This is a genomic window from Burkholderia sp. A2 (genome assembly GCF_001729305.1).
Taxonomy (GTDB): Bacteria; Pseudomonadota; Gammaproteobacteria; order Burkholderiales; family Burkholderiaceae; genus Burkholderia; species Burkholderia sola.
Genome location: NZ_LZXX01000024.1, coordinates 55118 through 112788 on the forward strand (window position 1 = coordinate 55118; position 57671 = coordinate 112788).

The window sequence follows — 57671 nt, forward strand, 5'->3', positions numbered from 1 at the left end:
CCGACTACCTGACGTCCGTCGTCGGCGTGCTGCTGACGATCCTGCTGATCCTCGCGATCCTGCAGATCTTCGGCGTACAGACGACCTCGTTCGCCGCACTGCTCGCCGGCCTCGGCCTCGCGATCGGCACCGCCTGGGGTGGTCTGCTCGCGCATTTCGCCGCCGGCGTGTTCATGCAGGTGCTGCGCCCGTTCAAGATCGGCGACGTGATCAGCGCGGGCGGCGTCACGGGCACCGTGAAGGAGCTCGGCCTGTTCGGCACGACGATCATCACCGCCGACAACATCGTGACGATCGTCGGCAACAACAAGATCTTCTCGGACAACATCGCGAACTACAGCGCGACGCCGCATCGCCGCGTCGACCTGACCGCGAAGATCGCGCACAGCGTGGACGCGGCCGATGCGATCAACCGTCTGAAGACGCAGATCCAGCTGGTGCCGAACGTGCTGAAAGTGCCGGCGCCGGACGTCGGCGTGCTGCAGTTCACGCCGGAAGGCCCGCTGCTGTTCGTGCGGCCGTCGACTCAGCCGGAGCACTACTGGCAGGTGTACTGCGACACCAATCGCGTGATCCTCGATACGTTCCGCGAAGCCGGCTATCCGACGCCCGAAACCCCGGTCTCTCAACGCAACGCGTGACGAAAGCAGCGGCCGAACCGCACGGACAAAAAAAGCGTGGCACGCTCGCCACGCTTTTTTATTGCGTCGAAACCCGTCGCGCCGCGTCAGCGCCCGCCCGCCTTCGGCGCCCCGTCCGAGCGCCGCCCGCGCACGAGCTTCCACACCGCGCCGAGCGCGACCGGCACGATCGCCGCGCCGATCCCGACCAGCACGATCACGTTCAGGTACTGGCGGATGAACGGGATGTTGCCGAAGAAATAGCCGAGCAGCACGAGCAGCAGCACCCACACCAGCGCGCCGATCACATTGAACAACTGGAAGCGCGCGACGCTCATCGACGACGCCCCCGCGACGAACGGCGCGAACGTGCGCACGACCGGAATGAAGCGCGCGAGCACGATCGTCTTGCCGCCGTGCTTGTCGTAGAACGTGTGGGTCTTCTGCAGCGCGGCGCGATCGAGGAACCGCTCGAGCACCGGGATATGCGTATTGAACACCTTCGGGCCGACCCAGCGGCCGATCAGATAGTTCACGGTGTTGCCGGCAATCGCCGCGACGAGCAGCAGCACGATCAGCAGGCCGACGTTCATTTCGCCCGTCGCCGCGAATGCGCCGCCGATGAACAGCAGCGAATCGCCGGGCAGGAACGGGAATACGACGAGGCCCGTCTCGCAGAACACGATCAGGAACAGCACGAGATAGACCCATGCACCGTACTGCCGGATGAAATCGCCGAGGAAAGCGTCGATATGCAGGACAAGGTTGACGAAATGAAGCAGCGTATCCAAATGCGATTCCTCGAAGGCGATGGGGCCGGAACGGCCGGAACAGGCCAGACATGGCCGAGGCGGCCGCCAGCCAAGGCGGCGCGTGCAACGGGGTGATGATACCGAAACTACCTTAAGGCTCCGTGAAAAAACGTAACGGCCGGCCGCCCCGGCACGCGTTCGCGGCCTCGCTATAATTCGGCCATGTCCGATATCACCGAAACGGCCGCGGGCGCCGCACCCGCCCCCGCCGCGCGCCCGCTGCGCGCGATCCAGCCCCTGCCCGACCAGCTGATCAGCCAGATCGCCGCCGGCGAGGTCGTCGAACGCCCGGCGTCGGTCGTCAAGGAGCTGCTCGAGAACGCGATGGACGCCGGCGCGACGACGCTGCGCATCGTGCTGGAAGAAGGCGGCGTCAAGCGCATCTCGATCACCGACGACGGTTGCGGGATTCCGCCGGACGAACTGGCGCTCGCGCTGATGCGCCACGCGACCAGCAAGATCCGCTCGCTCGAGGAACTCGAGGCGGTCGCGACGCTGGGTTTTCGCGGCGAAGCGCTCGCGTCGATCGCGTCGGTCGCCGAGATGTCGATCACGAGCCGGACGGCCGATGCCGCGCATGCGATGAAGATCGATGCGCAGACGGGCGTGCTGTCGCCCGCCGCCGGCTCGATCGGCACGACGATCGAGGTGCGCGAGCTGTACTTCAACACGCCCGCGCGGCGCAAGTTCCTGAAGAGCGAGCAGACCGAATTCGGCCACTGCCTGGAAATGATCCGCCGCGCGGCGCTCGCGCGGCCGGACGTCGCGATCTCGGTGCTGCACAACGGCAAGGCCGTCGAGCACTGGAATGCGACCGAGCCCGCGCAGCGCGTCGCGAAGATTCTCGGCGACGGCTTCGCGACCGCGCACCTGCCGCTCGACGAGCAGGCCGGCCCGCTCGCCGTGTACGGCTGCGCCGGCTTGCCGACCGCGAGCCGCGGGCGCGCCGACCAGCAGTACTTCTTCGTGAACGGCCGCTTCGTGCGCGACAAGCTGCTGACGCACGCGGTGCGTGCGGCCTACGAGGACGTGCTGCACGGCGACCGCTACCCGTCGTACGTGCTGTTCCTCGACCTGCCGCCCGAAGCCGTCGACGTGAACGTGCATCCGTCGAAGATCGAAGTGCGGTTCCGCGATTCGCGCTCGATCCACCAGTACGTGTTCCACGCGGTGCAGCGGGCGCTCGCGCGCCATGCGGGCGCGTCGCCGGAAACCACGGCGGGCGGCCATGCCGCGCATCTCGAACCCGCGCCGCGCGGGCCGGCGTCGTTCCTCGATACGCCGCTCGGCCAAAGCCCGGGCCACGCGACAGGCGGCAGCGGCGGAGTCGCCGGTAGCGGCTTCTCGTCGCCGTCTTCGTCTTCGTCATCGTCGTCCGGCAACACGTGGATGCGCCAGGCGCGGATGACGCAAGGCACGCTGCCCGTCGCGCAGCCGCTCGCGCTCTATGACGCGCTGTTCGGCCGCAAGGACAGCGGTGCGGGCACGCCCGCCGGCACGACGCTCATCGCCCGCGATGCGGCCGACGCGCCGGTCGCGCCGCTGTCGGGTGTCGCCGCGTCGCCGCTCGCCGCCGGCGCGCACGACGAGCAGCCGCTCGGCTTCGCGCTCGGCCAGATCCACGGGATCTACGTGTTGGCACAGAACGCATACGGCCTCGTGATCGTCGACATGCACGCGGCGCACGAGCGGATCCTGTACGAGCAGTTCAAGAACGCGCTCGCCGACCGCACGGTCGCCGTGCAGTCGCTGCTGCTGCCGATCTCGATGACGGCCACGCCGGTCGAGATCGGCACGGTCGAGGAAGAGCGCGACACGCTCGAATCGCTCGGCTTCGACCTCGCGGTGCTGTCGCCGACGACGCTCGCCATCCGCGCGGTGCCGGCGCTGCTGAAGGATGCCGACCTGCAGTCGCTCGCGCGCGCCGTGCTCGCCGACCTGCATGCATTCGGCGGCTCGCGCGTGCTCACCGAGCGCCAGCACGAACTGCTCGGCACGCTCGCGTGCCATCACGCGGTGCGCGCGAACCGGCGCCTGACGCTCGACGAGATGAACGCGCTGCTGCGCCAGATGGAGGCGACCGAGCGCGCGGACCAGTGCAATCACGGCCGGCCGACCTGGTATCAGCTCACGCTGAACGATCTCGACCGTCTCTTCATGCGCGGGCAATGAGCGCTTCTTCGCAGCCCGCTCAGACGACGATCGCCTGCCTGCTCGGCCCCACCGCTTCGGGGAAGACCGCCGCGGCGCTGGCGCTCGCCGCGCGCCGCCCGATCGAGATCGTCAGCGTCGATTCGGCGCTCGTCTACCGCGACATGGATATCGGTACCGCGAAACCGTCGCGCGACGAGCGCGCGAGCGTGCCGCATCACCTGATCGACATCATCGACCCGGCCGACGCGTATTCGGCCGCGGAATTCCGTGCGGACACGCTGCGGCTGATCGGCGAGATCGTCGCGCGCGGCCGCACGCCGCTGCTCGCGGGCGGCACGATGCTGTACTACAAGGCGCTGACGCAAGGGCTCAACGACCTGCCGGGCGCCGACCCGGAGGTCCGCGCGGCACTCGACGCCGACGCCGCGCGCGACGGCTGGCCCGCGCTGCACGCGCGGCTCGCGCAGGTCGATCCCGACACGGCCGCGCGGCTTGCGCCGAACGATTCGCAGCGGATCCAGCGTGCGCTCGAAATCTTCATGCTGAGCGGGCAACCGATGTCGGCGCTGCTCGCCGCGCCGCGCCGTACGGACGATGCGGCCGCCGCGTACCGCTTCGTGCCGGTCGCACTCGAGCCGTCGGACCGCGCGGTGCTGCACGCGCGGATCGCGCAGCGCTTCGACGCGATGCTCGACGCGGGCTTCATCGACGAAGTCGAACGGCTGCGCCGCCGCGACGATCTCCATCCCGACCTGCCGTCGATGCGTTGCGTCGGCTACCGGCAGGCGTGGGAATTCCTCGACGGCGCCACCGACTACCGGACGATGCGCGACAAGGGCATCTTCGCGACACGCCAGCTGTGCAAGCGCCAGATCACGTGGCTGCGCGCGATGCCGGAGCGGATCGTCGTCGATTGCATCGCGCCGGATTCGACGGCCCGCGCGCTCGACGCCCTCGAACGCGTGCTCGACGGCCGCATGCCCGGCTGACGCGTCAGCCGGCCCGACGCACCGCCAGGCGCGCGCGGGCGCCGTCGACGATCCACGCGATACCGCGCTCGAACGCTTCGTCGTCGCTGCGTTCGCGCAGCGCGGCCCAGCCTTTCGCGAGCAACGGGTACTCTGCCGCGTCCGGCAGCGGCGCATCGGCACCTGCACCCGGCCCCGCCTGCTCTTCCAGCACCCATCCGACCACGAAGCGGCTGATCGCGACCATCACGTCGACCGCCTCGTCCGGCGTGAACCCCGCGTCGCCGAGCAGCGCGACCTTGCGTTCGATCGAGCTGAAATGCAGCGCGCGCGGCCGCGTGCCGGCATGCAGGCGCGCGCCGTCGCGATAGGCCAGCAGCGCGCGGCGAAAACTGCGTGCATTCTCCGCGAGCCACGCATCCCACACGTCGTCCGGCTGCGGCAGCGACGCGCCGTGACGCTCCAACATGATCGTTTCGGCCATCGCGTCGAGCAGCTCGGCCTTGTTCCTGAAATGCCAGTACAACGTTGGCGACTGCACGCCGAGCCGTTCGGCGAGCCGCCGCGTCGACAGCCCGTCGATCCCCACCTCGTCCAGCAATTCGAGCGCCGCGCGCAATACGGTGTCGCGCGTCAATCGCGCGCCTGTGTCCTTCATCTCTATCACCGATAGGGAAACTGTGGAATACTTCGCACTCTATCATCGATAGAGTGACACCCTTGAATCCGTCCCTGATTGCCATCCTGGCCACGGTCCTGCTCGACGCGATCGGCGTCGGGATCGTGATGCCGATCCTGCCCGGGCTGCTGCGCTCGCTCGCCGCGTCGGGCAGCACCGACACCCACTACGGAATCCTGCTCGCGCTGTACGCGTGCGCGCAGTTCCTGTGCGCGCCGCTGCTCGGCGCGCTGAGCGACCGTTTCGGCCGCCGCCCGGTACTGCTCGCATCGCTCGCGGGCGCGGCGCTCGACTATCTGCTGATGGCGCTCGCGCCGACGCTCGCATGGCTTTACGTCGGCCGGCTGATCGCGGGCATCACCGGTGCGAACGTCGCGGTCGCGACCGCGTACGTGACCGACGTGACGGCCGAACCCGACCGCGCACGACGCTTCGGCCAGCTCGGCGCGATGATGGGCATCGGCTTCATCGCCGGCCCGCTGATCGGCGGGCTGCTCGGCGCACTGCACCTGCGTGCGCCGTTCGTCGCGGCCGCGTTGCTCAACGCGCTGAATCTCGTGCTCGTGTGGCGCGTGCTGCCGGAATCGCGGCCGCGCCCGGCCCGGGAAAGCCGGACGGTCGGCGCGCTCAACCCGTTCGCAAGCCTGCGCCGGCTGAGCGGCGCGCCCGCGCTCGCGCCGCTGGTCGGCATCTACGTGATCGTGGCACTCGTGTCGCAGGCGCCCGCGACGCTGTGGATCCTGTACGGGCAGGAACATTTCGGCTGGTCGACGCCGGTCGCGGGGCTGTCGCTCGCCGGTTACGGCGCGTGCCACGCGCTCGCGCAGGCATTCGCGATCGGGCCGCTGATCGCGCGGCTCGGCGAGCGGCGCGCGCTCGCGCTCGGCCTCGCGGGCGACGCGCTCGGGCTTGCGGTCATCGCGTTCGCGACCGCCCCATGGGTGCCGTTCGCGCTGCTGCCGTTGTTCGCGGCCGGCGGCATGACGCTGCCGGCGTTGCAGGCGATGCTCGCGCGGCAGGTCGACGATACGCGCCAGGGCGAACTGCAAGGCGCGCTGGCGAGCGTGGCGAGCCTGATCGGCATCGCAGGGCCGCTGGTCGTCACCGCGACCTACGCGGCGACGCGCGCGACCTGGCCGGGCCTCGTGTGGGCCGCGGCCGCGCTGCTGTACCTGTTCGTGCCGCCGTTGCTGGCCGGCGCGCGCCCGGCGAACGCACCGCGCGCATCCGCGTAAGCGTCGCCGCGCGCCGGCCCGCCACGCAGCGCCCGAAAAAAAAAGCCGCCCGGATCGACTCCGGGCGGCTTTTCCTGCTGCATCTGCTTTGTGGTGCGTCAGACCACGACCGTCTGCGCCTCGCCTTCGCGGGTCGCCCGCACGGTGCCGATCTTCCACACCTGTTCGCCGGCGGCGGTCAGGTCGGCGATCGCCGCGTCGGCATCGGCCGCCGAGACGATCACGGCCATCCCGATCCCGCAGTTGAACACGCGGTGCATTTCCGCGTCGGCGACGCCGCCGTGCTCCTGCAGCCACTTGAACAGCAGCGGCAGCGGCCATGCGTTCTGGTCGAGTTCGGCGGTGAGGCCTTCGCGCAGCACGCGCGGGATGTTCTCGACGAGACCGCCGCCCGTGATGTGCGCCATGCCCTTCACCGACAGCTTCTGCATCAGCGCGAGCAGCGGCTTCACGTAGATGCGCGTCGGCGCCATCAGCGCGTCGGCCAGCGAGCGGCCGTGGAAATCGGCCGACAGATCCGGATTCGCGCGCTCGATGATCTTGCGCACGAGCGAGAAGCCGTTCGAGTGGATCCCGCTCGATGCGAGGCCCAGCACCACGTCGCCTTCGGCGATCGTGCTGCCGTCGATGATCTTGCTCTTCTCGACCGCGCCGACCGCGAAGCCGGCCAGGTCGTATTCGCCGTCCGGGTACATGCCCGGCATTTCGGCCGTTTCGCCGCCGATCAGCGCGCAGCCCGACAGTTCGCAGCCGTGCGCGATGCCCTTGACCACCGTTGCGGCCGTATCGACGTCGAGCTTGCCGCATGCGAAGTAGTCGAGGAAGAACAGCGGCTCGGCGCCCTGCACGAGGATGTCGTTCACGCTCATCGCGACGAGATCCTGGCCGACGGTGTCGTGTTTGTTCAGATGAAAGGCCAGCTTGAGCTTGGTGCCGACGCCGTCGGTGCCCGACACGAGCACGGGCTCCTGGTACTTCTTCGGCACTTCGAACAGCGCGCCGAACCCGCCGATGCCGCCGAGCACGCCGTCGCGCAGGGTTTTCTTCGCAAAAGGCTTGATCTTGTCGATGAGCGCGTCGCCTGCGTCGATGTCGACGCCTGCGTCGCGATAGGACAGACCCTGAGCGTCGGGAGCGGATTTCGGAGGATTCATGGGGGAATGCGAGAAGGTCGGTAAAATGCGATTTTACCCGAAGCCGGCCCGTTGGCCGGAATTCCCAGCACCGAATCGTCAGGGATTGCATCTTGGTCAACACGTCCCCGTTTTCATCGCCGGGCGAAGCGCGCCGAAACCCGCGCCGCGCCGCCGTGCGTACGGTCGCGCGTGAAGCCAGCCCAGGCGCCTTCCCCCGCGCGTGCCCGGCGTACGGCACGCGTTTTTTCAACCGATCCGCATTGTGACTGCTGTGTCCCGTCAACTGACGCTCGATCTCGGCACGCCGCCGCCCGCCACGTTCGACAACTTCATCATGAGCGACGAGAACGACGAGCTCGTCACGCGCCTGCAGAAGCTCGATCTCGCGCTCGCGGCCGGCCCCGTGCCGGACCGGTCGTTCTACATCTGGGGCGAACCCGGCAGCGGCCGTACCCACTTGCTGCAGGCGCTCGTGAGCGACGCGTCGTACGGCTATGCACGCTACCTGACGCCGCAGAGCCCGCTCGGCGCGTTCACGTTCGACCCGCGCATCGGCATCTACGCGATCGACGATTGCGACCGGATGAGCGACACGCAGCAGGTCGCGCTGTTCAACCTGTTCAACGAAGTGCGCGCACACCCGTCGAGCGCGTTCGTCGCGGCGGGCCCGGCGGCGCCGCTCGCGCTCGACGTACGCGAGGATCTGCGCACGCGCCTCGGCTGGGGGCTCGTGTTCCACCTGACGCCGCCGTCCGACGCCGGCAAGATCGCGGTGCTCAAGCTCGCGGCGAAGGAGCGCGGGATCGCGCTCACCGACGACATCGCCGCCTACCTGCTGACCCATTTCCGCCGCGACATGCCGAGCCTGATGGCGTTGCTCGACGCGCTCGACCGTTTTTCGCTCGAGCAGAAACGCGCGGTCACGCTGCCGCTGCTGCGCCGGATGCTCGCGCGCCCGGGCGACGACATCACACCACCGGGCACGGGCCCGAACCGCTTCGAGTAAAATGCGCTTCCATGACTAATCTGGCACTCTTTGACCTCGATCACACGCTGATCCCGACCGATAGCGACCACGAATGGGGCCGCTTCATGGTGAAGCTCGGCATCGTCGACGCGGAAAGCTTCTCGCGTCAGAACGACCAGTTCTTCGCCGACTACAAGGCCGGCCGGCTCGACATCCACGCGTACCTCACGGCGATGCTCACGCCGCTCGCGAAGTATTCGCGCGCGCAGCTCGCCGAATGGCACGAGCAGTACATGCACGAGGTGATCCGGCCCGCGATGACGCCCGCCGCGCTCGAACTGGTACGCCAGCACCTCGACGCAGGCGACCTGTGCTGCGTCGTGACGGCGACCAACGAATTCATCACGCGCCCGATCGCGACCGCGTTCGGCGTCGACACGCTGATCGCGTGCGAGGTCGAAACGACCGACGGGCATCCCGATTCGCCGTACACGGGCCGGCCGACCGGCACGCCGAGCTATCGCGAAGGCAAGATCGTGCGCACCGAAGCATGGCTCGCGTCGCTCGGCAAGCACTGGGACGACTTCGAACACAGCTACTTCTACAGCGACTCGCACAACGACATCCCGCTGCTCGAGAAAGTCACCGACCCGATCGCGACCAACCCTGACGACACGCTGCGTGCGCATGCAAGCACCCGCGGCTGGCGTATCCTCGATCTCTTCTGAACGTCGTGATCAAAAAATTCATTCGAAAGCTGCTCGGCCAGGACGAAACCGAGCAAACGCCTTCCGCACCGGCCCGGGCCGACGAAGCGGCCCCTGCTGCCCCGCGCGCCCCGAAGGGCGCCCGCGGCGGCGGCACGAAAAAACCGCGCAGCAACCATGAGCCGACCGTCGTGCCGGCCAGCGTGCACGGCATCAATCCGGCGCTGATCTCGAAGAACGCGGTGCGCGTGACCGACACGCTGCAACAGGCAGGTTTTCGCGCGTTCATCGTCGGCGGCGCGGTGCGCGACCTGCTGCTCGGCATCGCGCCGAAGGACTTCGACGTCGCGACCGACGCGACGCCGACCGAGGTGCAGCGCCTGTTCCGCCGCGCGCGCCTGATCGGCCGCCGCTTCCAGATCGTCCACGTGCAGTTCGGCCAGGAACTGATCGAGGTGTCGACGTTCCGCGCGCTGGTCGACGCGCCGCCCGAGGCAGCCGCGGCAACAGCAGAGCCGCCGAGGCGCCTGAAGCGCGACGAACTCGATCGCCGCACGCACGCGGTCGACGCGAGCGGCCGCGTGCTGCGCGACAACGTGTGGGGCGAGCAGCACGAGGACGCCGCGCGCCGCGACTTCACGATCAACGCGATGTACTACGACCCGTCGACGCAGACGGTGCTCGACTATCACGACGGGATGGCCGACGTACGCGCCCGCCTGTTGCGGATGATCGGCGATCCGGCCACCCGCTTCCGCGAGGATCCGGTGCGGATGCTGCGCGTCGTGCGCTTCGCGGCGAAGCTCGATTTCGAGATCGAGCCGCATACGCGCGAGCCGATCCACGCGCTCGCCGACCTGATCAACAACGTGCCGGCCGCGCGCCTGTTCGACGAAATGCTGAAGCTGCTGCTGTCGGGCCACGCGCTCGCGTGCCTGCAGCGGCTGCGCAAGGAAGGGCTGCACCACGGGCTGCTGCCGCTGCTCGACGTCGTGCTCGAACAGCCGCAGGGCGAGAAGTTCATCACGCTCGCGCTGAACAACACCGACGCGCGCGTGCGCGCCGGCAAGCCGGCGTCGCCGGGCTTCCTGTTCGCGACGCTGCTGTGGCACGACATGCGCCAACGCTTCGAGCAATACACGGCGGCGGGCGAAATTCCGGTGCCGGCGCTCCATCGCGCGATGGACGACGTGCTCGACATGCAGACCGAGAAACTCGCGATCCACAAGCGCTACTCGGCCGACATGCGCGAGATCTGGGGCCTGCAGCTGCGCCTGGAGAAACGCTCGGGCCGCAGCGCGATGCGGCTGCTGGAACACCAAAGGTTTAGAGCGGGGTATGATTTCCTCCTGTTACGCTGCGAATCCGGCGAGCTCGATACGGAAGTCGGACAGTGGTGGACGGATTTCATCGAAGGCGACGCGGCCGCTCGCGAAGCATTGCTCACGCAGGGCGGCTCGAAGGAAAAATCGCCCCGCAAGCGCCGCCGCCGCGGCGGTGCGCGAAACCGCAAGCCGGGTGAAGGCGCCGCCGAGCAGGCGCCGGATACCGCCGGCGATACCGCGAGCGGTTCCGACGACTGACGCGCGCGCCGGCGAACGACGTAGGAAGTGATGCCATGACGGTTGCATATATCGGACTGGGGGCGAATCTCGGCGATGCGCGCCAGACCCTGAAGGACGCGGTGGTGTGCCTCGCGCAGCAGCGCACCATCTCGATCCTCGGGAAATCGAGCCTGTATCGCACGGCGCCGTTCGAAGCGGGCGGCGACGACTACTACAACTGCGTCGTCAAGCTCGACACGACGCTGTCGGCCCGCGAGCTGCTCGCGCTCTGCCAGAAGATCGAACATCACTTCGGCCGCGAGCGCCCGTATCGCAATGCGCCGCGTACGCTCGACCTCGACATCCTGCTGTTCGGCGCCGATTCGATCGACGAACCCGACCTGATCGTCCCGCACCCGCGCCTCACCGACCGCGCCTTCGCGCTCGTACCGCTCGTCGAGATCGAGCCGGCGCTCGACATCCCCGCGCGCGGCCGTGCCGACGCCTTTCTCGCCGCCGTCGCGGATCAGCGCGTCGAAAAGGTGCAAACCTGCCAGTGCCCGATGCAAAAGGCGCTTGCTGCCGGCGAAGACGCCGACAAGACCCGCTGCCGATGAACGCCACTCCGCTGACCGTCACCGCGCCCGACCTGCGCGCCCCGCACCGCTATCTCGTGATCGAAGGCCCGATCGGCGTCGGCAAGACGACGCTCGCGCGCCTGCTCGGCGAGCGCTGGTCGATGCAGGCGCTGCTCGAGCGCCCGCAGGACAACCCGTTCCTCGAACGCTTCTATCGCGACACCGCGCGCTACGCGTTGCCGGTCCAGCTGTCGTTCGCGCTGCAGCGCGCCCAGCAGGCGCGCGAGCTGATCGGCGCGCTCGACACGGGCCGCCCCGTCATCGCCGATTTCATGCCGCAGAAGAACGACATCTTCGCGCGGCTGAACCTGCCGGAAGACGAGTGGCAGCTGTATCGCTCGGTCGCCACGCACGTCGACGTGCCGCAGGCGCCGTCGCCCGATCTCGTCGTCTACCTGCAGGCCAGCCCCGAGGTGCTGTTCTCGCGCATCCAGAAGCGCGGGACGCCGATGGAGCTGCAGATCAGCGACGCGTACCTGCGCTCGCTCGTCGACGCGTACAACGAATTCTTCTACCACTACGACCGCACGCCGGTGCTGACGGTCGCGGCCGAACACCTGAACCCGCTGGATTCCCCCGAAGATCTCGCCCTGCTGGTCGAGCGCATCGAGACGATGCGCGGCCGCAAGGAATTCTTCGTCAAGGGCGAGACGACGCGCTGACGCGTCCCGCCTGTCGTTTCTCACCCACCGACCCGGATTTCCCATGACCTATCTCCAGGAATCGAGCCGGCCTGCCGTGACGGTCCCCAAGCTGCAGGCAATGCGCGACGCCGGCGAGAAGATCGCGATGCTCACGTGCTACGACGCGAGCTTTTCCGCGCTGCTCGATCGCGCCGGCACCGACGTGCTGCTGATCGGCGATTCGCTCGGCAACGTGTTGCAGGGCCACACGACCACGCTGCCCGTGTCGATCGACGACATCGCGTACCACACCGCCTGTGTCGCCCGGGCGCAGCCGCGCGCGCTCGTCGTCGCCGATCTGCCGTTCGGCACGTACGGGACGCCGGCCGACGCGTTCGCGAACGCGGTCAAGCTGATGCGCGCGGGCGCGCAGATGGTCAAGCTCGAAGGCGGCGAATGGCTCGCCGATACGATCCGCTTCCTCGTCGAACGCTCGGTGCCCGTGTGCGCGCACCTCGGCCTCACGCCGCAGTCGGTGCATGCGTTCGGCGGCTTCAAGGTGCAGGGCAAGACCGAAGCCGGCGCCGCGCAATTGCTGCGCGACGCGCGCGCGATCGAGGATGCCGGTGCGCAGCTCGTCGTGCTCGAAGCCGTGCCGACGCTCGTCGCGGCCGAGGTCACGCACATGCTGAAGATTCCGACAATCGGCATCGGCGCGGGCGTCGACTGCTCGGGGCAGGTGCTCGTGCTGCACGACATGCTCGGCGTGTTCCCCGGCAAGCGGCCGCGCTTCGTGAAGGATTTCATGCACGGGCAGCCGAACATTCAGGCGGCCGTCGAAGCGTACGTGAGCGCGGTGAAGGATCGGTCGTTTCCGGGCCCGGAACATTCGTTCTGAGTGGGCCGGCAGCGCCGTGGCACACTGCCGGCGTTCGCTGCAGCACACTCGCTGAGCTGACCGGCAATGCGGTACGCCGTTTCTCGTACTGCATGACCGGACAACGCGTACTTTCTAACTCGTCCTATTTCTACACGCCTTCGTCGCGGCGACCATCGAACCTTCGTCAATCGAAGGAGCGGCAAAAGATGGCTCATGTGTATGAAAAGGCGGCTGAACTCGTCGGGCAAAAGCTGGCAGGCGATGGCGAGTGCGTCGCGCTGGTCAAGATCTATACTTCCGTCGGCCCTACCGCCATCTGGCGACCGGAAAAAAAAGCAGGCGGCGACCGGAGTATCCGCGTCGGAACCGTCATTGCAACTTTCGAGAACGACCGCTACCCGAGCCGATCGCATGGCAATCATGCGGCGTTCTATCTGGGCCAGGATGTGCGTGGCATCCACGTCGTTGAACAGTGGCGCTCACTCAAGGCCATTCAGAGAAGATGCATACCGTTCAAAGGCAAGGACAAGAATGGCCGCTACATCGATCCGAGCAATAACGCCGATGCATTCTCGGTCGTGAAATGAGGATGCGCATGCGCCAAACATCGCATCGACTGCTCGCCATCGCCGCGCTCGCGTACAGTTCGCTCGTCGCATTACCCGCGTCAGCTGCAGCAGCAGAGTGCCCCGCACGCGTTGCCGTTACCCAGCAGCTCGATGGCCAACCGCCCAATGGCTGGAAAAACTTCGACACGCAAGATACTTATCCGCTTGCCGCCGTCAGGTTCTGGTCAGGACCGCCGGACCGGATGACGTCGTTGGTGCCGAACCGCTCGCGTTCCGAGTCCAACAGCGATATTTATATCTGGTCGCTCGGCGAAAACAGTGAAGACTATTGGGTTTCGTGCGACTACGGCAATACGAGCGTCGTGATTGCACGGCCACTGGGCAAACAGGCACAGACCTGCGTCGCGCGCTACCGACGTGGGCACGCTATCGTACAAAGCTGGCAATGTACGCCGCAGAAGTAATCCGCGTTCAGGCCGGTGCGCAGCCGTGAAGCAAGCGCGCTGCCATCGGTCCGCGCAACGCATTGCAGATCATCAGCTCATCCGCGTTCAGCACATCGTCGAGCGTCAGCACGCGCTCTTTGGCGCCTACTGCCGGATCGTCGAGCAGCACACCGCGCTGCACGCCGGGCAGCACGCCGCACGACAGCGGTGGCGTCACCCACACACCATCCAGCTTCACGAACACGTTCGAGCGCCCGCCTTCCGTCACCTCGCCGCGCTCGTTGACGAACAGCATGTCGAACCCGCCTAGCGCCTCCGCCGCTTGCCACGCGCGGTCGTATTCGGTGCGGCGCGTGGTCTTGTGCAGCAGCAGTGGGTCGTCGGCCCGAGTCGGCGCGAAGCCGTGCGCGGAGGCCAACAGCACGCCGACCGGCCCTGCCGGCAGCGCCTTGAGCGGCGCCGCGGCGATCTCGATCGTGCCGTCCTTCGCGAGCGCGAGCTTCATCCGATACGCGCCGTCGCCGTCGAGCGCCGCGCAGCGCGCATCGATCTCGCGACGCAACGCGTCGGCGTCGAAGCGGAAGCCGAATGCATCGGCGCTGCGCTGCAGCCGCGCGAGATGGCGATCGAGATGCCGGATGCCGTCCGTCCGCGTGGCGGCCGTCGTTTCGAACAACTGGAAGCCGGGATCGGCGTCCGTCAGGAATCGCGCTTTCAATTCGCACTCCGCATATTCGTCGGCCGCGATGCTGTCGAGCACGATGCCCGCGCCGACGCCCATCGTGCCGCGTCGCCGGCCGGCTACCGCGATGGCGGTGCCCGTATCGTCCGTGTCGTTGCCGACGCCGTCCGCATCGACCGTCAGCGTCCGGATCGCCACCGACAGGCAGAAATCGCCGCAACCGTCCGCCGCACCGTGCAACGCCTCGCACGCGTCTTCCTTCGGTGCGTCGAGCCAGCCAATCGCACCGGTATACAACCCGCGCGGCGTCGACTCGATCGCGTCGATCAACTGCATCGTCTTGTACTTCGGCGCGCCCGTAATCGACCCGCAAGGAAACAGCGCGCGCAGCATCTGCGCGAACGTCGTGCCGTCGCGCCAGCCGGCCTCGACCGTCGACGTCATCTGCCACACAGATGCATACGGCTCGACCGAGAACAGCGCCGGCACCTTGACGGTGCCCGTGCGCGCGATCCGCGACACGTCGTTGCGCAGCAGGTCGACGATCATCACGTTTTCCGCGCGGTTCTTCGGGTCATTCGCGAGGAACGCGGCCGCTGCCGTGTCTTCACGTGGATCGGCCGAACGCGGCGCGGTGCCCTTCATCGGCCGCGCGCGCAGCACGTCGCCGTGCTTCTCGACGAACAGCTCCGGCGAGCACGATACGACCCATGCGCCGTCCGGCAGCGCGATCAGCGCGCCGTACCGCACGGGTTGGCGCGCGCGCAGCCGCCGGTACAGCGCGAGCGGCGTGCCGAACACGTCGAAATTCAGCCGGTACGTGTAGTTGACCTGATACGAATCGCCCGCGCGCAACGCGTCGTGCACCGCGGCGATCGCCGCGTCGAACGCATCGCGCGACACGCTCTTCGCGACGTGCGCGACACCCGCGATCGACGGCGTGCCGCCGCCGTCCTGCTGCACGAGCCATGCATCGACGTCGTCGCGCGACAGCCGTTCGCAGCGTGCATACAGCAAAAAGCGCAGCGGGGCATGGCCCGGCTGCGCCCGTTGCAGGTTGCGTCCGAATTCGTAATCGCCGACGACGACCGCATGCAGCCCGTCGCGCAGATCCTGCGCAACCGCCGCATCGATGGCGTCGAGCTGCGCCGGGTCCGTGCACACGCGTTCGCGCACGAAGTCCGAATACAAACGACTCGACCGCGCGGACGCGGTCGAGTCGCAATCGTCCAAGAGCGCGAACGACGCGCTCTCGTTGCCTTCAGTCATGCCATTACTCGAAGAAGCTCTTCACACGGTCGAACCAGCTCTTGCTCTGCGGGCTGTGACGCGCGCCGCCCTCGGCCAGCGACTTCTCGAACTGCTTGAGCAGGTCGCGCTGGTGGTCGGTCAGCTTCACGGGCGTCTCGACCTGCACGTGTACGTACAGATCGCCCGCAATGCTCGAACGCAGCCCCTTGATCCCCTTGCCGCGCAGGCGGAACGTCTTGCCCGACTGCGTGCCTTCCGGCACCGGGAACGACGCACGGCCTGCCAGCGTCGGCACCTCGATCTCGCCGCCAAGTGCGGCGGTCGTGAACGGAATCGGCATCTGGCAGTGGAGATCGTCGCCGTCGCGCTCGAACACCGCATGCGGCTTGATGTGGATCTCGACGTACAGGTCGCCTGGCGGCCCGCCGTTGATGCCCGGCTCGCCGTTGCCGGCCGAGCGGATCCGCATCCCGTCGTCGATCCCGGCCGGAATCTTCACTTCGAGCGTCTTGGTTTCCTTCACCTTGCCCGACCCGTGGCAATGCGCGCACGGCTCGGGGATGTAGGTACCCGTGCCATGGCACTTCGGGCAGGTCTGCTGGATGCTGAAAAAGCCCTGCGACATGCGCACCGTGCCCTGGCCATGACAGGTCGGGCAGGTTTCCGGCTTCGTGCCGGGCTTCGCGCCCGAGCCGTGGCAGACTTCGCACGACACCCAGCTCGGCACGCGGATCTGCGTGTCGTAGCCGTGCGCGGCCTGCTCGAGCGTGATTTCCATGCTGTAGCGCAGGTCGGCGCCGCGGTACACCTGCGGGCCGCCGCGGCCGCCGCGCGCGGCGCCGCCCGCGGCCTGGCCGAAGATGTCGCCGAAGATGTCGCCGAATGCATCCGCGAAGCCGCCGAAGCCTTGTGCACCCGCACCGCCCATGTTCGGATCGACGCCCGCGTGGCCGTACTGGTCGTACGCGGCCCGCTTCTGTCCATCCGACAGCATTTCATAGGCTTCCTTCGCCTCCTTGAAATGCTCTTCCGCATCCTTGCTGTCCGGATTGCGGTCAGGGTGATACTTCATCGCAAGCTTGCGATATGCCTTCTTGATTTCGTCGTCGCTCGCATTCTTCGCGACGCCCAGAACCTCGTAGTAATCCCGTTTCGCCATATCGATTCACTGTGCCGCCACGCATCGCGCACGCGGCGGCTCCTTTCGCCCGCAGTAAAGTCTCTCGACTCGTCTGGCGCTGCACCGTCCGCGGACGGCTCGCGCAGCACCCGCCAAAAAACAAATGTGCCCGGAGGGCCGCGAAGCCCGCCAGGCGTGGAGTCGATCCGGCCATCCGGAAGGAAAGACAGACCGCTGTTCAGCCGCGCCGCGCGCGTATCGCGCGCGGCGTGCGGTGCCATCGCAACCCGGCTTAGTCCTTCTTCACTTCCTTGAACTCGGCGTCGACGACGTCGTCGGCAGCCTGTTGCGCACCACCCGCATGGGCCGCGCCTTCCGTCGCACCGGCCGCGCCGGCCGCACCCGCCTGCTGGGCCTGCATGTCGGCGTACATCTTCTCGCCGAGCTTCTGCGAGACCTTGCCGAGTTCCTCGACCTTCGCGTCGATCGCCGCCTTGTCGGCCGACGTGTCCTTCAGCGCGTCCTCGAGCGACTTCAGCGCCGCTTCGATCGCTTCCTTCTCGCCCGCGTCCAGCTTGTCGCCGTACTCGGTCAGCGCCTTCTTCGTGCTGTGGACCAGCGCGTCGCCCTGGTTGCGCGAATCGGCCAGCTCGCGCAGCTTGTGGTCTTCCGCTGCGTTCGCTTCCGCATCCTTGATCATCTGGTCGATTTCAGCCTCGGACAGGCCCGAGTTCGCCTTGATCGTGATCTTGTTTTCCTTGCCGGTCGCCTTGTCCTTCGCGCCGACGTGCAGGATACCGTTCGCGTCGATGTCGAAGGTCACTTCGATCTGCGGCACGCCGCGCGGTGCCGGCGGGATGCCTTCGAGGTTGAACTCGCCGAGCAGCTTGTTGCCCGCCGCCATTTCGCGTTCGCCCTGGAACACCTTGATCGTCACGGCCGACTGGTTGTCGTCCGCCGTCGAATACACCTGAGCGTGCTTCGTCGGAATCGTCGTGTTCTTGTTGATCATCTTCGTCATCACGCCGCCGAGCGTCTCGATACCGAGCGACAGCGGGGTCACGTCGAGCAGCAGCACGTCCTTGCGGTCGCCCGACAGCACCTGGCCCTGGATCGCCGCGCCGACCGCGACGGCTTCGTCCGGGTTCACGTCACGGCGCGGATCCTTGCCGAAGAACTCCTTCACCTTCTCCTGCACCTTCGGCATGCGGGTCTGGCCGCCGACCAGGATCACGTCGTCGATGTCCGACACCTTGACGCCTGCGTCCTTGATCGCGATGCGGCACGGCTCGATCGTGCGCTCGACGAGGTCTTCCACCAGCGCTTCCAGCTTCGCGCGGGTGATCTTCAGGTTCAAGTGCTTCGGGCCCGACGCGTCCGCCGTGATGTACGGCAGGTTGATTTCGGTCTGCTGGCCCGACGACAGCTCGATCTTCGCCTTTTCGGCGGCTTCCTTCAGGCGCTGCAGCGCGAGCACGTCCTTGGACAGGTCGACGCCCTGCTCCTTCTTGAACTCGCCGATGATGTAATCGATGATGCGCTGGTCAAAGTCTTCGCCGCCGAGGAACGTGTCGCCGTTGGTCGACAGCACTTCGAACTGCATTTCGCCGTCGACGTCCGCGATCTCGATGATCGACACGTCGAACGTGCCGCCGCCGAGGTCATACACGGCGATCTTGCGGTCGCCCTTCTCGACCTTGTCGAGACCGAACGCGAGCGCGGCTGCCGTCGGCTCGTTGATGATCCGCTTGACTTCGAGGCCCGCGATGCGGCCGGCGTCCTTGGTCGCCTGGCGCTGGCTGTCGTTGAAGTACGCCGGCACCGTGATCACGGCTTCCGTGACCGGCTCGCCGAGGTAGTCTTCGGCCGTCTTCTTCATCTTGCGCAGCACTTCGGCCGACACCTGCGGCGGCGCGAGCTTTTCGCCGTGCGCTTCGACCCATGCATCGCCGTTGTCGGCCTTGATGATCGAGTACGGCATCAGGCCGATGTCCTTCTGGACTTCCTTCTCTTCGAAGCGGCGGCCGATCAGGCGCTTCACCGCGAACAGCGTGTTCTTCGGGTTGGTCACCGACTGGCGCTTGGCCGGCGCGCCGACGAGCACTTCGTTATCGTCCATGTACGCGATGATCGACGGCGTCGTGCGCGTGCCTTCCGAGTTCTCGATGACCTTGACCTGGTTGCCTTCCATGATCGCGACGCACGAGTTCGTGGTGCCGAGGTCAATACCGATGATCTTTCCCATTTTTTCCTAATCTCCAGAAATGCTTGTTTGCTGCGCGAAACGCCGCGTTTTTGGGCCGTTTCGCACGCCAGAATTCAACTCTGTTCCCGAAATGCGTCCGCCCGATCCGTTTTCAAGACCCGACGAGCGATGCGGATATTAAATTTTTTCAATCGCCGCCGGCTAGCGGATCGCACCCGACGGATCGCCGCCCGACGGATCGCCGCCCGACACGCTCTTCGCGCGTGCGGCCGCGACGGCTGCCTGGAACTGGACGAGGCCATGCCAGCCCGTCGCGCGGCCCAGCCGCTTGCCGCGATGGAAGAAGAACCACGTCGGCACGCCGTGCAACCCGAAGCGGCGCCCCAGCTCATGGTGTTCGTACACGTTGCAATGGAACCACTTCAGGTCCAGCGCGCGGATCGCGTCGGCCTGCGCGAGCATCGCCTTCTTCGCGATCTCGCAATTGAAGCAGTCGACGCCCCAGAAGAACACCACGGCCAGCGCATCGCCCGCGCCGGCGATGGCCGCGTCGAACGTGCCGGCGTCGAGCGCCTGCATGTCGAACGCGTCGAACGCGGCCGGATCGACGCCGGCGGGCACCATCTCCGCGGCCTTACTTCGGCTGCGCGACGGTGACGAGCGCCGGGCGCAGCACGCGGTCGGCGATCATGTAGCCCTTTTGCAGCACCGTGACGACGGTGTTCGGCTCCTGCTCGGCCGGCACCATCGAAATGGCCTGGTGCTGGTGCGGATCGAATTTCTCGCCGACCGGGTTGATCGCGACGACGCGGCCTTTCTCGAGCGCGCTCGTCAGTTGGCGCAGCGTCAGCTCCACGCCTTCGCGCACCTTCGCGATGTCGCCGGAGGTATCGCCGACGGCCGCTTCCAGGCTGTCCAGCACGGGCAGCAGGTGTTCCGCGAAGCTCTCGATCGCGAACTTGTGCGCCTTCGACACGTCGTCCTGCGCGCGGCGGCGCACGTTCTCGGTCTCGGCCTTCGCTCGCAGGAAGCTTTCCTGGAGCTCGGCGACCTTGGCTTGAGCCTCCGCGAGCGCCGCGTCGGCAGCTTCGGCGGCGGGTGCGGCGCCTTGCGCCGCCTGATTCTCGCTGCCGATGTCTTCGGCCGATTGGGTAGCCGGATTCTCTTGCGTGTTTTCCATGTCGCTGAAAGTCGATTAGAGGTTGAAGCCAAATCGGCGACCGCGGGACGTATACCCGGCGGCACCGCACATTACTGGTGCAAATAAGGGCGAAAACTGCGGTTTCAAGAGGGTCATTCGCCGGCATTCGCCAATGCCGCGAAACAACCGAGCGTTTCCGGGTGCAGGCGTCGCATAGTCCGCCGGATCGGGCGAAACGGCCTGTAACAACGCTTACCCGGCAAGGACTAGCTCCGCACAGGCCGGCTGCACTACACTCCACTCAAGCGTCGGAAAGCGTGTTTACCCCTAGCTGACCGTCGCGTGACATCCACCTGGCGCCGTTTTCACCCTTGTTCTCGAGGGGAGTACCGTGAAACTGACCTTTGCGATATCGGTGGTCGCGCTGGTACTCATTGCCGGCACCACCACCATCTGCCTGTCGGGAGCCGTCACCGACCGCACGACCGAATACGGAAGCGCGCGGGCGACGTTCGACCAGATGTTCAGCTCCCACCAGAAAATCTGTCGATGATGCGCCGGTCGCGTTTCGTCGGCCGCCCGTGCAGCTCGGCCGCCGGCTCGCGATACGTGCGGCGCCGCTCCAGTTCGGCGAGCCGTGCGGCCCGCCCCGCCTCCGTTTCCGCGTAGAGCGTCTGCGCGACGCTCGCGGGCCCGCGCACGTCGCACATGCCCAGCACGGCAATGTGCCAGACGATGCCGTCGATCGCAATCTCGACCTCGTCACCCACCCGCACGTCCTTCGCCGGCTTCACCGCCGCGCCGCCGATCTTCACGTGTCCCTTGTCGACCGCATCGGTCGCGAGCGAGCGCGTCTTGAAGAACCGGGCCGCCCACAGCCATTTGTCGATGCGCAGCTTCGCACCCGGCTCCGTGGAAATCTTGTAGTTCATGCCGGCCTCCGCCAAGCCGCCCCAAGGGCGTAGCAGGGAATTCGCAGCGCAGCGCTCTGCGCCTGTGTAGCCGGCCGGCTTTGCAAAGCCGGCCGTGGGCGGCTGACCGCCCTCTCGGGGAGCAGCGAACGTGGGGATCGTTTCATCTCAGCTTACCGTTTCGGGCTGCGCGGCCTTGACGGGCCAGCCCTGCAAATTCTCCGCGACGATCTCGCCGAGCGCGCCGATCCACGCGGACGCGCCGTTCAGGCACGGAATCCGGTGGAAGGTCTTGCCGCCGCCGGCGAGGAATTCGTCGCGCACTTCCATGCCGATTTCCTCGATCGTCTCCAGGCAATCGGCCGTGAAGCCGGGACAGAACACGTCGGCCCGCCGCACGCCGGCCTCGCCGAATTCGCGCAGCGTCGGCGCGGTGTACGGCTGCAGCCATTCGGCCTTGCCGAAGCGCGACTGGAACGTGACGCGGCATTCGGTGCCCGACAGCCCGAGCGCGGCCATCAGCAACGCACCCGTCTGCTGGCACTGCTCGTGATACGGGTCGCCCAGATCGAGCGTGCGCTTCGGCACGCCGTGGAAACTCAGCACGAGTTTGTCGCCGGCCGCGAAATCGGGCCGACCGTGCTGCGCCCAGTACTGCCGAACCTGCTCGGCCAGCGCGTGGATATAGGCCGGATGGTCGGCGTAGTGCCGCACCGTGCGCACTTCCGGCTGATTGCGCATGCGCGCGAGCGCGGCGAATGCGGCATCGAACGCGGTGGCCGTGGTCGACGCCGAGTATTGCGGATACATCGGCATCAGCAGTACGCGCTCGACGCCCGCGCGCTTGAACTGCGCGAGCGCGTGCGCAACGTTCGGGCTGCCGTAGCGCATCGCGTAATCGACCATCACGTGATAGCCGTTCGACACGAGCAGGTGCCGGACGCTGTCGGTCTGGCGCTCGGTGTACACGCGCAGCGGCGAACCCTCGGGCATCCAGACCGCCGCGTATTTCTTCGCGGACGCACGGCCGCGCAGCGGCAGGATCACCGTGCGCAGCAGCACCTGCCAGACGGCCTGCGGAATTTCGACGACCCGCGGATCCGACAGGAATTCGGCCAGGTAGCGCCGCACCGCGCGCGGCGTGGGTGCGTCGGGCGTGCCGAGATTGATCAGCAGCACACCGACGCGATGGGCGGCCGCGACGCTCGAAGGCGGCTCAAGATCGAAACGCATGGGCAAGAACGTGCTCGGGGCACGGGACCGGACGGCTCTCAATTATAGCGGGCCGTCCCGATCGAGTCGGCTGGCCATTCGGCCGACTGGCGGCGCACACGACGCCGCGGCACGATGGCGGGACGGCGTCGGCTGCCGCGGTTACTGCTGGCTCAGCGTGAGCGACAGCAGCCGCGCGGTGATGTCGACGATCGGAATCACGCGGTTGTACGCCATCCGGGTCGGGCCGATCACGCCAAGCGTGCCGACGATCTGCCCGTTCACCTCGTACGGCGCGGTCACGACGCTCATTTCCTCGATCGGCACGAGCGTCGATTCGCCGCCGATGAAGATCTGCACGCCCTGGGCGTGGCTCGACACGTCGAGCAACTGCAGGAGGCCCGTCTTTTGGTCGAATACGTCGAACAGCTTGCGCAGCCGCGCCATGTCGGACGAAAGATCCGCCACTTCGAGCAGGTTGCGCTCGCCGGAAATCAGCACGGTGTCCTCGGTATCGGGCACTTCGGTGCTGGCCGTCACGGCCGCGTGCATCAGCGTCGTCATGTCGCCGCGCAGCTGGTCGATCTCGTCGCGCAGGCGGCGGCGCACCTCGTCGAACGACAGGCCGGCGAAATGCGCGTTGATGTAGTTGGACGCCTCGGTCAGCTGCGACGGCGAATAGTCGCGCGGCGTCGCGAGCATGCGGTTCTGCACGTCGCCCTCGGGCGTGACGATGATCAGCAGGATGCGCTTGTCGGACAGGCGCATGAACTCGATCTGCTTGAACACGTGGCTGCGGCGCGGCGTCAGCACGACGCCCGCGAACTGCGACAGGTTCGACAGCACGCTCGCGGCGGCGGCGACCACCCGCTGCTGCGGCTCGCCGGCCTGCAGCGTGTTCTGCACCTGGCGGGCGACGGCCTCGGCGTCGATCGGCGCCTCGACCGTCAGCATCGTATCGACGAACAGCCGGTAGCCGCGCGGCGTCGGCACGCGGCCGGCCGACGTGTGCGGGCTCGATACGAGGCCGAGCTCCTCCAGGTCGGACATCACGTTGCGGATCGTCGCCGGGCTCAGCTCGAGCCCGGAGTAACGGGACAACGTGCGCGATCCGACCGGCTGACCGTCGGCGATATACCGTTCGATCAGGGTTTTCAGGAGGGTTCGTGCGCGAGGATCTAGCATGGTGGAAAATTTTAGCGCAACCGCGCGAGCACGGCGAGTGGCGTCAACCACCGTTGCGCGGGCTGGCCCGATCCGGCCCCGTCGGCGTACAGCCGGTTCTTTTCGTCCACGAGCTATGGTGTAATGCCGGCATGAAAACCGGTAATCAGTTCAGTACTGTCGCGCTCGTCGGCCGGAGCAACACGCCCGGCATCGCCGAACCGCTCGCCACGCTGGCGGACAGCATCGCCAGGCTCGGCTTCGAGGTCGTCTTCGAAGGCGATACCGCGCGCGAAATCGGCATCGCCGGCTACCCGGCGCTCACGCCGGCCGAAATTGGGGCGCGAGCGGACGTGGCGATCGTGCTCGGCGGCGACGGCACGATGCTCGGCATCGGCCGCCAGCTTGCGCCATACCGGACCCCGCTGATCGGGATCAACCACGGTCGGCTCGGCTTCATCACCGACATCGCGGCATCCGACATGCACGCGCTCGTTCCCGTGCTGCTGGCCGGCAAGTTCGAGCGCGAGGAACGCTCGCTGCTCGAGGCGCGGATCATGCGCGACGGCGAACCGATCTACCACGCGCTCGCGTTCAACGACGTCGTCGTGAACCGCAGCGGCTTCTCCGGGATGGTCGAGCTGCGCGCATCGGTCGACGGCCGCTATATGTATAACCAGCGTTCGGACGGCCTGATCGTCGCGACGCCCACCGGCTCGACCGCGTATGCACTGTCGTCGGCCGGCCCGATCCTCCATCCGCAGCTGGCGGGCATCGTGCTCGTGCCGATCGCGCCGCACGCGCTGTCGAACCGGCCGATCGTGCTGCCCGACGATTCGAAGATCGCGATCCAGATCGTCGGCGGCCGCGACGTCAACGTGAACTTCGACATGCAGTCGTTCACGTCGCTGGAGCTGAACGATACGATCGAGGTGCGCCGCTCGAAGCACACGGTGCCGTTCCTGCACCCGATCGGCTACAGCTACTTCACGACGCTGCGCAAGAAGCTGCACTGGAACGAACACGCATCGAACGAAGACGACAAGGCGTCCTGACGCCGCTGCCCCCGACACCATGCTCCGCCACCTCTCGATCCGCGACTTCGTCATCGTCGCCGCGCTCGATCTCGAATTCGACAGCGGCTTTTCCGTCTTTTCCGGTGAAACCGGCGCCGGCAAATCGATCCTGATCGACGCGCTCGCCCTCGCGCTCGGCGAACGCGCCGACGCGAGCGTCGTGCGCACCGGCTGCAGCCGCGCCGACATCACGGCCGAATTCACGCCGCACGACCGCGTTGCGCGCTGGCTGGACGAACACGCATTCGACGCCGAGGACACCGTGATGCTGCGCCGCGTGATCGATGCGAACGGCCGCTCGCGGGCCTTCATCAACGGCACCAGCGCGACGCTCGCGCAACTGCGCGAACTCGGCGAGATGCTCGTCGACATCCACGGCCAGCACGCGCACCAGTTGCTGATGCGCCCCGACGCGCAGCGCGAGTTGTTCGACACGCATGCGGGGCTCGTCGCCGATGCCGCGAACGTCGCGCGCGCGTGGCGCGTGTGGCGCGATGCGACGCAGGCGATCGACGCCGCGAAGGCACACGAGCGCGAATTGCAGCTCGAACGCGAAAAGCTCGCGTGGCAGCTCGCCGAACTGGACAAGCTCGCGCCGCAAGCCGGCGAATGGGACGAAGTCAGCAACGAACACAAGCGCCTGTCGCATTCGGCGAACCTGATCGAAGGCGTGCGCGGCGCGCTCAACGCGCTGTCCGAGTCCGACGATGCGCTGCTCGCGCAGCTCGGCGCGATCGTGTCGAAGCTGCGCGGCCTGGCCGACTACGACACCGCGCTCGGCGATGCGCTCGCGTCGCTGGAGCCGGCCGAGATCCAGTTGCAGGAAGCCGTCTATTCGCTGTCGCACTATGCGCAGCGCGTCGATCTCGACCCGGAGCGGCTCGCGCAGGTCGAAACGCGCCTCGACGCGCTGCACTCGACCGCCCGCAAGTTCCGGCTGCCGCCCGACACGCTGCACGAAGAGCATGCGGCGCGCCGCGCGCAGCTCGCCGCGCTCGACGCGGCCGCCGATCTCGGTGCGCTCGAAGCCGCGCAGGCGAAGGCGCGGGAAGCCTATCTCGCCGACGCCAAACGCCTGTCGAAGGCGCGCGCGCAGGCCGCGAAGGCGCTCGGCACGGCCGTCACGGCCGGCATGCAGGAACTGTCGATGGCGGGCGGCAGCTTCGAAGTCGCGCTCGTGCCGCTCGCCGACGGCGGCCCGCACGGGCTCGAGCAGGTCGAATTCCGCGTGGCCGGCCACCCGGGCGTGCCGCTGCGGCCGCTCGCGAAAGTCGCGTCGGGCGGCGAACTCGCACGGATCAGCCTCGCGCTCGCGGTGATCGCCAGCGCGGCGAGCCCGACGCCGACGCTGATCTTCGACGAAGTCGATACGGGGATCGGCGGCGGCGTCGCCGAAGTGGTCGGCCGCCTGCTGCACCAGCTCGGGCGTGACCGTCAGGTGTTGTGCGTGACGCACCTGCCGCAAGTCGCCGCGCGCGGCGACCATCATTTTCAGGTCGCGAAGGGCGCCGACGAGCGCGGCGGCACGGTATCGTCGGTCGTCCCGCTCGACAAGGCGAGCCGCGTCGAGGAAGTCGCGCGGATGCTCGGCGGGCTCGAAATCACGGCCACCACGCGCAAGCACGCGAAGGAAATGCTGGCGGCCTGACACCGGCACCCAACGGCTGAATGCAAAAAGACCGGCGCACGCGCCGGTCTTTTGCGGGAAGCGGCCGACCGAGCGCGCTCGCCCTGCCCGTCGATTCGAACACTCGCCTCGAACACCCCCACTCAACCGCCCGTTTCAACCGCCCCAAACACGCGCTCCCACAGCGCCGTCACGGCCGCCCGCTCGTCGGCCACCACGGCCGGCTCGACGCGCGCCTTCTCCATCCCGTCGAGCCGCAGCTTGTGCTGCAGCTTCCGGTACGTGCGGTACGCCGCGCCGACGCGCTCGGCCTCGTCCTCGCCCATCAGCCCGAAACGCGCGACCTCGCGCAGCAGCGCGATGTTGCCGGTATTGCGGATCAGCTCGGCGTCGCTCGACGCATGCAGCAGCACCCAGTACTGGACGATGAACTCGATGTCGACCATCCCGCCGCGATCGTGCTTCAGGTCGAACAGCTCGGTGTGGTTCGGATGGCCGGCGAACACCTTGCCGCGCATGTCGACGATCTCCTTCGCGAGTACGGCCCCGTCGCGCGGCGTCGTCAGCACCTGCTGGCGGATCGCCTCGAAATCCGCGCCGATCTGCGCGTCGCCCGCGCTGTAGCGGGCGCGCGTCAGCGCCTGGTGCTCCCACACCCACGCGGTATTCGCCGCATCGCCCTCGCGCAGTTGATAGCGGCGGAACGCGTCGAGATCGGTGACGAGCAGCCCGGCCTCGCCGTTCGGCCGCAGCCGCAGGTCGATGTCGAACAGCGCGCCCGCGCCGGTCGCGGTGGTGAGCCACGTGATCAGGCGCCGCGTGAAGGTCGTGTAGACGTCCGCCGCGCGCTCGTCCGGATCGTCGTACAGGAAGATCAGGTCGAGATCCGACGCATAGCCGAGCTCCTTGCCGCCCAGCTTGCCGTACGCGATCACCGCGAACTTCGGCACGTCGCGATGGCACTTCGCGAGCTGCGACCAGACGACTTCGATCGTCACGTCGAGCACCGCGTCGGCCAGCTCGGACAGCCGGTCGCTCACGTGCTCGACCGACAGTTGCCCGGCCAGGTCGATCAGCAGGATCCGGAACACCTCCGCGTGCTGTGCATGGCGCAGCAGGTCCATCTGCTGCTCGGGGCCGTCGGCCGCCGCGAGCCGCGCGCGCAGCGCATCCTTGAACGCGGGCCAGTCGAACGGGCTCGCGATCGCCTCGTCGTCGAGCAGCTCGTCGAGCAGTTGCGGGTGGCGGATCAGGTAGCCGCCGCCCCAGCGCGTCGCGCCGAGCACCGACAGCACGCGATCGAGCGCGGCCGGATATTCGGTCAGCAGCGCGAGATAGACGCCGCGCCGGCTGACCGTCTCGAGCAGGTCGAACAGGCGCACGATCGTGTCGTCGCGGCGCGCGGCGTCGATCTTCGGCGCGGCGTCGAGCGCCCGCTGCGCGACGCTGTCGAAGCGCTGCCGGCTCTTTTCCGGCAGCCCGGTGTAGCGCGACGATTGCCAGATCGCGCGCAGCCGCGCGAGCACGGCGGCCGGATCGGCGAAGCCCAGGCCGTCGAGGCGCGCGACCAGCGCGTCGTCCTCGCCGTCGTCGGCCAGCGCGCCGCTCCAGATCCACGCGGCTGCCGTGTCGTCGCCGGCCGCGCAGGGGCCGCCGTTCGCCTTGTCGGCAAAAATCTGGTCGAACTGCGCTTCGACGAACGTGCGGTGGCCATCCAGCACCGTCATCAGCGCCGCGTAGTCGGCAAAACCGAGCGACGCGGCCAGCGCCGCGCGCTCGTCGGGCTCGACCGGCATCGCGTGCGTCTGCGCGTCGTTGCGGTACTGCAGCCGGTGCTCGAGCGTGCGCAGGAAGTTGTACGCGTCGGTGAGCCGTTCTCGCACGTCGTCGCCGATCAGCCCGCGCGCCTGCGCGTGGCGCAGCACCGCGAGCGTCGGCCGCACGCGGAATCCCGCATCCTGGCCGCCGCGGATCAACTGGAACACCTGCGCGCTGAACTCGATCTCGCGGATCCCGCCGCGCCCGAGCTTGATGTCGTCGGCCTTGTCGGGGCGCATCGACGCGCGCCGCGCGGCTTCGTGCCGGATCTGCTGGTGCAGCGAACGGATCGCGCCGATCACGCCGAAATCGAGATAGCGCCGGTACACGAACGGCTTGACGATCGATTCGAGCTGCGCCGCGAGCCGCTGCGCCGCGTCGCTGCCGCCTTCCGACACGAGCCGCCCCTTGATCCACGCATAGCGTTCCCACTCGCGCCCCTGCACGTAGAAATATTCCTCGAGCATGCCGATGCTGCAGACGAGCGGCCCCGAATCGCCGTTCGGACGCAGCCGCATGTCGACGCGAAACACGTAGCCGTCGGCCGTGACCTCGGACAGCACGCCGATCAGGCGCCGACCGAGCCGCGTGAAGTACTCCTGCGTGGACAGCGGCGAACGCGTGCCGCCAGTGGTCTCGCCGTCGTCCTCGTACACGAAGATCAGGTCGATGTCGGACGACACGTTCAGCTCGCGGCCGCCGAGCTTGCCCATCCCGACCACGCCGAGCACGACGCGCTGGCCGTCGGCGCCGCGCGGCTCGCCGTACTGCGCCTCGAGTTCGGCCGACAGCAGCGCGAGCGAGCGCTGCACGGCCACTTCGGCGAGATCGGTCATCGCGCCCGTGACCTCGGCGACGTCCGCCAGCCCGCGCAGGTCGCGCTCCGCGACCGCGCCGAACGCCTCGGCGCGCAACTGCCGCAGCGCGCGCTTCAGTTGCTCGTCGCCCGGCGCGGCGGCGCCGGCCGGCGTCGCGAGCAGCTCGGTGAGGCGCGCGTCGAGCTGCGCGCGGCCGAGCGGCGCGGCTGCCCACGCGGCGATCTGCTCGGCCAGCGCGGGGCGCGCGGCAGCCGCGCGGGCAAGGTATCGGGAATAGGACGTGCTGATCAGGGCGGAAGCGTCGGTCATCGAGAAGCGGGCCTGGCGAAAAGGCCGGCGGCAGCGGACCGGCGCGTACGCGCCCCGCTGCCGCCGGCCCCATGGACTCGGCACGGCGCCGCCGGACGCGCGTGCGCCCGTCGCGACACCGCGCGCCGGAAAGCCCGTGCCGCGCTGCCTCCAACGGCCGCCGGCACGAACCCGTGTGATACATTTCAACGTCAGTCTGCAAAATTACCATATCGCCGCCCGTCCGCCGCATGTCCGACCGTCAGGAATCCGCCGTAGCTGCGCCCGAAGCGGGACCTCCGAAGCACGATCATCCGGTCCTGCGTCGCGTGTTCAGGGTGACGCTGGCAGTCGGGATCGGCAGCTACTTCGTCGCGGCCGGCGCCTTCCTCGGGCTGCGCTACGTGCTGCTGCCCCGCATCGACGAATTCCGCCCACGCATCGAACGCGCGGTGTCCGACAAGCTCCACGCGCAGCTTTCGATCGGCAAGCTTTCCCCGAACTGGTCCGGCATGCAGCCGGGCGTCGAACTCACGAACCTGACGATCCGCGGCCGCGACGGCAAGGTCGCGCTGTCGGTGCCGCACGCGACGGCCGCGCTGTCGTGGATGTCGCTGCTGCGGCTGTCGCCCGCGCTGTCGAGCCTGATCGTCGACCAGCCCGACCTCGTCGTCGCGCGGGCGGCCGACGGCTCGCTGAGCGTGGCGGGGGTCGGCGTTGCGACCACCCACGGCGGCAACGACACGTTCGGCACCTGGCTGCTGAAGCAGGAAGCGATCGTGCTGCGCGGCGGCACGCTGCGCTGGCGCGACGCGCAGCACGACGCGCCGGAACTCGTGCTGGCGGGCATCCGGCTCGCGGTGCTGAACGACGGCCGCGTGCACAAGGCCGCGCTGCAGGCGCCCGCGAACGGCACGCTGCTGCTCGGCCCGCTCGATTTCCGCGCCCGCTTCAGGCACAAGCCGCTCGCGCCGATCGGCAAGCCGGCGAACTGGACGGGCGACGCGTACCTGTCGACCGGCCCCGTCGACCTGCAGACGCTCACGCGCTATCTCGACGTGCCGCTCACGATCCATGCGGGCCGGATCGACAACGCGATCTGGGCGACCTTCGGCGACGGCCACCTGCGCTCGGCGGGCGGCGACCTGCAAGGCGCCGACGTCGCGCTGCGCGTGCGCCCGACGCAGCCGCGGCTCGACGTGCCGACGGTCGGCTTCGGCTGGGACATGGTGCTCGATGCGGGCCACGACTACACGCTGCACCTGACGCGCTTCAATGCGGAGCTCGGCCAGCCGCCGCTGCCGGACGGCACGCCGCTCGCCCGCTCGCTCGCGCTGTCGACGCTGACGGCGCGCTACCGCGTGCCGACCGCGAACCAGGGGCAACTGCTCAGCGTGGTCGGCGACCGCGTCGATCTCGGCATCCTCAGCGAATTCATCCGCGGGCTGCCGCTGCCGGCGCGCCTGCGCAACGAGCTGATCAAGATCGACCCGCGCGGGATGGTGTCGAACTATCACATCGAGGTCGAGCGCGCGAAACCCGCGCACGCCGATCTCGCCGACGAGGAGCGGCGCATGGGCGCCGCGCCGATCGTCCGCTACCGCTTTCTCGGCGATCTGCAAGGCATCAGCTTCGCCGCGCAGGAGCCGCCGCCCGGGCTCTCGCCGCGCGGTCACCCTCGCGCCGGCTGGCCGGGCGTCGAGAACCTGTGGGGCCGCGTCGATGCGAACGAGACGGGCGGCGCCGCGCATTTCGACACGGTCCACGCGGCCGTCACCGTGCCCGGCGAATTCGACGAGCCCCGCCTGACGTTCGACCGGCTGCGCGGCAATGCCAAATGGACGATCACGCCCGCGCCCGGCGACAAGCACGCGCGCGTCGACGTGTCGCTGCCCGACCTGTTCGTGTCGAACCCCGATGCCGAAATCGCGGTGTCGGGCTCGTACACGAACCCCGGCCACGGTCGCGGGTCGCTCGACCTGCGCGCGGATTTCGCGCGCGCATCGGTCGCGCGCATTCCGCGCTACCTGCCGACCGGGATGTCCGAGCACCTGCGCGACTATCTCGGCCACGCCCTGCAGGACGGCAACGTGACCAAGGGCGCGTCGATCGTCGCGCGCGGCCCGCTCGAGAAATTCCCGTTCGAACACGAGCCGGACGCCGGCGTGTTCCACATCGTCGCGCCGTTCACCGGCGGCCGCTTCGAGCCGACGCCGTATCCGCCGCGCAAGCTCGCGAACGGTACGCCGAGCGTCTGGCCGGCGCTCGACGGGATCGACGGCGTGTTCGAGCTCGCGCAGAACAAGCTGCGCTTCGACATCGCGCGCGCGCGTTACAAGCGCGTCACGCTGACGAAGGTCGCGGGCCGCATCGACGATCTCGGCAATCCGTCGCACTCGCCGCTGATCATCGACGGCCATGCGCAGGGCCCGCTCGCCGACCTGATCGACTATGCGGACAACAGCTCGCTCGGCACGATGAGCAACCATGTCGGCCAGCGGATCGACGCGCAGGGGCCCGCGTCGCTCGCGCTCAAGATCACGATTCCGCAGCACGTCCCGCATCCGCACACGCACGTCGAAGGCGCGCTCGCGTTCGGCGGCAACACGCTGTCGACCAGCGGCGTGCCGCCGCTGTCGGCACTGCGCGGCAGCGTCCGCTTCACCGAGGCCGGCGCATCGCTGCACGACCTGTCGGCGCGCTTCCTGGGCGGCCCGGTGCGCGCGAACGGCACCTTCCGGTCGCACGGCCCGTACGCGGTGGACGTCGACGGCCGGCTCGCGCTCGACGCCGCGCGCGGCCTGAACCTGCACGGCGCGGCCGCCGCGCTGCTCGAACACGTGGTCGGCGACGCGCCGTACAAGATCGCGGTGCGCGGCGCGCCGGGCCGCCTGCCCGACGTCAGCGCGCAATCCGACCTGACGGGCGTCGCGCTGAACTTCCCGGCGCCGTTCGCGAAACCGGCCGGCACGCCGATGCCGTTCCGCTTCACGCTGCAGCCGGCGCCGCAGGCGGACGGCAAACGCCTCGAACACGCCGACCTGACGCTCGGCCCGGTGACGGCGACCTACCTGCTCGACGCGACGCGCGGCCAGCCGCTGCGCGCGGTACGCGGCGCGATGGGCATCCACCGGATGCCCGACATGCCGCAGGACGGCGTGAGCGCGGCCGTCGACGTCAACGAGCTGGACGCCGACGCATGGCTCGCGCTCGCCCACACGCTGAAGCCCGACACGCCGCGCGCGCCGGAACCGCAGGCGGCACCGCGCGTCGATTTCGCGAGCTTCGCGCCAAAGCGCTTCGCGTTCCATTTCGGCACGCTGAAGCTGCTCAAGCGCAACTGGGAAAACGTGATCGTCGGCGCGTCGCACGTCGACGACCTGTGGCAGGCGAACATCGCGTCGAACCAGGTTTCGGGCTACCTGTCGTGGGCGCCGGGCGGCGGTCACAACGGCGCGGGCGTGCTCAACGCGCGGCTCGCCAAGCTCGTCGTGCCGCAGAGCGCGCAGCACGACCTCGTCGGCCGCGCGATGAACCTGCCGACGCCGACCGACCGGCCGATGCCGTCGATCGACCTGATCGTCGACCAGGTCGTCGCGCGCGATCACGACATCGGCCGGCTCGTCGTCAACGCGCGCAACATCGACGAAGACGGCACGCCCGTGTGGCAGCTCGACAAGCTGGAACTGTCGAACCCGGCCGCGAAGCTCACGGCCACCGGCAACTGGCGCACGTCGCGCCGTGCGCTCGCCCGCGGCGCCGACGAAACCGATGCGCCGCGCCGCACCGTGTTCGACTTCAAGCTCGACATCGACAACGCGGGCGCACTGCTCGACCGCGTCGGCCTGCCGCGCACGCTCGCGGACGGTCACGGCTCGGTCACGGGCAAGGTCGGCTGGCGCGGCGGCCCGACCGCGCTCGACTTTCCGTCGCTCGGCGGCCAGGTCGCGGTCGACCTCGAGCACGGGAAGATCCTGAAGGTCGACCCGGGCGCGGCCAAACTGCTCGGCGTGCTGAGCCTGCAGAGCCTCGCGCGCTTCCTGACGCTGAATTTCCGCGACGTGGTCGGCAAGGGGCTGCCGTTCGACAAGATCGCCGGGACCGGCCGGATTTCGAACGGAATCGCGCGCACCGACGACTTCTCGATGATGACGGGCCCCGCGAACGTCACCGTGCGCGGCGCGGTCGATCTCGGCACCGAGACGCAGGATCTGCATGCGCACGTCGCGCCGAAGATCAGCGCGGGCGCGGCCGCGATCGGGGCAGCCATCATCAACCCGCTGCTCGGCGTCGGCGTGCTGGCCGCGAACTACGCGCTGTCCGAGACGCTGTCGCACGCGTTCGCGCTCGACTACACGATCACCGGCTCGTGGGCGCACCCGCACATCGAGCGGGTGCGGGGCGATCAGGGTAAGATGAATCACGGTCCGGCCGATGCAGCGAGCCATTGAACGCGCATCGAACCGCAGGAGGCCGGACCGCACCCCATTTATGACGCAACCGATTCCGCGATGACCGACCACGCCCGTTCCGCCACGCCCTTCCAGGTCGCCGCGCTGCAGATGGTGAGCGCGCCGGACGTCACCCGCAATCTCGCCGAAGCGCGCCGCCTGATCGCGGAAGCCGCCGGCGAAGGCGCGCAGCTCGTGCTGCTGCCCGAATATTTCTGCTTCATGGGCCACCGCGACACCGACAAGCTCGCGCTTGCTGAACCGTACCGGGACGGCCCGATCCAGCAATTCCTCGCCGACGCCGCGCGCCGCCACGGCATCTGGGTGATCGGCGGCACGCTACCGCTGAAGTCGCCGGAACCCGACCGCGTGCTGAACACGACGCTCGTGTTCGATCCGTCCGGCAACGAGGCCGCGCGCTACGACAAGATCCACCTGTTCAACTTCGAGAAAGGCGACGAATCGTTCGACGAGGCGCGCACGATCCGCGCGGGCGATACGGTCGTCGCGTTCGATGCCCCGTTCGGGCAGGTCGGCCTGTCGGTCTGTTACGATCTCCGCTTTCCGGAGCTGTATCGCCGGATGGGCGACTGCGCGCTGATGGTCGTGCCGTCGGCGTTTACGTATACGACGGGCCGCGCGCACTGGGAAACGCTGCTGCGCGCGCGGGCCGTCGAGAACCAGTGCTACGTGCTTGCGGCCGCGCAGGGCGGCAAGCACGAGAACGGCCGGCGCACGTGGGGCCACAGCATGCTGATCGACCCGTGGGGCGAGATCGTCGCGGTGCGCGACGAGGGCGCGAGCGTCGTGCTCGGCACGCTCGATCCGCAACGCATCGCCGACGTACGCCAGAGCCTGCCCGCGTGGCGGCACCGCGTGCTGAGCTGAATCCGCCGCACCGCTTGAAACGCCGCGCGGCCCACCCATCTGCCCGGCAGCACCCGACAACTTTTTGAGAATCCCGATATCCGCATGAACATCATCGAACCCGGCATCCGCAACCTCGCGCTGGCGAAGGACATCCTGCTCACGCCGTACGGCCTCGACGAAAGCCTGCTCACGCGCACGATCGCCGACATCTTCACGCATCGCGTCGACTACGCGGACCTGTACTTCCAGGCGACCCGCAGCGAAGCGTGGAGCCTCGAGGAAGGCATCGTCAAATCGGGCAGCTTCAGCATCGACCAGGGCGTCGGCGTGCGCGCGGTCGCGGGCGACCGCACCGCGTTCGCGTACTCGGACGACCTGTCGCCCGAAGCGATCGCGCAAGCCGCCGCCGCGACCAAGGCGATCGCGGCGGCCGGCGGCGGCCGCCAGAAAATCAAGGCCGCCTCGTCGCTGACGGGCATCTCGGGCCGCGACCTGTACCTGCCGTCCGATCCGCTCGCGTCGCTCGACGCGACGGCCAAGGTCAAGCTGCTGGAACGCATCGAACAGATGGCGCGCGGCCGCGACCCGCGCGTCACGCAGGTGATGGCGGGCCTCGCCGGCGAATACGACGTCGTGCTGGTCGCGCGCAGCGACGGTGCGCTCGCGGCCGACATCCGCCCGCTCGTGCGCGTATCGGTCACGGTGATCGCCGAACAGAACGGCCGCCGCGAGATCGGCTCCGGCGGCGGCGGCGGCCGTTTCGACTACGGCTACTTCACCGACGAAGTCCTGTCGCGCTACGTCGACGACGCCGTGCACGCGGCCCTCGTGAACCTCGACGCGCGCCCGGCGCCCGCCGGCGCGATGACGGTGGTGCTCGGGCCGGGCTGGCCGGGCGTGCTGCTGCACGAGGCGATCGGCCACGGACTCGAAGGCGACTTCAACCGCAAGGGTTCGTCCGCGTTCGCGGGCCGGATCGGCGAGCAGGTCGCCGCGAAGGGCGTGACGGTGGTCGACGACGGCACGCTGCCGAACCGCCGCGGCTCGCTGAACATCGACGACGAAGGCAACCCGACGCAGTGCACGACGCTGATCGAGGACGGCATCCTGAAGGGCTATATCCAGGACACGCTGAACGCGCGCCTGATGAAGATGCCGGTCACCGGCAACGCGCGGCGCGAGTCGTACGCGGCGCTGCCGATGCCGCGCATGACCAACACGTACATGCTGAACGGCGACAAGGATCCGCAGGAAATCATCGCGTCGGTGAAGAACGGCCTGTACGCGGTGAACTTCGGCGGCGGCCAGGTCGACATCACGAACGGCAAGTTCGTGTTCTCGGCGTCCGAGGCGTACATGATCGAGAACGGCAAGGTCACCTACCCGGTGAAGGGCGCGACGCTGATCGGCAGCGGCCCGGAATCGCTGAAGTACGTGAGCATGATCGGCAACGACATGTCGCTCGACACGGGTGTCGGCGTATGCGGCAAGGAAGGCCAGAGCGTGCCGGTCGGCGTCGGCCAGCCGACCCTGCGGATCGACAAGATGACGGTCGGCGGTACGGCATAACCGCATCGTGGCGCAGACAATCCGCGTATTTTGACGAAAACGCGCGGATTGTCCGCATTTTTGAACGAACCCGGTTGCCAGCCGCGCAGGGACCGGGTATAAATTCCGAATCAACTTTTTTGACCAGCCGAATTTCCGTCATGTCCGCCAAGTTTTACTTTTACTTTTTTTGGTATCTCAGACCGCTGGCGGATCGAGAGGGTTGATGGCGCGTGAAGCGCAACCGAAATTCCCGAAAAAACCGCCGGCGAACCCGGCGGTTTTTTTTCGCCCTTCGCCAGCCGGTCGCCGCCGCAGCGGGTCCTGCGACCCCGACCGAACTACTGAATTGCCCGAATTGATGAATCTGCCGCACGCGCACTGACCGAACGGCGCCCCGGAAAACCAGGAGAAACAGCATGCCCCCGCACAACACCGACGACGTCCGCATTCGCGAACTCAAGGAACTGACGCCGCCCGCCCACCTGATCCGCGAATTCGCGTGCTCCGAAGCCGCGTCCGAGCTGATCTACCACTCGCGCCAGTCGATGCACCGCATCCTGCACGGGATGGACGACCGGCTGATCGTCGTGATCGGGCCGTGCTCGATCCACGATACGAAGGCGGCGATCGAATACGCGGGCCGGCTCGTGAAGGAACGCGAACGCTTCAAGGGCGAGCTGGAAATCGTGATGCGCGTGTACTTCGAGAAGCCGCGCACGACGGTCGGCTGGAAGGGGCTCATCAACGATCCGCATCTCGACAACAGCTTCAAGATCAACGAAGGACTGCGCACCGCGCGCGAGCTGCTGCTGCAGATCAACGAAATGGGGCTGCCGGCCGCGACCGAATACCTCGACATGATCAGCCCGCAGTACATCGCCGACCTGATCTCGTGGGGCGCGATCGGCGCACGCACGACCGAGTCGCAGGTGCACCGCGAGCTCGCGTCGGGGCTGTCGTGCCCGGTCGGCTTCAAGAACGGCACCGACGGCAACGTCAAGATCGCGGTCGACGCGATCAAGGCCGCGTCGCAGCCGCACCATTTCCTGTCGGTGACGAAGGGTGGCCATTCGGCGATCGTGTCGACGGCCGGCAACGAGGACTGCCACGTGATCCTGCGCGGCGGCAAGACGCCGAACTACGACGCGGACAGCGTGAACGCCGCGTGCGCGGACATCGGCAAGGCCGGCCTCGCCGCGCGCCTGATGATCGACGCGAGCCACGCGAACAGCTCGAAGAAGCACGAGAACCAGATCCCGGTGTGCGCCGACATCGGCCGCCAGATCGCGGCGGGCGACGAGCGCATCGTCGGCGTGATGATCGAGTCGCACCTGGTCGAAGGCCGCCAGGACCTGAAGGAAGGCTGCGCGCTGACCTACGGCCAGAGCATCACCGACGCGTGCATCGCGTGGGACGACAGCGTGAAGGTGCTCGAAGGCCTCGCGGACTCGGTGAAGGCGCGCCGCGTCGCACGCGGCAGCGGCAACTGACGGACGCCGACAGGCTGACCGTATGGCCCCGCCTGTCGGCGAATTGGCCATGCGGCCAGCGTGCGGTCGGCGGGTTGCTCTGCTAGACTAGCTAACATCATCTAGCTAATGAGGGATTGGCCATGTCGACCGTCAACATGCATGATGCCAAGTCGCGGCTTTCCAGCCTCGTGGAAGCGCTTGAATCGGGGCGCGAAGCCGAAGTCGTGATCGCCCGCAATGGTCATCCGGTCGCCCGGCTCGTTCCGTACACCGCACCGAAGCGGATCGGCGCAGCCCGTCAGTTGCTTGCCGGATTGAACATTCCGACAAGCGTCGACACATTCAATGCCGGCGATGAATCGATCGCCGCCGACTTCGATGTCAGCTCGGACCATGGGCTTGCACCGTGAAGCTGCTGCTCGATACGCACATCGCGCTGTGGGCGGCTGAAGGCGCGCCGCACCTTTCGGCAAAAGCGGCCGCATTGATCGAACATCCCCAGAACACGCTGTACGTCAGCGCCGCGTCGATTTGGGAAATCGCGATCAAATACCGCAAAGGCAATCTGCCCGTCCATCCGAGAGACGCACGTTCGGCATTTCGGCTTGCGGGTTTTGCAGAGTTGCCGATCAGCAGCGATCACGCCGAGGCAGTCGCCGCGTTGCCGGATTTCCCGGACCATGCCGATCCGTTCGACCGCATGATGGTCGCGCAGGCGCTGCACGAAGGCATGCCGCTCGTCAGTGCCGATCCGAAGGTGTGGCGCTACCATGCAACGCTGATGTTGCGCGCCTGAAGTCGCCCGCACGGCGCCGCAAGTAAAAAGCCCGGCTCACGCCGGGCTTTGTCATTTCGTCGTTGCCTCGGCCGCAACCGGCCGTCAGATCCTCACTCGAGCGCGCCCGACCCGAAGATCTCGGTGTTCACGCGTTCCGGCGCGACGCCGAGCGCGACGAGCGCATCGCGCTGCGCCTTCATGAACGCGATCGGCCCGCAGATGTAGTAGTCCGCGTCCGGCACCAGCGCGTACTGCTGCACACGCTCCGGCGTAAGGCGCCCTTCGAGGTCGTGATCGATGCCGGCACGATCGTTCGGGCCGACCAGTTCATACAGCACCGTGCGCTTCACGTTCGCGTGCTCGCGCGCCGTGTCGTTCAGCCAGTCGCGGAACGCGTGCACCGCGCCCGAACGGCATGCATGGATGAACCGCACGTCGCGCTGGCTGCCTTCGGCCATCAGCGTCGACGCCATCGACATCATCGGCGTGATGCCGACGCCGCCCGAGATCAGCACGACCGGCGTATCCACGTCGCGCTTCAGCGAGAAATCGCCCATCGGCGCGGTCACCTCGACGATCGCACCCTCTTCGACGCCATCGTGCATCAGCGTCGACACCTTGCCGGCCGGGATCGCGTCGGCCTTGCCGGCCTCGCGCTTCACCGAGATGCGCAGCCATTTGCCATGCGGCGCGTCCGACAGGCTGTACTGGCGCGGCTGGTCGACGCCGAGATCGCCGACGAAACGCTTCACCGTGATGTACTGGCCCGGCTCGAAGGTCGGCGCGTCGCCGCCGTCGGCGGGCGTCAGGTAGAACGACGTGATCTCGTCGCTTTCACGCACCTTGCGCGCGACCTTGAACGGGCGGAAGCCGCTCCACGCGGCATTCGCGTACAGGTCGGCCTCGGCGCCGATCAGGATCTGCGCGAGCTGGCCGTACGCGACGCGCCACGCTTCGAGCGTGGCGGCATCGACCGCGTCTCCCAGCACCTCGACGATCGACGCGAGCAGGTTCTCGCCGACGATCGGGTAATGTTCGGGGCGGATGTTCAGGCTCGCGTGCTTGTGCGAGATGCGCGACACCGCGCCGCCCAGCGCGCCGAGGTTGTCGATGTTCGCCGCATACGCATAGACGGCCTTCGCGAGCGTCTCCGGCTGGCTGCCGGTCTTCTGGTGCGTCTGGTTGAACAGGTTCTTCAGTTCCGGATGACGCGCGAACATGCGCTGATAGAAATGCTTCGTGATCGTCGCGCCGTGCTCGGCGAGGACAGGGGCGGTGGCCTTCACACGGGCCATCTGGTCAGCGGTGAGGTGGGTCATGTTCGTTCTCCGTTAAACATGCTCATACGATACATGTTTAAAAACAAGGCCCCCTCGGGCAAATTGTCGCAGTGCGCAAAACATGACGCCGCGCTAGCGGACGCGCCCGCGCTCCCACAGCACGTCGGCGCCGCCGCCGGCGCGGTTCAGCACGCGCGCCAGCACGAACAGCAGGTCGGACAGCCGGTTCACGTACCGCCGCGGCGCATCATTGAGCGTGTCGCCGCGGCCGAGCGCGACGATCGAGCGCTCCGCGCGGCGGCACACGGTTCGGCAGACGTGCGCGAGCGACGCCGCGCGCGAACCGGCCGGCAGGATGAATTCCTTCAGCGGCGGCAGCGTCGCGTTGTAATCGGCCAGCCACTGGTCGAGGCGCGCGAGATGCGTGTCGTCGAGCACCGCGTGGCCGGGGATGCACAGCTCGCCGCCGAGATCGAACAGGTCGTGCTGGATCGTGACGAGCGCGGTGCGTACGTCGTCCGGCAGCGGCTCGGCCAGCAGCACGCCGAGAGTCGAGTTCAGTTCGTCGACGTCGCCGATCGCGGCGATCCGCGCGTCGTCCTTGCCGATGCGCCGCCCGTCGCCGAGCCCGGTGGTGCCGTCGTCGCCCGTGCGCGTCGCGATCTTGCTCAAGCGGTTGCCCATGCGAATGTCCTCTCGTGCGCGGCCGCGACGCGGCCCGGTTGGCTGGAACGCGATTATCGCAGCCCGCGGCGGGAGGCGCAGCAGGCGTTACAGCGTAGAATGGGCCGACAGTATGACAAGCAGTCAGGAGACATCGTGAACCACCCTGCCCCGCCGGCCGCCACGCGCCGCCCGCTGCCCCCCGCCATGCTCGATGCGCTGCGCGCCGCTTTCGGCGAGCGCGTGTCGACCGCCGACGCGGTCCGTGCCCATCACGGCCGCGACGAATCCCCGTTCGATCCGCAACTGCCCGACGCCGTCGTGTTCGCGCGCAGCACCGACGACGTGCGCGAAGTCGTGTCGCTGTGCTCGCTCTACAGCGTGCCGCTGATCCCGTACGGCGCCGGCTCGTCGCTCGAAGGCCACCTGCTGGCGGTGCGCGGCGGCGTGTCGCTCGACCTGTCGGAAATGAACCGCGTGCTGTCGATCAACGCCGAAGACCTGACCGTGACGGTCGAGCCGGGCATCACGCGCAAGGCGCTCAACGAAGCGCTGCGCGACACCGGCCTGTTCTTCCCGATCGATCCGGGCGCCGACGCCAGCATCGGCGGGATGACCGCGACGCGCGCATCCGGCACCAACGCGGTGCGCTACGGCACGATGCGCGAGAACGTGCTCGGCCTCACCGCGGTGCTCGCGGACGGCCGCGTGGTGAAAACCGGTTCGCGCGCGCGCAAGTCGTCGGCCGGCTACGACCTCACGCGACTGTTCGTCGGGTCCGAAGGCACGCTCGGCGTGATCACCGAGATCACGCTGCGCCTGCACCCGCTGCCCGAAGCCGTATCGGCCGCGATCTGCACGTTCCCGACGATGGGCGACGCGGTGCGCACGGTGATCGAGACGATCCAGATCGGCGTGCCGATCGCGCGCGTCGAATTCGTCGACGCGCTGGCCGTGCGCTCGATCAATCGTCACTCGAACCTGACGCTGGCCGAAGCGCCGACGCTGTTCTTCGAATTCCACGGCACCGACGCCGGCGTGAAGGAACAGGCCGAACTCGTGCAGGCGCTCGCCGGCCAGAACGCCGGCCAGGGCTTCGAATGGGCGACGCGCCCCGAGGATCGCACGCGGCTCTGGTCCGCGCGCCACAACGCGTACTTCGCGATGCTGCAGTTGAAACCCGGCTGCCGCGCGGTGACGACCGACGTGTGCGTGCCGATCTCGCAACTCGCTGCATGCGTCGAGGAAACCGAGGTCGACCTGCGCGCGTCATCGCTGCCCTGCCCGATCGTCGGCCACGTCGGCGACGGCAATTTCCACGTCGCGATCCTGATCGATCCCGACAAGCCGGAGGAGCTCGCCGAAGCCGAGCGCATCAACGACCGGATCGTCGAGCGCGCGCTGCGGCTGGGCGGCACCTGCACGGGCGAGCACGGCGTCGGGCTGCACAAGATGCGCTTCCTGCCGAAGGAGCACGGCGACAACGCGATCGACACGATGCGCGCGATCAAGCTCGCGCTCGATCCGCGCAACCTGATGAATCCGGGCAAGATTTTCACGTGCTGACCCGGCGGCGCGACATCGCGCCCCACGCAGGAGACCTCATGAACGCTCCCGTCGAACTGTCGAGCGCCGCACGCGCGCAGCGCCAGCGTGAAGTCGTGCAGGCGCTGATGGCCGTGTTGCCGACGCACTGCCTGCTGTACCGCGACGAGGACACGGCGCCGTACGAATGCGACGGCCTGTCCGCGTACCGCCGGCTGCCGCTCGCGGTCGCGTTGCCCGAGACGGAGTCGCAGGTGCAGCGGATCGTGCAGATCTGCCGCCGCATGGACGTGCCGATCGTGCCGCGCGGCGCCGGCACGAGCCTGTCGGGCGGCGCGCTGCCGATCGCGCTCGGCGTCGTGCTGTCGCTCGCGCGCTTCACGCGCATCGTCGAGGTCGACCCGTACGCGCGCACCGCGACCGTGCAGCCCGGCGTGCGCAACCTCGCGATCTCGGAGGCGGCCGCACCGTACGGCCTGTATTACGCGCCCGATCCGTCGTCGCAGATCGCGTGCACGATCGGCGGCAACGTCGCGGAGAACTCCGGCGGCGTCCACTGCCTGAAATACGGGCTGACCGTGCACAACGTGATGCGCGTGCGCGCGGTGACGATCGACGGCGAGGTCGTCGAATTCGGCTCGCTCGCGCTCGACATGCCGGGCCTCGACCTGCTCGCGGTGATGATCGGCAGCGAAGGGATGTTCGCGATCGTCACCGAGGTCACGGTACGGCTGATCCCGAAGCCGCAGACCGCGCAGCTCGTGATGGCGAGCTTCGACGACGTCGTCAAGGGCGGTGAGGCGGTGGCGGCGATCATCGCGTCGGGCATCATCCCGGCCGGGCTCGAGATGATGGACAAGCCGGCCACGCAGGCCGTCGAGGCGTTCACGCACGCGGGCTACGACCTCGACGCGAAGGCGATCCTGCTGTGCGAATCGGACGGCACGCCGGAAGAAGTCGCCGAGGAGATCGTGCGGATGACCGCCGTGCTGCGCGAACACGGCGCGACGCGCATCCAGGTGTCGCGCAACGAGCACGAGCGGCTGCGCTTCTGGTCCGGCCGCAAGAACGCGTTCCCGGCCGCCGGCCGCATTTCCGCCGACTATTACTGCATGGACGGCACCGTGCCGCGCCGCGCGATCGGCCCGCTGCTCGCACGCATCGAGCAACTCGAAACGCGCTACGGGCTGCGCTGCATCAACGTGTTCCATGCGGGCGACGGCAACATGCATCCGCTGATCCTGTACAACGCGAACGATCCCGACGAGCTGCACCGCGCCGAGCAGTTCGGCGCGGAAATCCTCGAATGCTGTGTGGAGTTCGGCGGCAGCGTGACGGGCGAGCACGGCGTCGGCATCGAAAAACTCAATTCGATGTGCGTGCAGTTCTCGCCGCAGGAGCGCGATGCGTTCTTCGCGGTCAAGCGCGCATTCGATCCGGCCGGGCTGCTGAACCCGGACAAGGGCATCCCGACCCGCGCGCGCTGCGCCGAATACGGTCGCCAGCACGTGCGCGGCGGGCTGCTGCCGCACCCCGACCTGCCGCGTTTCTGAGCGGCGCGGGTCGCGGCACCGCACCGGCCGCCGCGGTGCGATGGTCCACCGCGCCCGCGCGGCGCGGTCGCGCGCCGGCGCCGGCATGCCGTACGCGAGACGGGGCTTAGGGATAGTCGCGATGTGGAATCGCGCCACCCCGGTACAATCGACCGAACAACAAGTCGAGGCAGCAACGGAACATGGAAGAGGACGACATCGTCGCCGGATGGGCCGAGCGCGTTCGCGCGGCCAGTGCCGACGGCCGGCCGCTGCGGATTCGCGGCGGCGGCACCAAGGACTGGTACGGCCAGGCGCTCGAGGGCGAAATACTCGACACGCGCGCGTTTCAGGGCATCGTGTCGTACGACCCGGCCGAACTCGTCGTCACGGTCCGCGCGGGCACGCCGCTCGCGCAGCTTGAAACCGTCCTCGCCGAGTGCGGCCAGATGCTGCCGTTCGAGCCGCCGCACTTCGGCCGCGCGGCGACCGTCGGCGGCTGCGTCGCGGCCGGCCTCGCGGGCCCGCGCCGCGCCACCTGCGGCGCCCCGCGCGATTTCGTGCTCGGCGTCACGCTGATGAACGGCCGCGGCGACATGCTGCGCTTCGGCGGGCAGGTCGTGAAGAACGTCGCCGGCTACGACGTGTCGCGGCTGATGGCCGGCGCGCTCGGCACGCTCGGCCTGATGCTCGACCTGTCGATCAAGGTGCTGCCGATGCCGGTCGCCGAAGTCACGCTCAAATTCGAGATGACCGCGACCGATGCGGTGCGCAAGCTCAACGAATGGGGCGGTCATCCGCTGCCGGTCAGTGCGAGCGCGTGGCGCAACGGCACGCTCGTGCTGCGCCTGTCGGGCGCGGAAGCGGCCGTCAAATCCGCGAAAACGCTGCTCGGCGGCGAAGTCGTCGACGCGGTCGAGGCCGAGCGCTTCTGGGCCGGCCTGCGCGAGCACACCGACCCGTTCTTCAACGGCATCCCGCCCGGCTATGCGCTGTGGCGCCTGTCGCTGCCGTCGATCACCGAACCGATGCACCTGCCCGGCACCCAGTTGATGGAATGGGGCGGCGCGCAGCGCTGGTGGATCACCGACGCCGACGCGCAAACCGTGCGCATGAGCGCGAAGCAGGCCGGCGGCCATGCGACGCTGTTCCGCGCAGGCGAGACCTACGACCGCAGCGCGGGCGTGTTCACGCCGCTGCCCGCGCCGATGATGAAGATCCACCGCGGGCTGAAATCTGCATTCGATCCCGCGCGCATCTTCAATCGCGGGCGGCTTTACCCCGAACTCTGAGGGCAGGATGCAAACGAATCTCGCCGATTTCATCCGCAACACGCCCGACGGCGACGAGGCCGACGCGATCCTGCGCAAGTGCGTGCACTGCGGCTTCTGCACCGCGACCTGCCCGACCTATCAACTGCTCGGCGACGAACTCGACGGCCCGCGCGGACGCATCTACCTGATCAAGCAGATGGTCGAAGGCGCGGCCGTCACGCGCAGCACGCAACAGCACCTCGACCGCTGCCTCACGTGCCGCAGCTGCGAGACGACCTGCCCGTCCGGCGTCCAGTACGGCCGGCTCGTCGAAATCGGCCGCAAGCACGTCGAGGCGCAGGTGGAGCGCCCCGCGCAGCAGCGGCTGATGCGCCGCGTGCTCGCGAGCGTCGTGCCGAACGCCGCGCTGTTTTCGCCGGCGATGCGGCTCGGCCAGCACGTGCGGCCGCTGCTGCCGAAGCGGCTGCGCGACAAGGTGCCGCCGCGCACGCGGCTGCTCGAATGGCCGCATCGCACGCATACGCGCAAGATGCTGATGCTCGGCGGCTGCGTGCAGCCGTCGATGCTGCCGAACATCAACATCGCGACCGCGCGCGTGCTCGACGCGCTCGGCATCGAGACGGTCGTCGCGCCCGACGCGGGCTGCTGCGGGGCGATCCGGCTGCACCTGAACTATCACGACGAAGCGCTCGACGACGCACGCCGCAACATCGACGCGTGGTGGCCCCACGTCGAACAGGGTGTCGAGACGATCGTGCTGAACGCGTCGGGCTGCGGCGCGACGGTGCTCGAATACGCGCACCTGCTGCGCGACGATCCGGCCTACGCGGAAAAGGCGCAGCGCATCGTGTCGCTCACGCGCGACATCTCGGACGTGCTGCTCGCGTTCGAGGCCGAACTCGCGACGATCGCGCGGCGCCGCGCGATCCATACGGTCGCGTACCACCCGCCGTGCACGCTGCAGCACGGCCAGCAGTCGCGCGGCAAGGTCGAGCGCCTGCTCGAGACGCTCGGCATCGACGTGCGGCTGCCGGCCGACAGCCACCTGTGCTGCGGCTCGGCCGGCACCTACTCGCTGACGCAACCCTCGCTGTCGTACCGGTTGCGCAAGCAGAAGCTGCTGAAGCTGCAGGCGCTCGAACCGCAGATGATCGTATCCGGCAACATCGGCTGCATCGCGCACCTGCAAAGCGGCACGCAGGTGCCGGTCGCCCACTGGATTCAGCTCGTCGAGCATTTGCTGTACGGCTAGGTCCGTGCGCATCACGGGTGGGCGGGCGCACGCGCGGCGTCCGTATAATGAGCGGATCGATGCGCCGCGTGTCGCGGCGCATCGGCTTCATGTCCGCTTCCGTGCTGCCTCCGTGCCTGCTTTCGTGCCCGTCATGTCCGATCTCGCCGCCCGCCTCGACTCCGTTCACCGCCGCATCGCCGACGCCGCCCGCGCGGCCGGCCGCGATCCCGCCACCGTCTCCCTGCTCGCCGTGTCGAAGACGTTCCCGGCCGACGACGTGCGCGCCGCGCATGCGGCCGGGCAGCGCGCGTTCGGCGAAAACTACGTGCAGGAATCGATCGACAAGATCGACGCGCTCGCCGACCTGCGCGCGAGCCTCGAATGGCATTTCATCGGACCGCTGCAATCGAACAAGACGCGCCCCGTCGCCGAGCGCTTCGACTGGGTCCATTCGGTCGACCGGCTGAAGATCGCCCAGCGCCTGTCGGAACAGCGCCCCGCGCATCTGCCGCCGCTCAACGTGTGCGTGCAGGTGAACATCAGCGGCGAGGCGTCGAAGAGCGGCGTCGCGCCGGCCGACGTGGCCGAGGTCGCGCGCGCGGTCGCCGCGCTGCCGTCGCTGCGGCTGCGCGGCCTGATGGCGATTCCCGAACCGGCCGGCGACACCGACGCGCAACGCGCGCCGCATCGCGCGCTGCGCGCGTTGTTCGACGCGTTGCGCGCCGACGGCCTGCCGCTCGACACGCTGTCGATGGGCATGTCCGCCGATCTCGAAGCCGCGGTGCTCGAAGGCGCGACGATCGTGCGCGTCGGCACCGCGATCTTCGGCGCGCGCGATTACGCGCACTGACCGCCGCGCCCTTTTCCGCCTTTCCGTTCACTCACTCGCTCATTCCCGACATCATGAAAATCGCATTCATCGGCGGCGGCAACATGGCCGCGGCCCTGATCGGCGGCCTGATCAAGCGCGGCGTCGCCGCGGACGGCCTGTACGCCATCGACGTCAACGAAGACGTCCGCGCGCGCGCCGCGCAGCAGTTCGGCATCCGGACCGGCGCGGCCGTCGACGCGACGCTCGCCGATTACGACGCGATCGTGCTCGCGGTGAAGCCGCAGGTGCTGAACGACGTCGCGCAGGCGCTCGCGCCGCACCTGAAGTCGCAGCTCGTGATCAGCATCGCGGCCGGCATCCGCGGCGCGGATCTCGCCCGCTGGCTCGGCGGCTACGCGCGCGTCGTGCGCACGATGCCGAACACGCCCGCGCTGGTCGGCATGGGCGTGACGGGCCTGGCCGCGCTGCCGGGCGTCGACGCGGCCGGCCGCGAACTCGCGTCGAGCGTGCTCGGCGCGGTCGGCGAGATCGTATGGTTCGACGACGAAGCGCGGCTCGACGCGGTCACCGCGATTTCGGGCAGCGGCCCCGCGTACGTGTTCTATTTCATCGAAGCGCTGCAGGAAGCCGCGCGCCGTCTCGGCATGAACGACGAGCAGGGCCGCGCGCTCGCGGTCGCGACGTTCACGGGGGCCGCGCAGCTCGCCGCGCAATCGGGCGAACCGGCGAGCGTGCTGCGCGAACGCGTGACGTCGAAGGGCGGCACGACCGCCGCCGCGCTCGCGACGTTCGATGCGCAGGGCGTGAAGGAAGCGATCGTGCGCGGCGCGCTCGCGGCCGAAGCGCGTGCGAAGGAAATGGGCGACGAGCTCGGCCGCGCGTAAGCGCGACAGCGGCGCCGGTTTGGCCGGCTCCGGACGTAAAAAAAGCGACCGTCAGGTCGCTTTTTCGTTGGCGCCGCGCGAAAAGGCGCGCGCCGCGTCGTTCAGCTGCCGGCCAGCAGGTAATGCACGGCGATGCCCGCGAACAGCGCGCCGCCGAGCCAGTTGTTGTGGCGGAACGCCGCGAAGCACGGCATCCGTTCGCGATCCTTGATCAGCGTGTAGTGATACAGCGCGCAACCGACCGCCGCCGCCCAGCCCACCCAGTACGCGAGGCCGAAGCCGAGCGTCACGCCGACCCACACGTAGATGCCGAGCGTCGCCGCGTAGCACGCCATCACGGCCGCGACGTCGAAACGGCCGAACGTCAGCGCGGACGTGCGGATGCCGATCTTGATGTCGTCGTCGCGGTCGACCATCGCATATTCGGTGTCGTACGCGACCGACCAGAAGATGTTCGCGACCAGCATCACCCACGCCAGCACCGGCACCGTGTCCTGCACGGCCGCGAACGCCATCGGGATGCCGAAGCCGAACGCGATGCCGAGATACGCCTGAGGAATCGCGAAGAAGCGCTTCATGAACGGATAGGAGCCGGCGACGAACAGCGCGACGACCGACAATTCCTTCGTCAGCGTATTGAGCGGCAGGATCAGCAGGAATGCGATGAACGACAGCCCGACCGCGATCGCGACGGCTTCCCATGCGCGGATCTTGCCCGACGTCAGCGGCCGGTCGGCCGTGCGCTTCACGTGACGATCGAAATCGCGGTCGGCGTAATCGTTCATCGCGCAGCCGGCCGAGCGCATCAGCAGCGTGCCGAGCGTGAAGATCACGAGCAGCGGCCAGCGCGGGTGGCCGTCCGACGCGATCCACAGCGCGTTGAGCGTCGGCCACAGCAGCAGCAGGCTGCCGATCGGCTTGTCCATCCGGACGAGCCGCAGGTACAGGGGAAAGCGGGCAAGCATGGCGAAGCACCGGGAACAGAATCACGGCATTTTAGAGCCGACCGGTGCCCGGCGTCATGTCGGCGCGACCCGCGGCCGACGGTGGCGGCGGGCCGGCGGGCCGCCGCGGCCCGCTGCGCGCGGCCGCGCCGCAACGCACGTCAATCAGGGGCCAGATTCAGCGCCGCCCCGGAGCGGGCCGGCTGCCGTCCCCGGCCGCGCCACGCTTACGCGAGCAGCGACCGCAGCATCCATGCGGTCTTTTCATGCGTCTGCAGGCGCTGCGTGAGCAGGTCGGCGGTCGGCTCGTCGCTCGCCGCGTCGGCGATCGGGAAGATGTCGCGCGCGGTGCGCACGACCGCCTCGTGCCCTTCGACGAGCTGGCGAATCATGTCCTCGGCGGCCGGCACGCCCTTCGCTTCCGGCACCGACGACAGTTTCGCGAATTCGGCGAACGTGCCGGGCGCGACGACGCCCAGCGTGCGAATGCGCTCGGCGACGGAATCGACCGCGAGCCACAGTTCGTTGTACTGCTCCTCGAACATCAGGTGCAGCGTGTTGAACATCGGTCCGGTCACGTTCCAGTGGAAATTGTGGGTCTTCAGGTACAGCGAAAACGTATCGGCGAGCAGGCGCGACAGGCCGTCCGCGATGTTCTTGCGATCCTTGTCGCTGATACCGATGTTGATCTGCGTGGCGTTGCCTTTCTTGGCCATCTTCGGGACTCCTCATTCGACATGTTGAACCGGCGAAAATGCGTCGAGCAATCCGCATGCCGCGTCACGCGGCATCCGTTCGCGACTCGTCATTCTAGCGTCGCGAACCGGTCGTCGCTGCGTTCAGCCGCCGGCGGCCGATACGATCGGCGCCAGTGCATGCAGCGCCTGCGAGACGAGCTCCGCCGCCCCGCCGACGACGATCGCGAAGCCGACGACGTAGCGCGCCAGCTCCACCGGCGAGCGCAGAACGGGCGACGCGGCCGCGCGCACGTTGAGCATCATTTGCGTCATGGTCGTCACTCCTTTGACAATACATCGTTCAGAGAAGAAACGGCCGGTCGCTGGACCGGCCGTTTCACGTTACTGCATTACCGCATTACTGCGTTGGTGCGTGACTGCATCAGCACGCGACCGGGTTCATGCGAGGTCGAAGCGGTCGAGGTTCATCACCTTGTTCCAGGCCGCGACGAAATCGCGCGCGAACTTCTCCTTCGCATCCGCGCTGCCGTACACCTCGGCCAGCGCGCGCAACTGCGAGTGCGAACCGAAGATCAGGTCGACACGCGTGCCCGTCCACTTGACCGCGCCCGTCGCGCGGTCGCGCCCTTCGAACACGTCGTTCGCGGCCGACACCGGCTTCCATTCCGTGCCCATGTCGAGCAGGTTCACGAAGAAGTCGTTCGTCAGCGTTCCCGGACGATCGGTGAACACGCCATGCTTCGCATCGCCGACATTCGCGCCGAGCACGCGCAGGCCGCCGACGAGCACCGTCATCTCCGGCGCGCTCAGCGTCAGCAGCTGGGCCTTGTCGACCAGCAGCGCCTCGGCCGGCGTCTTGTACGCGTGCTTCAGGTAGTTGCGGAACCCGTCCGCCACCGGCTCGAGCACGGCCATCGCGTCGACGTCGGTCTCTTCCTGCGACGCATCCGTGCGGCCCGGCGCGAACGGTACCGTGATCGCAACGCCCGCGCTCTTCGCCGCCTGCTCGACGCCCGCCGCACCGGCCAGCACGATCAGGTCGGCCAGCGACACCTTCTTGCCGCCCGTCTGCGCATCGTTGAACGCCTTCTGCACGCCTTCGAGCGTTTCGAGCACCGCCGCGAGCGCCGCCGGCTGGTTCACTTCCCAGTCCTTCTGCGGCGCGAGGCGGATGCGCGCACCGTTCGCGCCGCCGCGCTTGTCCGAGCCGCGGAACGTCGCCGCCGACGCCCATGCGGTCGACACGAGCTGCGACACCGACAGGCCCGTGGCCAGCACCTTCGCCTTCAGCGCGGCGACGTCGGCGTCGTCGATCAGCGGGTGATCGACGGCCGGGACCGGGTCCTGCCACAGCAGGTGTTCCGCCGGCACTTCCGGGCCGAGGTAACGGGAACGCGGGCCCATGTCGCGGTGCGTGAGCTTGAACCACGCGCGAGCGAACGCGTCGGCGAATTCGGCCGGGTTCTCGTAGAAGCGGCGCGAGATCTTTTCGTAGGCCGGATCGAAACGCAGCGACAGGTCGGTCGTCAGCATCGTCGGACGATGCTTCTTCGACGCGTCGTACGCATCGGGGATCACTTCGCCGGCATCCTTTGCGACCCACTGGTGCGCGCCGGCCGGGCTCTTCGTGAGCTCCCACTCGTAGCTGAACAGGTGCTTGAAGAAGTCGTTGCTCCACTGGGTCGGCGTCGACGTCCACGTGACTTCGAGGCCGCTCGTGATCGTGTCCTTGCCCTTGCCCGTGCCGAACGTGCTCTTCCAGCCGAGGCCCTGCTGCTCGATGCCCGCGGCTTCCGGCTCGGGGCCGACGTTCGACGCCGGGCCGGCGCCGTGCGTCTTGCCGAACGTGTGGCCGCCCGCGATCAGCGCGACCGTTTCCTCGTCGTTCATCGCCATCCGCGCGAACGTCTCGCGGATGTCGTGCGCGGCGGCGACCGGGTCGGGGTTGCCGTCCGGGCCTTCCGGGTTCACGTAGATCAGGCCCATCTGCACCGCGGCGAGCGGGCTTTCGAGCTCGCGCTTGCCCGTGTAGCGGCTGTTCGGGCCACCGCTCAGTTCCAGCCAGATCTTTTCCGAACCCCAGTAGACGTCGTCCGGTTCCCACGTATCGGCGCGGCCGCCCGCATAGCCGAACGTCTTGAAGCCCATCGATTCGAGCGCGACGTTGCCGGTCAGGATCAGCAGGTCGGCCCACGAGATGTTGCGGCCGTACTTCTGCTTGATCGGCCACAGCAGGCGGCGCGCCTTGTCGAGGCTCACGTTGTCCGGCCAGCTGTTGAGCGGCGCGAAGCGCTGCTGCCCGCCACCCGCGCCGCCACGGCCGTCGGCCGTGCGGTACGTGCCGGCGCTATGCCATGCCATGCGCACGAACAGGCCGCCGTAGTGGCCGAAGTCGGCCGGCCACCAGTCCTGCGATGCCGTCATCAGCGCGTGCAGGTCCTGCTTCACCGCGGCGAGATCCAGCTTCTTGAACGCTTCGGCGTAGTCGAAATCCGGGTCCATCGGATCGGACAGCGCCGAATGCCGATGCAGGACGTTGAGGTTCAGCTGATTCGGCCACCAGTCCTTGTTCGTCGTGCCGCTGCCTGCGGTGTGGTTGAACGGGCACTTCGTTTCGTTCGACATGCTTTTTCTCCTTGTCTTGCTCGTAGGCCCCCACGTGCCGGGCGCGGTTCGTGGAGCATTGCGGGGGATGAAACGGAACAGGCGGTTCCTCCTGTCGTACTACGGGATGTCGTGCGCGGCCTTCGACACGCGTTCCCGTTGCCACGCACCGCAGGCGGGGCGCTCGCGAAAGCGGCTGACGGCACCCGTCGTGCCGGCGAGGCAGCCGGCTAGTCGGGTATCGGACATGCAATGCTCGCTCATCGCTCGACGGCGGGTGAATCGGGGGAACACAGGACCGGCGTGCGGCGGCACTCATCCGCCATACACACGGTCCGCCAGGTATGCGAACGCAATCGGGCGCAGGCTGCGAACCGCCGCCCTGGCGCGATGTACGACCGTGTCGCGCGACGGGGTGTTCCGCTGCGCGCGCTGCAATACCGACCGCATCATGACATCCTCCTTTGACGCTTGCATTCAACCTGCATCCCGCGCGTCGGTGCGACGCCGATCCATGTAGAGGATTCTATCTATATCTATCAATTACTTGAATTTGATAAATTTCATCTATGCGATAGGGAAAAATAAACGGAGTCGTACGACCCCGTTCATCACGCTGCCACACCTGCATGCGCGAGCGCGTCAGTTCATCGTGGCCGGCATGTCGAGCTTCGCGACACCCGGCAGCTCGCACGCGGCGATCGCGTCGCTGATCGCGTCGATCGCGGGCATCCGCGTGAAGCTCTTGCGCCATACGAGCACCACGCGGCGGTCGGGCACCGGTTCGTGGAACGGCACGTACGACAGAAGCTCGGCATCGGGGCCGTTCGCGCGCGGGCCGATCTCGGCGACCGACATCCGCGGCAGCACGGTGATGCCGACACCGCTCGCGACCATGTGGCGAATGGTTTCGAGCGACGAGCCCTCGAAGGTCTTCTGGATGCCGTCGGCCGTCTGCGAGAAACGCATCAGTTCCGGGCACACGCCGAGCACGTGATCGCGGAAGCAGTGGCCGTTGCCGAGCAGCAGCATGGTTTCCTGCTTCAGGTCCTCGGCGTCGATTTCGTCGCGCTTCTCCCACGGATGGCCGGCCGGCAGCGCGACGACGAACGGCTCGTCGTACAGCGGCCGCACCATCAGGCCGGTTTCGGGGAACGGCAGCGCCATGATCGCCGCGTCGATCTCGCCCTGCTTCAGCAGTTCGAGCAGCTTCAGCGTGTAGTTCTCCTGCAGCATCAGCGGCATCTGCGGAACACGCTGGATCATCTGCTTGACGAGCGTCGGCAGCAGGTACGGCCCGATCGTGTAGATCACGCCGAGGCGGAACGGGCCGACGAGCGGGTCCTTGCCCTGCTTCGCGATCTCCTTGATCGCGAACGTCTGCTCGAGCACGCGCTGCGCCTGGGTGACGATCTGGTCGCCGATCGGCGTCACGCTCACTTCGCTCGCGCCGCGCTCGAAAATCTGCACGTTGAGCTCGTCTTCGAGCTTCTTGATCGCCACCGACAGCGTCGGCTGGCTCACGAAGCACGCTTCGGCCGCGCGGCCGAAATGCCGCTCGCGCGCGACCGCGACGATGTACTTCAATTCAGTCAGGGTCATTGTGGGTCAATCAGAAATATACAGGCGATAGGTTTAATTTATACACCCGTTTGCACTGGTTCGCCAAGTTTCTCTGCATCGCGATGCGTCGAGTGGCGGCGTTCGATCCAGCCCCAAAGTCGGTCGATCAGGCCTTCAGGTACTGTTCGCGCGCGCCGAGCCAGCGCGCGAGATGCTGGGTGACGACCTCCGGATACGCGGCAATCAGCCGCGCCGCGGCCTCGCGGGCCGGATCGATCAGCCAGCCGTCGGTCTCGAGGTTCGCGAAGCGCAGCATCGCCGCGCCCGACTGGCGCGCGCCGAGGAATTCGCCGGGGCCACGGATTTCGAGGTCGCGCCGCGCGATCTCGAAGCCGTCGGTCGTCTCGCGCATCGTCTTCAGCCGCTCGCGGCCGGCGATCGACAGCGGCCCGGTGTACAGCAGCACGCACACCGACGCCGCGGTGCCGCGCCCGACGCGGCCGCGCAACTGATGCAACTGCGCGAGGCCGAAACGCTCCGCGTGCTCGATCACCATCAGCGATGCGTTCGGCACGTCGACGCCGACCTCGATCACGGTCGTCGCGACCAGCAGCTGCACTTCGTTGCGCGTGAACGCATCCATCACGGCGGCCTTGTCGGCCGGCGACAGCCGGCCGTGCACGAGGCCGACCTTCAACTCGGGGAGCGCCGCGGCCAGCGTCTCGTAGGTTTCGACGGCCGTCTGCAGCTGCAGCGTCTCGCTCTCCTCGATCAGCGGGCACACCCAGTACACCTGGCGCCCGGTCAGCGCGGCCTCGCGCACGCGGGCGATCACCTCGTCGCGCCGCGCGTCGCCGACGAGGCGCGTCAGCACCGGCGTGCGACCGGGCGGCAGCTCGTCGATCGTCGACACCTCGAGATCCGCGTAGTACGTCATCGCGAGCGTGCGCGGAATCGGCGTGGCCGACATCATCAGCTGGTGCGGCTGGAAGTCGCGCGCGCCGTTGGCCGCATTCGCGGCCTTCGCGCGCAGCGCGAGACGCTGCTCGACGCCGAAGCGGTGCTGTTCGTCGACGATCACGAGGCCGAGCCGCGCGAATTCGACCGTGTCCTGGATGATCGCGTGCGTGCCGATCACGAGCTGCGCGGTGCCGAGCGCGGCCGCCTCGATCGCCGCGCGTTTCTCCTTCGCCTTCAGGCTGCCCGCGAGCCACGCGACCGTGACGCCGAGCGGCTCGAGCCACGCGCGCAGCTTGCGCGCGTGCTGCTCCGCGAGGATTTCGGTCGGGGCCATCAGCGCGGCCTGGTAGCCGGCATCGATCGCCTGCGTGGCGGCCAGCGCCGCGACGACCGTCTTGCCACTGCCGACGTCGCCCTGCAGCAGCCGCTGCATCGGGTGCGCGAGCGTGAGGTCGTGCGCGATCTCGTCGACGACGCGCGCCTGCGCGCCCGTCAGCGTGAACGGCAGCGCCGCGTAAAAGCGCGTGGTCAGCGCGTCGGCATCGGTCGCGGTGCGGCGCGGCATCGCGGGCGCGGCGCGCGTGCGGCGCTCCTCGTGCGCCCGCTTGAGCGACAGCTGTTGCGCGAGCAGTTCCTCGAACTTGATGCGCGTCCACGCGGGATGCGAGCCGTCCATTAGCGCGGCTTCGTCGGAATCGACGCCCGGGTGGTGCAGGATGCGCACGGCCTGCGCGAGCGTCGGCACGCCGAGCGGCTTCAGGTAATCTCGCTCGATCTCGGGCGGCAGCAGCTCGGGCAGCGGCGTGCGCTCGACCGCGTTCTCGATCGCCTTGCGCAGATACGCCTGCGACACGCCGGCCGTGCTCGGATAGACGGGCGTGAGCACCTGCGGCAGCGGCGCGTCGGCTTCGACGACGCGCACCGCCGGATGGACCATCTCCATCCCGAAGAAGCCGCCGCGCACGTCGCCGCGCACGCGCAGCCGCTGGCCGACGGCCATCTGCTTGACCTGCGACCCGTAGAAATTCAGGAAGCGCAGCACGAGCTGCTCGCCGTCGTCGTCCTGGATCTTCACGACGAGCTGGCGGCGCGGCCGGTACGCGACTTCGTTGTCGAACACGACGCCTTCGGTCTGCGCGATGCCGCCCGGCAGCAGCTCGCCGATCGGCGTGAGCGTGGTCTCGTCCTCGTAGCGCATCGGCAGATGCAGCACGAGATCGATCGAGCGCGTGAGGCCAAGCTTCGCGAGCTTGTCGGCGGTTTTCACGGGTTTCTCGGCGGCCGGCTTCTTCTTGCGCTTCGTGCCGGATGCGCCGGGCGCGCCAGCTTCGTCGCCGCCCTCGCCCGGTTCGACGTCGGGCGCGGCGGCCGCGGGCTGCGCGAGCCGGCCGTCGGCGCCGCGCTTCGGGCCGGCGCGGCGCGCATCGGCGCCCGGTGCGGGAGGCGCGGGCGTGGCGGCATCGTCCGCGTCGAACGGATCGGCGGAATCGGCGACGGCAGCGGGGGAACGGCGTGGTGACACAGGCATCGGATCGTCTGGGTGCTTCGCAAGGCAAGTACAATAGCGGCTTTCACGTCGTCCGAACCAACGACGCCGGCCAGGCCGCGCATCCCGTCATCATAGCGGCTCGCGCGCCCCATTTACGCGTTTCCGCCCCGCCGGCGACGCCCGCCGGCCGCTTCGAACCAGCCCGCATGTTCACGCTTTCCGATTTCGATTTCAATCTGCCACCCGAGCTGATTGCACAAACCGCGCTGCCCGATCGCACCGCGAGCCGCCTGCTCGAGGTCGACGGCACCGTCGAACCCGCACGCCTCGTCGACCGCTGTTTCGCCGAATTGCCGTCGTGCATCGCGCCCGGCGACCTGCTCGTGTTCAACGATACCAAGGTGCTGAAGGCGCGCTTCTTCGGCCAGAAGGCCAGCGGCGGCAAGATCGAGGTGCTGATCGAGCGCGTGACCGGCACGCACACGGCGCTCGCGCAGATCCGCGCGAGCAAGTCGCCGGGCGCCGGCACGACGCTGCGTCTGGCCGACGCGTTCGACGTGACGGTCGGCGAGCGCGTCGAGCCGTTCTTCACGCTGCACTTCCCCGCGCCGTGCCTCGAGCTGATCGAGCAGCACGGCCGCCTGCCGCTGCCGCCGTATATCGAGCACGATCCCGACGCGACCGACGAAACGCGCTACCAGACCGTCTACGCGAGCAATCCGGGCGCGGTCGCCGCGCCGACGGCCGGGCTGCACTTCGACGAGCCGCTGCTGGAGAAGCTCGACGCGATGGGCGTCGAGCGCGCGACGCTCACGCTGCACGTCGGCGCCGGCACGTTCCAGCCGGTGCGCGTCGAGAACATCGCCGAGCACAAGATGCACAGCGAGTGGTACGACCTGCCGCAGTCGCTCGTCGACAGGATCGCCGCGACCCGCGCACGCGGGGGCAACGTGATCGCGGTCGGCACGACGTCGATGCGCGCGCTCGAAGCCGCCGCGCGCGCGGCCGACGAAGCGGGCCGCCCGCTCGCGGCCACGCAGGCCGAGACCGACATCTTCATCACGCCCGGCTACCGTTTCCGCGTGGTCGACCGGCTCGTCACGAATTTCCACTTGCCGAAATCGACGCTGCTGATGCTGGTGTCCGCGTTCGCGGGCGTCGAGACGATCCGCGCCGCGTACCGGCACGCGATCGAAGAACGCTATCGCTTCTTCAGCTACGGCGACGCGATGCTGCTCACGCGGCGCGACACGCCGGAGGCGCCGGGCGCGTAAGCGCGGCGGGCGCGATCACGCACCGGCCTGCGATTGCGCAGCAGCCGTTGCGCGCCGCGCGGTCGCGCCCAGCGCTGTCGCCCCGTTTTCCCGCCGTACGCGCTACGATGCGCGCACCCGCTTTTCCCCGCCGCCGGTTGCCCAGCGGCGTTTCCAACATGCGCCGAACTGTTCTTCGGTGGCAAGGAGAATGACACGATGACCGAAGGTTCATCCCACGATACGCACGCCCCCGTGCAGGACCGCCCGGCCAACGGGCTCGAATTCGAACTGCTGACGACCGACGGCCACGCGCGCCGCGGCCGCGTGAAGCTCAACCACGGCACGGTCGAGACGCCGATCTTCATGCCGGTCGGCACGTACGGCACCGTGAAGGCGATCCAGCCGCGCGAGCTGCACGAGATCAACGCCCAGATCATCCTCGGCAACACGTTTCACCTGTGGCTGCGCCCGGGCCTCGACACGATCGACGCGCACGGCG

Annotated in this window: 50 protein-coding genes (2 of these 50 running past the window's edge); 29 read left to right on the forward strand and 21 right to left on the reverse strand. The window is 68.3% G+C overall.

All coding sequences use genetic code 11. The features are described 5' to 3' along the window. On the forward strand, positions 1-641 hold the 3' portion of the coding sequence (locus A9Z05_RS02050) for a mechanosensitive ion channel family protein (protein WP_069616674.1). The gene continues 172 nt to the left of window position 1, outside the view; the window shows 641 of its 813 coding nt (coding positions 173-813); its start codon lies off the left edge, out of view; it ends in the stop codon at positions 639-641. An 86-nt stretch (positions 642-727) separates the two neighbouring features. Here the strand turns inward: A9Z05_RS02050 and A9Z05_RS02055 are convergent, their stop codons facing one another. Further along, entirely contained in the window at positions 728-1411 is a 684-nt protein-coding gene (locus tag A9Z05_RS02055) for a DedA family protein (protein ID WP_069616675.1), read from the reverse strand. Between the two features lie 183 nt (positions 1412-1594). On the opposite strand from A9Z05_RS02055, the gene mutL reads away from it, so the two are divergent. Then, positions 1595-3604, forward strand: coding sequence for a DNA mismatch repair endonuclease MutL (gene mutL, locus A9Z05_RS02060; protein WP_069616676.1), 2010 nt, complete (start codon positions 1595-1597; stop codon positions 3602-3604). Continuing rightward, positions 3601-4575, forward strand: coding sequence for a tRNA (adenosine(37)-N6)-dimethylallyltransferase MiaA (miaA, locus tag A9Z05_RS02065; RefSeq protein WP_069616677.1), 975 nt, complete (start codon positions 3601-3603; stop codon positions 4573-4575). Before mutL ends, miaA begins: the two co-directional genes overlap by 4 nt. Positions 4576-4579: 4 nt before the next feature. Here miaA and tetR read toward each other — a convergent pair whose 3' ends face one another. Further along, a complete protein-coding gene (tetR, locus tag A9Z05_RS02070; RefSeq protein WP_069616678.1) occupies positions 4580-5212 on the reverse strand; it encodes a tetracycline resistance transcriptional repressor TetR in 633 nt (210 codons plus the stop codon). Between the two features lie 62 nt (positions 5213-5274). On the opposite strand from tetR, the gene tet reads away from it, so the two are divergent. Next, positions 5275-6468 (forward strand): Tet(A)/Tet(B)/Tet(C) family tetracycline efflux MFS transporter, encoded by a 1194-nt coding sequence (tet, locus tag A9Z05_RS02075; RefSeq protein WP_069616679.1) that lies wholly within the window; start codon positions 5275-5277, stop codon positions 6466-6468. A gap of 98 nt (positions 6469-6566) precedes the next feature. Here tet and purM read toward each other — a convergent pair whose 3' ends face one another. After that, positions 6567-7622, reverse strand: a complete 1056-nt coding sequence (gene purM / locus A9Z05_RS02080; RefSeq protein WP_069616680.1) for a phosphoribosylformylglycinamidine cyclo-ligase — start codon at positions 7620-7622, stop codon at positions 6567-6569. Positions 7623-7875: 253 nt separating this feature from the next. Here purM and hda point away from each other — a divergent pair, with 253 nt between their 5' ends. The 8 genes from hda (at position 7876) to A9Z05_RS35810 (ending at position 13996) form a co-directional block, all read left to right on the forward strand. After that, on the forward strand, positions 7876-8610 hold the full coding sequence (gene hda, locus A9Z05_RS02085) for a DnaA regulatory inactivator Hda (RefSeq protein ID WP_069616681.1): 735 nt from the start codon (positions 7876-7878) through the stop codon (positions 8608-8610). Positions 8611-8621: 11 nt separating this feature from the next. Further along, the gene (locus A9Z05_RS02090; protein ID WP_069616682.1) at positions 8622-9299 is read left to right on the forward strand and encodes an HAD family phosphatase; all 678 of its coding nucleotides are present in this window, start codon (positions 8622-8624) and stop codon (positions 9297-9299) included. Between the two features lie 5 nt (positions 9300-9304). Further along, positions 9305-10861, forward strand: coding sequence for a polynucleotide adenylyltransferase PcnB (gene pcnB, locus A9Z05_RS02095; RefSeq protein ID WP_069616683.1), 1557 nt, complete (start codon positions 9305-9307; stop codon positions 10859-10861). Between the two features lie 35 nt (positions 10862-10896). Beyond that, positions 10897-11439 carry a 2-amino-4-hydroxy-6-hydroxymethyldihydropteridine diphosphokinase gene (gene folK, locus A9Z05_RS02100; protein WP_034187173.1) on the forward strand — a complete coding sequence of 181 codons (543 nt, stop codon included), beginning with the start codon at positions 10897-10899 and terminating at the stop codon, positions 11437-11439. Then, positions 11436-12122, forward strand: coding sequence for a deoxynucleoside kinase (locus A9Z05_RS02105; protein ID WP_069616684.1), 687 nt, complete (start codon positions 11436-11438; stop codon positions 12120-12122). The genes folK and A9Z05_RS02105 overlap by 4 nt, the downstream gene beginning before the upstream one ends. A gap of 43 nt (positions 12123-12165) precedes the next feature. Continuing rightward, positions 12166-12981: a 3-methyl-2-oxobutanoate hydroxymethyltransferase gene (gene panB, locus A9Z05_RS02110; protein ID WP_069616685.1), complete on the forward strand. Its 816-nt coding sequence runs from the start codon at positions 12166-12168 to the stop codon at positions 12979-12981. Positions 12982-13169: 188 nt separating this feature from the next. Beyond that, positions 13170-13550, forward strand: coding sequence for a BPSL0067 family protein (locus tag A9Z05_RS02115; RefSeq protein WP_069616686.1), 381 nt, complete (start codon positions 13170-13172; stop codon positions 13548-13550). An 8-nt stretch (positions 13551-13558) separates the two neighbouring features. Beyond that, positions 13559-13996: an STY0301 family protein gene (locus tag A9Z05_RS35810; RefSeq protein WP_141723330.1), complete on the forward strand. Its 438-nt coding sequence runs from the start codon at positions 13559-13561 to the stop codon at positions 13994-13996. 7 nt (positions 13997-14003) lie between these two features. On the opposite strand, the gene A9Z05_RS02125 is transcribed toward A9Z05_RS35810, so the two are convergent. From A9Z05_RS02125 to grpE, 5 genes are all read right to left on the reverse strand, one after another. Then, positions 14004-15929: a chorismate-binding protein gene (locus A9Z05_RS02125; RefSeq protein WP_069616688.1), complete on the reverse strand. Its 1926-nt coding sequence runs from the start codon at positions 15927-15929 to the stop codon at positions 14004-14006. Positions 15930-15933: 4 nt separating this feature from the next. Continuing rightward, positions 15934-17070, reverse strand: coding sequence for a molecular chaperone DnaJ (gene dnaJ / locus A9Z05_RS02130; RefSeq protein ID WP_034206478.1), 1137 nt, complete (start codon positions 17068-17070; stop codon positions 15934-15936). Between the two features lie 253 nt (positions 17071-17323). After that, positions 17324-19276 (reverse strand): molecular chaperone DnaK, encoded by a 1953-nt coding sequence (gene dnaK, locus A9Z05_RS02135; RefSeq protein WP_069616689.1) that lies wholly within the window; start codon positions 19274-19276, stop codon positions 17324-17326. Between the two features lie 162 nt (positions 19277-19438). Continuing rightward, positions 19439-19861 carry a thioredoxin family protein gene (locus tag A9Z05_RS02140; RefSeq protein ID WP_069616690.1) on the reverse strand — a complete coding sequence of 141 codons (423 nt, stop codon included), beginning with the start codon at positions 19859-19861 and terminating at the stop codon, positions 19439-19441. A gap of 10 nt (positions 19862-19871) precedes the next feature. Continuing rightward, positions 19872-20417 (reverse strand): nucleotide exchange factor GrpE, encoded by a 546-nt coding sequence (gene grpE / locus A9Z05_RS02145; RefSeq protein ID WP_069616691.1) that lies wholly within the window; start codon positions 20415-20417, stop codon positions 19872-19874. A 352-nt stretch (positions 20418-20769) separates the two neighbouring features. On the opposite strand from grpE, the gene A9Z05_RS36755 reads away from it, so the two are divergent. After that, a complete protein-coding gene (locus tag A9Z05_RS36755) occupies positions 20770-20931 on the forward strand; it encodes a hypothetical protein (RefSeq protein ID WP_006476841.1) in 162 nt (53 codons plus the stop codon). On the opposite strand, the gene A9Z05_RS02150 is transcribed toward A9Z05_RS36755, so the two are convergent. The 3 genes from A9Z05_RS02150 to hrcA all read right to left on the reverse strand — a co-directional run bounded on the left by A9Z05_RS02150 (position 20903) and on the right by hrcA (position 23686). After that, entirely contained in the window at positions 20903-21310 is a 408-nt protein-coding gene (locus A9Z05_RS02150) for an RNA-binding S4 domain-containing protein (protein ID WP_069616692.1), read from the reverse strand. The two genes, A9Z05_RS36755 and A9Z05_RS02150, sit on opposite strands and share 29 nt — an antisense overlap. Positions 21311-21457: 147 nt before the next feature. Then, on the reverse strand, positions 21458-22522 hold the full coding sequence (gene hemH, locus A9Z05_RS02155; RefSeq protein ID WP_069616693.1) for a ferrochelatase: 1065 nt from the start codon (positions 22520-22522) through the stop codon (positions 21458-21460). 141 nt (positions 22523-22663) lie between these two features. Next, entirely contained in the window at positions 22664-23686 is a 1023-nt protein-coding gene (gene hrcA / locus A9Z05_RS02160; protein WP_011544637.1) for a heat-inducible transcriptional repressor HrcA, read from the reverse strand. Positions 23687-23817: 131 nt separating this feature from the next. Between hrcA and A9Z05_RS02165 the strand changes: the two genes are divergently transcribed. Together A9Z05_RS02165 and recN are read left to right on the forward strand one after the other, a co-directional pair. Continuing rightward, positions 23818-24720, forward strand: a complete 903-nt coding sequence (locus A9Z05_RS02165; protein ID WP_050011770.1) for an NAD kinase — start codon at positions 23818-23820, stop codon at positions 24718-24720. Positions 24721-24739: 19 nt separating this feature from the next. Further along, complete coding sequence (gene recN / locus A9Z05_RS02170; RefSeq protein WP_069616694.1) at positions 24740-26389, forward strand: DNA repair protein RecN; 1650 nt, start codon at positions 24740-24742, stop codon at positions 26387-26389. A gap of 122 nt (positions 26390-26511) precedes the next feature. Here recN and glnE read toward each other — a convergent pair whose 3' ends face one another. Further along, positions 26512-29313: a bifunctional [glutamate--ammonia ligase]-adenylyl-L-tyrosine phosphorylase/[glutamate--ammonia-ligase] adenylyltransferase gene (gene glnE / locus A9Z05_RS02175; RefSeq protein WP_069616695.1), complete on the reverse strand. Its 2802-nt coding sequence runs from the start codon at positions 29311-29313 to the stop codon at positions 26512-26514. Between the two features lie 230 nt (positions 29314-29543). Here glnE and A9Z05_RS02180 point away from each other — a divergent pair, with 230 nt between their 5' ends. From A9Z05_RS02180 to A9Z05_RS02205, 6 genes are all read left to right on the forward strand, one after another. After that, on the forward strand, positions 29544-33743 hold the full coding sequence (locus A9Z05_RS02180) for a YhdP family protein (RefSeq protein ID WP_069616696.1): 4200 nt from the start codon (positions 29544-29546) through the stop codon (positions 33741-33743). Positions 33744-33803: 60 nt separating this feature from the next. Continuing rightward, a complete protein-coding gene (locus A9Z05_RS02185; RefSeq protein WP_069616697.1) occupies positions 33804-34631 on the forward strand; it encodes a carbon-nitrogen hydrolase family protein in 828 nt (275 codons plus the stop codon). 84 nt (positions 34632-34715) lie between these two features. After that, positions 34716-36182 carry a metalloprotease TldD gene (gene tldD / locus A9Z05_RS02190; protein WP_069616698.1) on the forward strand — a complete coding sequence of 489 codons (1467 nt, stop codon included), beginning with the start codon at positions 34716-34718 and terminating at the stop codon, positions 36180-36182. A gap of 398 nt (positions 36183-36580) precedes the next feature. After that, complete coding sequence (gene aroG, locus A9Z05_RS02195) at positions 36581-37654, forward strand: 3-deoxy-7-phosphoheptulonate synthase AroG (RefSeq protein ID WP_069616699.1); 1074 nt, start codon at positions 36581-36583, stop codon at positions 37652-37654. A gap of 122 nt (positions 37655-37776) precedes the next feature. Continuing rightward, positions 37777-38046, forward strand: a complete 270-nt coding sequence (locus tag A9Z05_RS02200) for a type II toxin-antitoxin system Phd/YefM family antitoxin (protein ID WP_069616700.1) — start codon at positions 37777-37779, stop codon at positions 38044-38046. Next, positions 38043-38432, forward strand: a complete 390-nt coding sequence (locus A9Z05_RS02205; RefSeq protein WP_069616701.1) for a type II toxin-antitoxin system VapC family toxin — start codon at positions 38043-38045, stop codon at positions 38430-38432. The genes A9Z05_RS02200 and A9Z05_RS02205 overlap by 4 nt, the downstream gene beginning before the upstream one ends. 92 nt (positions 38433-38524) lie before the next feature. On the opposite strand, the gene hmpA is transcribed toward A9Z05_RS02205, so the two are convergent. Both hmpA and A9Z05_RS02215 read right to left on the reverse strand, forming a co-directional pair. Further along, positions 38525-39733 (reverse strand): NO-inducible flavohemoprotein, encoded by a 1209-nt coding sequence (gene hmpA, locus A9Z05_RS02210; protein ID WP_069616702.1) that lies wholly within the window; start codon positions 39731-39733, stop codon positions 38525-38527. Positions 39734-39826: 93 nt separating this feature from the next. Further along, positions 39827-40378: a cob(I)yrinic acid a,c-diamide adenosyltransferase gene (locus A9Z05_RS02215; RefSeq protein WP_069616703.1), complete on the reverse strand. Its 552-nt coding sequence runs from the start codon at positions 40376-40378 to the stop codon at positions 39827-39829. A 135-nt stretch (positions 40379-40513) separates the two neighbouring features. Between A9Z05_RS02215 and A9Z05_RS02220 the strand changes: the two genes are divergently transcribed. From A9Z05_RS02220 to proC, 6 genes are all read left to right on the forward strand, one after another. Continuing rightward, the gene (locus A9Z05_RS02220) at positions 40514-41923 is read left to right on the forward strand and encodes an FAD-binding oxidoreductase (RefSeq protein ID WP_069616704.1); all 1410 of its coding nucleotides are present in this window, start codon (positions 40514-40516) and stop codon (positions 41921-41923) included. A gap of 38 nt (positions 41924-41961) precedes the next feature. Then, a complete protein-coding gene (locus A9Z05_RS02225) occupies positions 41962-43455 on the forward strand; it encodes an FAD-linked oxidase C-terminal domain-containing protein (protein WP_069616705.1) in 1494 nt (497 codons plus the stop codon). 182 nt (positions 43456-43637) lie between these two features. Further along, the gene (glcE, locus tag A9Z05_RS02230; RefSeq protein ID WP_069616706.1) at positions 43638-44726 is read left to right on the forward strand and encodes a glycolate oxidase subunit GlcE; all 1089 of its coding nucleotides are present in this window, start codon (positions 43638-43640) and stop codon (positions 44724-44726) included. A 7-nt stretch (positions 44727-44733) separates the two neighbouring features. Next, positions 44734-45960, forward strand: a complete 1227-nt coding sequence (gene glcF / locus A9Z05_RS02235) for a glycolate oxidase subunit GlcF (RefSeq protein ID WP_069616707.1) — start codon at positions 44734-44736, stop codon at positions 45958-45960. A 133-nt stretch (positions 45961-46093) separates the two neighbouring features. Further along, positions 46094-46792: a YggS family pyridoxal phosphate-dependent enzyme gene (locus A9Z05_RS02240; RefSeq protein WP_059574303.1), complete on the forward strand. Its 699-nt coding sequence runs from the start codon at positions 46094-46096 to the stop codon at positions 46790-46792. A 53-nt stretch (positions 46793-46845) separates the two neighbouring features. Next, positions 46846-47658 carry a pyrroline-5-carboxylate reductase gene (proC, locus tag A9Z05_RS02245; RefSeq protein WP_069616708.1) on the forward strand — a complete coding sequence of 271 codons (813 nt, stop codon included), beginning with the start codon at positions 46846-46848 and terminating at the stop codon, positions 47656-47658. 101 nt (positions 47659-47759) lie between these two features. Here proC and ubiA read toward each other — a convergent pair whose 3' ends face one another. From ubiA to recG, 7 genes are all read right to left on the reverse strand, one after another. After that, the gene (gene ubiA, locus A9Z05_RS02250) at positions 47760-48623 is read right to left on the reverse strand and encodes a 4-hydroxybenzoate octaprenyltransferase (protein WP_069616709.1); all 864 of its coding nucleotides are present in this window, start codon (positions 48621-48623) and stop codon (positions 47760-47762) included. A gap of 206 nt (positions 48624-48829) precedes the next feature. After that, positions 48830-49318: a non-specific DNA-binding protein DpsA gene (gene dpsA / locus A9Z05_RS02255; RefSeq protein WP_069616710.1), complete on the reverse strand. Its 489-nt coding sequence runs from the start codon at positions 49316-49318 to the stop codon at positions 48830-48832. A 123-nt stretch (positions 49319-49441) separates the two neighbouring features. Beyond that, positions 49442-49612: a hypothetical protein gene (locus tag A9Z05_RS36760; protein ID WP_176730133.1), complete on the reverse strand. Its 171-nt coding sequence runs from the start codon at positions 49610-49612 to the stop codon at positions 49442-49444. A gap of 126 nt (positions 49613-49738) precedes the next feature. Further along, positions 49739-51925 carry a catalase/peroxidase HPI gene (katG, locus tag A9Z05_RS02260; protein ID WP_069616711.1) on the reverse strand — a complete coding sequence of 729 codons (2187 nt, stop codon included), beginning with the start codon at positions 51923-51925 and terminating at the stop codon, positions 49739-49741. A 99-nt stretch (positions 51926-52024) separates the two neighbouring features. Further along, positions 52025-52153, reverse strand: coding sequence for a hypothetical protein (locus A9Z05_RS37415; protein ID WP_256121820.1), 129 nt, complete (start codon positions 52151-52153; stop codon positions 52025-52027). A 393-nt stretch (positions 52154-52546) separates the two neighbouring features. Beyond that, positions 52547-53506: a LysR substrate-binding domain-containing protein gene (locus tag A9Z05_RS02265; RefSeq protein ID WP_069616712.1), complete on the reverse strand. Its 960-nt coding sequence runs from the start codon at positions 53504-53506 to the stop codon at positions 52547-52549. Positions 53507-53633: 127 nt separating this feature from the next. Then, a complete protein-coding gene (recG, locus tag A9Z05_RS02270) occupies positions 53634-55955 on the reverse strand; it encodes an ATP-dependent DNA helicase RecG (protein ID WP_069616713.1) in 2322 nt (773 codons plus the stop codon). A gap of 167 nt (positions 55956-56122) precedes the next feature. On the opposite strand from recG, the gene queA reads away from it, so the two are divergent. Continuing rightward, positions 56123-57190 (forward strand): tRNA preQ1(34) S-adenosylmethionine ribosyltransferase-isomerase QueA, encoded by a 1068-nt coding sequence (queA, locus tag A9Z05_RS02275; protein WP_069616714.1) that lies wholly within the window; start codon positions 56123-56125, stop codon positions 57188-57190. A gap of 198 nt (positions 57191-57388) precedes the next feature. Next, positions 57389-57671, forward strand: partial view of a tRNA guanosine(34) transglycosylase Tgt gene (tgt, locus tag A9Z05_RS02280; RefSeq protein ID WP_069616715.1) — the beginning only. 905 nt of this gene lie beyond the right edge of the window; only the first 283 of its 1188 coding nucleotides appear in the window; it begins with the start codon at positions 57389-57391; the stop codon falls past the right edge of the window.

Bases quoted from the DNA above. Each gene is read 5' to 3' on its own strand.
- dnaK (WP_069616689.1), bottom strand. From the start codon at position 19,276: ATGGGAAAGATCATCGGTATTGACCTCGGCACCACGAACTCGTGCGTC.
- A9Z05_RS02150 (WP_069616692.1), bottom strand. From the start codon at position 21,310: ATGAACTACAAGATTTCCACGGAGCCGGGTGCGAAGCTGCGCATCGAC.
- dpsA (WP_069616710.1), bottom strand. From the start codon at position 49,318: ATGGCCAAGAAAGGCAACGCCACGCAGATCAACATCGGTATCAGCGAC.
- dnaJ (WP_034206478.1), bottom strand. From the start codon at position 17,070: ATGGCGAAACGGGATTACTACGAGGTTCTGGGCGTCGCGAAGAATGCG.
- hrcA (WP_011544637.1), bottom strand. From the start codon at position 23,686: ATGCTAGATCCTCGCGCACGAACCCTCCTGAAAACCCTGATCGAACGG.
- A9Z05_RS35810 (WP_141723330.1), top strand. From the start codon at position 13,559: ATGCGCCAAACATCGCATCGACTGCTCGCCATCGCCGCGCTCGCGTAC.
- glnE (WP_069616695.1), bottom strand. From the start codon at position 29,313: ATGACCGACGCTTCCGCCCTGATCAGCACGTCCTATTCCCGATACCTT.
- grpE (WP_069616691.1), bottom strand. From the start codon at position 20,417: ATGGAAAACACGCAAGAGAATCCGGCTACCCAATCGGCCGAAGACATC.
- A9Z05_RS02115 (WP_069616686.1), top strand. From the start codon at position 13,170: ATGGCTCATGTGTATGAAAAGGCGGCTGAACTCGTCGGGCAAAAGCTG.
- A9Z05_RS02240 (WP_059574303.1), top strand. From the start codon at position 46,094: ATGTCCGATCTCGCCGCCCGCCTCGACTCCGTTCACCGCCGCATCGCC.
- A9Z05_RS02200 (WP_069616700.1), top strand. From the start codon at position 37,777: ATGTCGACCGTCAACATGCATGATGCCAAGTCGCGGCTTTCCAGCCTC.
- tetR (WP_069616678.1), bottom strand. From the start codon at position 5,212: ATGAAGGACACAGGCGCGCGATTGACGCGCGACACCGTATTGCGCGCG.
- A9Z05_RS02125 (WP_069616688.1), bottom strand. From the start codon at position 15,929: ATGACTGAAGGCAACGAGAGCGCGTCGTTCGCGCTCTTGGACGATTGC.
- A9Z05_RS02180 (WP_069616696.1), top strand. From the start codon at position 29,544: ATGTCCGACCGTCAGGAATCCGCCGTAGCTGCGCCCGAAGCGGGACCT.
- recN (WP_069616694.1), top strand. From the start codon at position 24,740: ATGCTCCGCCACCTCTCGATCCGCGACTTCGTCATCGTCGCCGCGCTC.
- recG (WP_069616713.1), bottom strand. From the start codon at position 55,955: ATGCCTGTGTCACCACGCCGTTCCCCCGCTGCCGTCGCCGATTCCGCC.
- purM (WP_069616680.1), bottom strand. From the start codon at position 7,622: ATGAATCCTCCGAAATCCGCTCCCGACGCTCAGGGTCTGTCCTATCGC.
- A9Z05_RS02265 (WP_069616712.1), bottom strand. From the start codon at position 53,506: ATGACCCTGACTGAATTGAAGTACATCGTCGCGGTCGCGCGCGAGCGG.
- A9Z05_RS02105 (WP_069616684.1), top strand. From the start codon at position 11,436: ATGAACGCCACTCCGCTGACCGTCACCGCGCCCGACCTGCGCGCCCCG.
- A9Z05_RS02165 (WP_050011770.1), top strand. From the start codon at position 23,818: ATGAAAACCGGTAATCAGTTCAGTACTGTCGCGCTCGTCGGCCGGAGC.
- hemH (WP_069616693.1), bottom strand. From the start codon at position 22,522: ATGCGTTTCGATCTTGAGCCGCCTTCGAGCGTCGCGGCCGCCCATCGC.
- folK (WP_034187173.1), top strand. From the start codon at position 10,897: ATGACGGTTGCATATATCGGACTGGGGGCGAATCTCGGCGATGCGCGC.
- A9Z05_RS02090 (WP_069616682.1), top strand. From the start codon at position 8,622: ATGACTAATCTGGCACTCTTTGACCTCGATCACACGCTGATCCCGACC.
- hmpA (WP_069616702.1), bottom strand. From the start codon at position 39,733: ATGACCCACCTCACCGCTGACCAGATGGCCCGTGTGAAGGCCACCGCC.
- queA (WP_069616714.1), top strand. From the start codon at position 56,123: ATGTTCACGCTTTCCGATTTCGATTTCAATCTGCCACCCGAGCTGATT.
- glcE (WP_069616706.1), top strand. From the start codon at position 43,638: ATGGAAGAGGACGACATCGTCGCCGGATGGGCCGAGCGCGTTCGCGCG.
- glcF (WP_069616707.1), top strand. From the start codon at position 44,734: ATGCAAACGAATCTCGCCGATTTCATCCGCAACACGCCCGACGGCGAC.
- A9Z05_RS37415 (WP_256121820.1), bottom strand. From the start codon at position 52,153: ATGTCCGATACCCGACTAGCCGGCTGCCTCGCCGGCACGACGGGTGCC.
- proC (WP_069616708.1), top strand. From the start codon at position 46,846: ATGAAAATCGCATTCATCGGCGGCGGCAACATGGCCGCGGCCCTGATC.
- A9Z05_RS02140 (WP_069616690.1), bottom strand. From the start codon at position 19,861: ATGGTGCCCGCCGGCGTCGATCCGGCCGCGTTCGACGCGTTCGACATG.
- katG (WP_069616711.1), bottom strand. From the start codon at position 51,925: ATGTCGAACGAAACGAAGTGCCCGTTCAACCACACCGCAGGCAGCGGC.
- mutL (WP_069616676.1), top strand. From the start codon at position 1,595: ATGTCCGATATCACCGAAACGGCCGCGGGCGCCGCACCCGCCCCCGCC.
- A9Z05_RS02215 (WP_069616703.1), bottom strand. From the start codon at position 40,378: ATGGGCAACCGCTTGAGCAAGATCGCGACGCGCACGGGCGACGACGGC.
- miaA (WP_069616677.1), top strand. From the start codon at position 3,601: ATGAGCGCTTCTTCGCAGCCCGCTCAGACGACGATCGCCTGCCTGCTC.
- tldD (WP_069616698.1), top strand. From the start codon at position 34,716: ATGAACATCATCGAACCCGGCATCCGCAACCTCGCGCTGGCGAAGGAC.
- panB (WP_069616685.1), top strand. From the start codon at position 12,166: ATGACCTATCTCCAGGAATCGAGCCGGCCTGCCGTGACGGTCCCCAAG.
- aroG (WP_069616699.1), top strand. From the start codon at position 36,581: ATGCCCCCGCACAACACCGACGACGTCCGCATTCGCGAACTCAAGGAA.
- A9Z05_RS02185 (WP_069616697.1), top strand. From the start codon at position 33,804: ATGACCGACCACGCCCGTTCCGCCACGCCCTTCCAGGTCGCCGCGCTG.
- ubiA (WP_069616709.1), bottom strand. From the start codon at position 48,623: ATGCTTGCCCGCTTTCCCCTGTACCTGCGGCTCGTCCGGATGGACAAG.
- A9Z05_RS02225 (WP_069616705.1), top strand. From the start codon at position 41,962: ATGAACGCTCCCGTCGAACTGTCGAGCGCCGCACGCGCGCAGCGCCAG.
- A9Z05_RS36760 (WP_176730133.1), bottom strand. From the start codon at position 49,612: ATGACGCAAATGATGCTCAACGTGCGCGCGGCCGCGTCGCCCGTTCTG.